The following is a 49,187-nucleotide window of genomic DNA, read 5'->3' on the forward strand; positions in this document are numbered from 1 at the left end:
CCCTTACAACTGCCCTACCCCTGCGCGCCCTACGCCGCAGCCGCGGGGCTTCGCCAGGCCCCGGGCCGTGTCGGACGGGACTAGCCGGTGGGGCAGGTGTTGCGGTACTCGACGATCTGCGTGTTCGGTGTCGGTGCCGGGCAGAGGAACTGCTCGTACCGCACGTCCTCGTCGACGAACCGCTTCAGCCAGGCGATGCTGTACTTCGCGATCGTCGTGTTGGCGGACAGCGCCACGTTGTGGCCCTCGCCCCGGAGCTCCAGGTACGCCTTCTCCGGCGCGGCGGTGAGGCTGCTGTAGAAGGGCTCCGCGTGCGAGGCGGGCGACGCGATGGCGTCGTTCTCGGCGCCCATGATCATGGTGGGCACCCGGTCGGTCTGCCAGGTCTTGTCGTTGCTCCACGGCATGAGCGGCACGGCGGCCTTGAGCGAGGGACGCAGCTCGGAGGCCCTGAGCGAGCCGCCCCCGCCCATCGAATGGCCCATCACCGCAAGGCGGTTGGGGTCGATACGAGTCCGCACGGAACTGCTCTGGACCAGGTAGTCGAGCGCGTTGAGCATCTGGGTGGCCCGGTCGTCGGGCTGGTCGGTGACGGAGTTGGTCTCCAGGGTCAGTACGACGAAGCCCTGGGAGGCGAGGCGCGGGCCGTACCAGCTGATGAGCCCCTCCGCGGTGAGGAAGCCCGGGCTGACGACGACCGCCCCGAAGGTGCCCTCGCTGGTGTCGGTGGGGTAGTAGGCGGTACCCCTGTTGAAGGTGGGCCCGTCGACCGTGGTCTGGGCCGTGGCGAAGGGACCGCGCTCGGCGGTGATGGACCGCTCGGTGGGCGCGGGGCCCCGTGGGAAGTCCGCGGGGCCGGCCTGGGCCTCCTGCGGCAGGAGGCTCACACTCACGGCCAGAGCGGCGGCGCTGGAGAAGAGACCGATTCGTTTCGCGATGCGGATGCGGGTATGTCTCATGCGGCCAGAGCATGCTGACCAGGCGTCAGCGGCGCTTCTGCCCCAACTGCTTAATTGCGAACCGAAGTTTGTCAGGACGGCAAGGAACGGCGCTGTGACCTGCTGCGCAGCGCGAGCTGCGCGTCGAACCGGAAGGCCGGGTCGGCCAGCCGCTCTCCGTACAGGACGGCGAGCTGCCGCAGCCGGTTGCGGGCGGTCTGGGGATGGATGCCGAGCGCGGTGGCGACCTCGGGGGCCGTACGGCCGCTGGAGGCGAGCAGCGCGTCGAGCGTGTCCGTCAGGCGTTCCGCCTTGCCCGGCGGCAGGGCACGCAACGGTTCAAGTACCTTGTCGGCCAGCAGGGTTCCGATCGGTGAGCCGTGCAGAAGGTGCAGCTCCGAGAGGTGCTCCTCGGCCCTGGGCCGGCCGAGCCGCCGCCCCAGCCGGGCACAGTGCAGCGAGACCCAGGCCTCGTCCAGCGGCATGCTCGGCCCCACCGCCGCACCGGCCCCTTCAAGGACCGTCAACCCCCTTTCGTCCAGGGGGCGTTCGGCCGGCAGCCGTTCGTCGGGCACCACCAGATGCAGTTCACCGCCCCGACTCACCCGCAGCACGTCCGCGTCGACCCCGGTCAGATCGGCGGTCGCGGGCAGCACCGCGCACCGGACTCTCTCCGGCAGTGGCCAGACGGCCCGGCGGGCGAGATCGGGGAGGGGCTCCGCGAGCGGATCCCGGTGGCGATCCAGCAGCCGCGCGGCGAGCAGGCGGCGCGTGCGCAGTACCTCGTCGGCCGCCCCGGCCCGCGCCTCCGCGAAGCCCGCCACCGACTCCTCGGCCAGCGCGTGGATGTGCGTCAGTACGGCCTCGCTCAGCGGAACGGCGATCTCACCCGACAGCGCGGCGTCCCGCGCCACGTCCGCATAGCGGCGGCAGGCCACCCGGGCGCCGATCCGGTACGCGGCCTGCAGTCCGTCCATCCCGCGTCCGCTCAGGTACTCCAGCCTGCCCAGCCGCCTGAAGCGCGCCACATAGTGCTGCTGCGGCGCGTCCGGCTCCTCGACCAGCTCCGCGAACTGGGTGGCCGCCAGCCGGACGGCCTCGGCGAGATCCCGGGCGACGGCGGAGCCGACCGGCTGCCGGTAGCCGCGCACCTCTCGGCGGATCGCCTGCACCATCTCCGTGGTGAGCTCCGGAAGCCGGGCCCGGAGCAGCGGGGCGAGCGCCGGAGGCAGATCGTGCCACGGACGCCTGCATAAGAGTGAGTCGGCAGCCGACATGCCCAACCCCCTTGCTAGCACCGCACGGTGAGTCGTCGTGACCTGGAGTGTAAGGCGGGTGACACTTTCGGGCCCGGTTCGCGCACGGAATCTGGTGTACGTCACAGGGGTCCCCCAGTCTTGCCCAGCCCCACGGGATTTCACGGGAGGCACCTTGACCCCCACGCACACGCCCATGCCATACACGTCCATGACGTACACCCCCACGTACGCGCAGGACGCCGCGTCACTCCCGGGTGACATGCGCCGGATGCTGCTGCGGCACATGCCGGACGCCGTCGACGAGATGGAGGAGGCGGTCCGCACCGGGCTGCCGCACTACACCCACGTCGTCAACGGCACGTACGGCTCCTCGGTGCGCCAGATCATCGACCGGACGGTCAGCTGCTTCGTCGCGATCCACGACGCCACCCGGCCGAGCCCGGCCGCCACCGCCGAGATCATCGCCCTGTACGAACGCATCGGCGCCCGGCACGGCCGCCTGGGCTGCTCCCTCGACGTCCTGCGGGACGCCCTCGACCTGGCGGGGCGGGTGGCGTGCCGCCGCCTCATCAAGGACGCGTACCGCCTGCACTGGCCGGCACCCCTGCTGGCGACGCTCACCGAGGGCACCTTCGCCCTGATCGGGACGGCCGTCTCGGCGGCCTCGCGCGGGTATGCCGAGGTGTGCCACCGCGCCCCGCTCGACATCCAGCGGGACCGACTGCGCGACGCCCTGGTCGCCGAACCCGGGCGCGGGCCCAGGCCGCTCGCCGAGCTGGCCGCGGCGGCCGACTGGCGGCTGCCCGGCACCCTCGCCGTCCTCGCCCTGCCGCCGGGCGACCATCCGCAGACCCACGTCCTGCCGCCCGAGGTGCTCGCCGACCGGAGCCCCGCCGCGCCCTACCTCATCCTGCCCAACCCCCGTACGCCCGGGCCGCGTTGGCTCCCGAAGGCCAAGGGCGCTGCCCTCGGGCCCGTGGTACCGGCCGACCGGGGCGCGGTGTCGCTGCGCTGGGCGCGGCGCGGCCTGGACCTGGTCGAGCGGGGGACCCTGCCCGCCGACGCGCCGCTGCACTGCGTCGACCACGTGGCTCTCCTCACGGCGTTCCAGTCGGGCGACCTCCTCGAAGCCGCCGCGGCCGGACTCCTTGGGCCGCTCCTCGATCTGCCGCCCCGCCGCCGCGAACCCCTCCTCAAGACCCTGCTGGTCTACCTGCGCTGCGGCGACAACGCGGTCCTCGCCGCCGACCGTCTCCACGTCCACGAACAGACGGTCCGCTACCGCCTGCGCCAGATCACCCAGCTCACGGACGGCACCTGCCCGGACCCCGAACGCCGGCTGGAGACCATGCTCGTCCTGACCTGGCTGCTGTCTCCGAGAACCCCGGACACGGACACACCCGGGTGGCGGGCAAGAGCGGGCACGGCGGACGGCACGACCGGCGCGCCCGTGCCGGGCCGTCCCAGGCGGGCGTAGGGCCGGATGCCGGTGCGGGTCACGGCAGTTCGGCGCGTCCCTTCGCGCCGCGCTCCCGCAGCCACCGGACCACCCCGTCCGCGTCGGCGGTCCGGGCGATGTCGAGCGGGGTCTTGTCGTCGTAGCCGACCCAGTCGAGATCGGCGCCCCGCGCCAGGAGGTAGTCGGCGGTGGCCAGCCGGCCGCCGTGGCAGGCGCCCCAGAAGGCGCGGGTGACGGCGTCGCGGTCCGGCGGCTCGGGGCTCTCGACGAAGGTCTTCACCCGGTCCAGCAGGCCGAGTGTCGCGGCGTCCTGGAGTGTCGTACGCGCACCGAGCTCGACGAGTCGGCGCGCCGCCCGCCACTGACCGAAAGCGCGGGCGTCGGCGAGTGGTGTGCCGCCGCCGATCACGGCACCGGGCGCCTCGATGTCGGCGCCCGCCGCGACGAGGGCGTCGAGGACGGGGACGTCGTTGCTGCTGGCCGCCCAGTGCAGCGGCGTCTCGGCATGGGAGCCCTCGAAGCGGGCGTCGGGGTCGGCGCCCGCGGCCACGAGCGTGGCGACGACCGCGGGACCGTTGGGGAAGTGGCCCGGCCAGTCCGCGGCGATGTGCAGCAGGCTGCGGGTCCCGGCGCCGCTGCCGCGCCGCACGATCCGTACGGTCGCCAGTCCGGGATGCTCGGCGAGGCACTGCCGGAGCGCCGCCAGGTCACCGCCGCGGATCGCCTCGGTCACCGTGACGGCCAGCGGATCCTGCGAGTCGAGCGTCTCCATCTCACGCCTCCTGCTCGGCATCGGAACGACGTGCCTGCGCCGAGCCTGCCAGAGACGGGGAGCCGGTGGGTGCGGTGCCGGGCACCTGGGGTGCCGGGCTCCGGGAAGAGCCCGGCACCCCGCCGTCAGGGCGCGTCGATCCCGTTGGTGCAGGCGGCCCCCGGCTCCGGGGTCTGCGCGCCCTGTACGTACTTCGTGAGGAACTGCTGAACCCGCGGGTCCGACGCCTTCTCCACGGTCAGCTGGGCGCCCCACGCCGACAGCATGATGGCCCCGGCCTGGCTCTCGACCGGGCTCATCAGGGTGTACGGGGTCTTGCCCACCTTGTCGGCGAGCGTCTTCACATCGGCGTCCGCCGCCTTGTCGTTGTACGTGACCCAGACCGCACCGTGCTCCAGGGAGTGCACCGCGTTCTCGTTCGGTATCGCCTTCGTGTAGACCTTGCCGTCACAGGTCATCCACGCCTGGTTGTGGTCGCCGCCGACCGGCGGGTTCATCGGGTACGACACGGCCTTCGTGACGTGGTTCTGGGTCAGCTTCTTCGCGTCCCACGTCTTCACGCCCTTGACGGGCTTCTTCGCCGCCGCCTGCTGCTGCACGTCCTTGTCGTTGGCGTTGTCCAGGGCGTACGCGCCGAAGCCGACCAGTCCGGCGACGATGACCGTGCTGATCGTGATCGTGAGGATGCGCATTCTGCGTTCGCGGGCCTTCTCGGTGCGCCGCATCTCCTCGATGCGCTCCTTGCGCGCCGCGGCGGCCGACTTCTTGCTGGTTCTGCTCATGGGGATACGTTCCTTGTCCCCGCCGCGCCGGATCGTCGGGCGGCGGTGGGTGTGGGATGGGACGGACGTCGTCGCGGGGACGTCGGTCTAGATCCGCTGCACCTGGAGGACATGGAGATCGGGAGCGCCGCGGGCGGGCGGCAGGACGGCGACCGGCGAAGGGGCGGCCGCGCGCGCCACGACCGGCATCCGGGGCAGCGTGGCGGGCAGCGGCTGCGCGCCCACGGGCAGCACCGCCCGCGCCTCGCGGTTCGGCAGGCCGCAGCACCTGTCGTGCTCGGCGGGTGAACCCAGCCGATGATGCGCGACGGTGGGGGTGACAGTGACGGTCACCAGGGGAGCGGCGACCCGCTCCGCCCGGTCGTTCGGTGGCACGTACCCGATGCACATCGCCAGCGTCGCGAGCAGCAGGGCCAGGGCAGGGCACAGTGCCGCGTCCCGTCGCCGTGCGACGCGGTGCGTGTGCTTCGACGGCCGCCTGCTCATCACGCAGATGTTATGCGGTGCTTGTGACAGCGCTGCGAGGACCCCGTGAATCGGCCGTCGGGGCCGCGGGTGGTCGAAGGCGCGCGTGGTGTCGGCGTGCGCCCGGAAGTGTCCGCCGGTGCCGCTTCAGGTCCTGACCTGGATCAGGGCATGCGTCCCGCTCGTACGCCAGGTCTCGCCGCTCGCGTCCAGGTCCGCCACGGTCCGCGGCGCCAGCCCTGTCACGACGTCCGACTTGAGCGTGCGCAGTGCCGCCACCGGGCCGGGGAAGTACGCGGTGGCCTCGGCGAACGGCGTGGTGGCGGGCCAGTGGCGATCGCCCACCAGGCGACGGTAGTTGAGGTCGCCCTTCATGACGGTGAGGGTGGCGGACGCGAAGTCCGCCCGGAGATCGGCGGGCATCCGCGCGTAGGGGTGCGGGGCGCAGGAGAACGGGTGGGTGCGCAGGATCAGCCGGCCGCCGCTGACGGCCTGCCGCAACCGGTCGCCGATCTCCGCCGCGTTCCCGGCCGCCGCGGTGATGCGGTCCAGGCAGGCGAGCACGTCGGCGGTGGTGGCGTCGGAGATGTAGTACGGATACGGCTTGAGGTGCAGGACGACGGAGGCCGCCCGGCGCGTGGTGAGCAGGCGGTCCGCGAGGACCAGGTCGGGCAGCAGCTCGGGTCCGGCGTTGTCGGCGACGAGGCAGACCTTGCCGGGCTCGGCGGTCTCCAGGGCCTCCCAGAGCGTCACCGAGTCGTCGACGACCAGTCCCGGCACGCGTTCGCCCAACCCCTCGGCGCCCGCGGAGAGTTGGAAGCCGAGATCGGCCCGGTTGCCCCAGAGCGAGGAGAGCAGGAGCGTACGGTCCTGCTCCCGCTCGGGGAGTCCGGGGAGGCGGTCGAGCGCGGACAGCTCGTCGTCGACCTTGGGGCTCGCGAGTTCGGCGCCCTTGAACGGCGCGAAGGGATCGATGCCCTGCCAGGGGCCCGGTGTGAAGTAGCGCAGGGCGGCGAGGAGTTTGCGGTAGAAGAAGCTCTCCGCCCACAGGAACGGCACATCGGTCCAGCGCTGCCCGTAGTGGCTCTCGTCCCGCCAGCGCTCGGCGCCCGGTTCGCCGTCGTCCAGCCGCTCGACGACCCCCTTGGTGGTCTCCTCCAGCAGGGTGTCCAGGGCTCGCTGCAGCTCGGGCGGATACGGAGTCGCCCGCCGTACGCGCTCGATGAGGGCGGGATGCCGCTCGTCCAGCACGCTCCGGGCGAAGGAGCCGGCGGTGCTGACGACGACGGGGGCGCTGTCTTCGGCTGCGGGGGCGGGGCTGGGATGCGTCATCCTCCCAGTAAACCGCCCGTGCTCCCCATGAGGTCCCACGCGCCTCATGGCGAGCCGTCGGTCAGCCCCAGCTCTGCGCGTACTGGTTGCGGTACCGCCTGCGTCCCCGCTCCGAGCGGATCCGCAGGGCCACCAGGGCGACCAGGCTGCCCGCGATGACGAACAGTCCGGGACCGAGATTCTTGTACTCCGAGATCCGGTCCAGCGCGGAGGTCGTGCTGTCGGTCTGCCCACCGGGAACCGAGTCCACCGGTCCCATCGCCCCCGGAAGGGCGGCGCCACCGGGAGCGGTCGACGACGTGCCAGGTGGCACCGCCGCGCCGTTGTCGCCGCCCGCGGCGCTCCCGTTGTCTCCGCCGTTCCCGGGCGAGGGTGTCGCCCGGCCGGCCGACGCGGGGTCGGCGGCCAGCTTGACGCCGAGTGAGTCCAGCGCCTGGGTGACCGGCTGGAAGAACGTCGTACCGCCGTTGTCGCAGTCCCCGCTGCCGCCCGACGTGACGCCCATGGCCAGGCCGTCGGCGAACATCGGGCCACCGCTGTCGCCCGGTTCGGCGCACACCGTGCTCTCGATGAGCCCGGTGACCGTGCCCTGCGGGTAGTTCACCGTCGCGTTCAGGCCGGTCACCTCGCCGGACTGGAGCCCGGTCGTACTGCCGCTGCGGAAGACCTTCTGGCCCACGGCGGGATCGGCCGCTCCGGTGATCCGTACGCCCTGGCCGTTGCCGACGGCCACCACGTCGGCGCCGTTCAGCACGGTGCCGGGGCTGTACTGCACGAGCGAGAAGTCGCCGCCGGGAAACGATCCGGAGACGGTGTTCCCGACCAACTCGTTGGCCTGCTGGTCCGCGAACCACGTCGTGCCGACGGGGCCGCAGTGTCCGGCCGTCAGAATGAAGTTGTTCTGCCCGTTGGTCACGTTGAAGCCCGCCGAGCAGCGGCCGCTGCCGCCGAAGAGCGGGGCCGCTCCGTTCAGCCGGGGGGTGAACGTGCCCTCCATCCGCTCCATGCGCACGGACTTGCCGATGCTTTCGGCCATCTTGGTCATCCGCGACCACTCGGCGGCGGAGACGGTGCTGTCGGCGCGTACCACCACCTGGTTGGACGCGTAGTCCATGGACCAGGAGGTACCGGCCACCCGGGGCGCGTCCTTCAGGGTCGCGGTGGCGGAACGAAGGTCGTTCATGGCGTAGGGCACCACCTTGGCGACGGCGCCCGCGTCGCGCACGTCCGCCGCCGCCTTCTCGTCGGTCACCGCGACCACCGGGCGCCCTTCGGCGTCGATCCAGCTGCCCGCCGTGCGCGAAGTGCCCAGCTCCGAGACGAGCTTGCGGCCCGTGTCGGCGGCCCGGGTCTCGGCGCCCGGAGCGTTCGGCCCGTCCGGCGTCTCGCTCGCCATGGCGCTCGAGACCATCAGCCCCCCGCACACCAGCCCGCCGATGGCGGCGAACCGTGCGATCCGCTGAATGTTCCGTCGTGCATGCCTCATCCACGGCTCCCGTGCGACTGTCCTGACACAGCGTCACTCCTGCGAGCGCTCCCGCAAGTTGAACGCCCTCCTTCAGTACGTGCCGTCACGCGGTCCGGTTCACCGGACCGGCCTGGTGTTCGGAGTCGGCGAAAACCCGCCGGTCACGCCCGCCGCGAGAACGAGGCCGCTGTTGCCGAAACAGCAACATCGCTCGCCCCGCCGTCGAAGGCCCGACACGATCGGAATCAGCGGAACCTTGCCGAGGAACCCTGCTGAGGAGGACGTATGACGCAGCCCGCCAGCCCGGTCACGCCGACGGGCGCCCGGCATCGACTCGTGGACGTCCCCGGCGGCCGTATCCACCTGGTGGAGCAGGGCACCGGCCCGCTGGTCCTGCTGGTCCACGGCTTTCCCGAGCTCTGGTCCTCGTGGCGCCACCAACTCCCCGCGCTGGCCGCCGCGGGCTACCGCGCGGTCGCCGTCGACGTACGCGGGTACGGGCGTTCCTCGGCGCCCCGCGCCGTGGAGGCGTACCGGATGGGGGCGCACATCGAGGACAACGTGGCGGTCGTGCGCGCCCTCGGCGAGGACACCGCCGTGATCGTCGGCCACGACTGGGGGTCGACCATCGCCGCCGGCTCCGCGCTGGTCAGGCCCGACGTCTTCACCGCCGTCGGACTGCTCGGCGTGCCGTACGCGCCGCGGGGCGGGATGCGGCCGACCGACGCCTTCGCGATGATCGGCGGGGACGAGGAGTTCTACGTCGGCTACTTCCAGGAGCCGGGCCGGGCGGAGGCGGAGATCGAGCCGGACGTGCGGGGGTGGCTGACGGGGTTCTACGCCACGCTGTCGGCCGACACGATGCCACCGTCGGGAGACGGCGGCGCGTTCTTCGTCCCGAAGGGCGGCAGGCTCGCCGACCGGTTCGCGGACGCCACGCCTTCCTGGCTCACCGAGGCCGAACTCGACTTCTGCGTCGGCGAGTTCGAGCGCACCGGACTCACCGGAGCACTCAACCGCTACCGCAACGTCGACCGCGACTGGGAGGACCTCGCCGACTGGGACGGCGCCCCGATCACCCAGCCGTCGCTCTTCGTCGCCGGTGCACTCGACGCCTCCGTCGGCTGGCTGGCGGACGCGATCAAGGCCTTCCCCAGCACGCTCCCCGGCCTGGTCTCCTCGCACCTGATCGAGGGCTGCGGCCACTGGGTGCAGCAGGAACGCCCCGACGAGGTCAACCGGATCCTCACCACCTGGCTGGCCTCCCTCGACGCGCCGCTCAACGAGCCGACGCCACAAGACCCGCCTCGTACGCGATGATCACGAGCCGCACCCGATCCCGGGCACCCAGCTTGGCGAGCAGCCGGGTCACATACGTCTTCGCGGTGGCGACGCTGATGGTGAGCCGCTCGGCGATCTCGGTGTTGGACAGCCCGTGTCCGACGAGGGCCAGCACTTCGCGTTCCCGGTCGGTGATCCCCCCGATCGTGCGCGCGTCGGGCGCGGCGGACACCGGGCGGTCGGCGAACTCCCTGATCAGACGGCGTGTCACACTCGGCGCGAGCAGACCGTCGCCGGTGGCCACGACCCGGATCGCGGCGAGGATGTCGTCCAGCGCCATGTCCTTGACGAGGAACCCCGCCGCGCCCGCGCGCAGCGCGCCGTACAGGTAGTCGTCATCGTCGAAGGTGGTCAGGACGATCACCTGGGCGCCACTGCTGCCCGCCGTGATCAGCCGGGTGGCCTCGATGCCGTCCATGCCCGGCATGCGGATGTCCATCACCACGACATCGGGACGCTCCGTCTCGGCCAGTTCGACCGCTTCGGCGCCCGTCCCCGCCTCCCCGACGACTTCGAGGTCGGGGATGTCGATGATCACCATGCGCAGAGCGGCGCGGACGAGCGGCTGGTCGTCGGCGAGTACGACGCGTACGACGGGGGCGCTCATCGCACACCCGCCGGTACGGGCAGTCGCGCCGCCACCCGGAAACCACCCTCGGGACGCGGCGCGGCCGAGAACTCCCCGTGCAGCAGACCGACCCGCTCGCGCATGCCGAGGAGACCGAAGCCGGTGTCCCCGGTGCGGCCGGGACCGGGTCCGCTGTCGAGGACCTCGATGGCCAGCTCCTCATCCTGGCAGTCGACGGTCACCTGGCAGGAGCGGGTCCCGGCATGGCGTACGACGTTGGTGACGGCCTCCTGCACGATGCGGTACGCGGACATGCCGATCTCCGGCGGCAGCGGGCGCCGTTCGCCCCGCCAGCGGACCTCGACACGGACGCCGGCGGCGGTCGTCCGCTCGGCCAACAGGTCGATGTCCGCCAGACCGAGCGCGGGATCGAGCGGCGGCGCCTCGGGAGCATGGCCCGGTTCGGCCCGGCGGAGCACGCCCAGCATCCGGCGCAGGCCGGACAGCGTCTCCCGGCTCGCGTTCTCCACCTCGCCGAGCGCCTCGCGCGCCAGCTCCGGCCGGGTGTCGATGACCCGCCGGGCGGCACCGGCCTGGAGTGCGACGATGCCGATGGTGTGGGCCACCATGTCGTGCAACTCCCGGGCGATGCGCAGCCGTTCGGCGGTGACGGCCTGCGCGGCGGCCTGGGCGCGCGACTTCGCGGCGTACTCCCGGGCCTGGTGGGCGGAATGGCCGACGAGCCAGGCGATGACGGCCGTCAGGGCCACGATCAGCCCGGTCGTGGTGCCGATGCCCCACCCGCTCAGCACCCGGACGGCCAGGAAGCCGACGAGCGTGAAGAGCGCCATGGAGACGGCGATGACCCCGGTCCGGCGGGGCCGGGACGCGGCGATGAAGTACAGCGTGAGATTGACCGCCAGGAACTGCGGCAGGGGAATCGCGCTCACGCTCAGCGCGCTCGTCCCGCTGATCGAACCGGCGAGCATCAGGGCCAGGGCCCACAACGGCCGACGGCGCAACAGGGCGCTGCCGGCCAGCGTCATGGCGGTGCCCAGCGCGAGGAGTGCCCAGCCCTCCCACTTGGCGGTGCTGAGCAGAGCGGTGCGATAGGCGTCGGCCTCCTCCTGGCCGGGCAACCGGAAACGCATGAGCATGGTGATCGCAAGACCCGCGCACCAGCCCAGCGCCGTCCAGACGCCCGGCGGTATGCGCTTGAGCAGGGGGACTCGCGGTGTGGCGGGCATGCGCCGATCGTATCGACATGATCCCCGCCGGTCATCGGACCGTGGGTGTACACCCCAGGTCGACACCGGCCCCGCGCGATTGTCGCCGTCGGCCCGATGCCGGACGGCCGTGTCCCACGGCACCGTGGGCCACATGATCGAAGTCAACGAACTGACGAAGCGATATGGCGGCACCACCGCCGTCGACGACCTGAGCTTCACCGTGCGCCCCGGACATGTCACCGGGTTCCTGGGCCCGAACGGCGCGGGCAAGAGCACCACGCTGCGGATGCTCCTCGGCCTGAACGACCCCACCGACGGAACCGTCACCATCGACGGCCACCGGTTCCGGGACCGCCCGCGCGGCCTGCGGCACGTCGGCGCACTCCTCGACGCCCACGACGTACACGGCGGCCGCAGCGCGGCGGGGCACCTCTCGGTGCTGGCCCGCTCCAACCGCATCCCGCGCCGCCGGGTTGACGAGGTGCTGGAGGAGGTCGGGCTCGCGGCCGCGCGGCGACGCCGCATCAGCGGGTTCTCGCTCGGTATGAAGCAGCGGCTCGGCATCGCCGCCGCGCTGCTCGGAGATCCGCCGGTGCTGCTCTTCGACGAGCCGCTCAACGGTCTGGACCCCGAGGGCGTGAAGTGGGTCCGCGGACTGTTCCGGCGGCTGGCGGCCGAGGGCCGCACGGTGTTCGTCTCCAGCCACCTGATGTCCGAGATGGAGAACACCGCCGACCAGCTCGTCGTCATCGGCCGCGGCCGGCTGATCGCCGCCGAGAGCCTGACGGAGTTCGCGGCCCGCGGCACCCGCCTGAGCAGCGTGACCGTACGTACGCCCGATGCCTCCAGGCTGGCGGCTGTGCTGACCGCGCAGGAAGCGGCGGTACGCCAGGACGGCGACGACGTGCTGGCGGTGACCGGCCTGAGCGCGGCCCGGATCGGTGAACTCGCCCTCCACCACCGGGTTCCGCTGCACGAGCTGACCACCAGCGCGGCCTCTCTGGAGGAGGCCTTCATGGAACTCACCGCCGACAGCGTCGAATACCTCGCAGGAGAGCCCCGATGACCACGCCGACGACCACCTCGACGACCCTCCCGACCACGGCTGTCCGCGCCCGAGTCACCGAGCCCCGCGCCCGGTTCCGCGACCTCGTCGCCGCCGAGTGGACCAAACTGTGGTCGCTGCGCTCGACCCCTTGGGCCTTCCTCGTCAGCGCGCTGGCTGTCATCGGGTTCAACGTGGGCACCGCCTATGACAAGTACCGCTACTGGTCGGAGGCGGACGCGCGTTCACGGGCCGACTTCGTCCGGGACGGGATCCCGCTGTCGATCGCCTTCACCGCGAACGCCGCCATGATCCTCATGCTCGCCCTCAGCGCCATCGGCGCCACCGCGATCGTCGGCGAGTACAGGACCGGACTGATCCGCACGACGTTTGCGGCCGTCCCGGCCCGCCGCTCGGTCATGGCGGCCAAGGTGTGCGTGGTGACCACCGTCACGACCGTGTTCGGCGCGCTCGTCTCGGCGGCCTCCTTCGGCCTGACCCAGGCCGTCCTGTCCGCACGGCACGCCGGCGTCTCCATCGACCACCCCGGCGCCCTGCGCGTCGTCGTGGCGTCCGCGCTCCTCGCACCGGTGGCCGCGCTCGTCGGCATGGCCCTGGGCGCCGTCATCCGGCACAGCGCCGCCACCATGGTCGCCAACGTGGTGATCCTCCTGCTGTTGCCCCTGGTCTTCAGCGCCGACCGCCACTGGTCGGCCGTCGTCGAGCACGCGCTGCCGGCCGGTGCGTGGAACCGTCTGGTCGCCGTCGACCACCTGCCGGTCGCCTACCCGTCGACGGTCACCGGAGCCTGGATCGTCTATGCGGCCTGGGCACTCGTGGCGGCCGCCGTCGCCGTGACCTCGGTGCAGCGGCGCGACCAGTGACCGCCCTCACCCACCCCTTACCTACGTGTCTCGTGCAGGGCGCCGCGAGCCACACCGACGAAGTGCGTGACCGACTCCCAGAACGGGCGGTAGCAGGCGTGGAAGCGCTCCTCCGCGTCCGCCTCACCGGCGATCATCGCGCAGAGCGCCCGGTAGTTGTCGCCGGTCGACAGGCGGAGCCGGTCCGCGGCCGTGGCGACCTCCGGCGGGCCCTCCAGGTCCGCCACCCAGACGCGCTGACGCAGCACGGCGTACTCGCCGCGGAGCCGAACCCGCAGGTCCTTCAGCGTGGCGAGGCGCTCGTCGGCGTCACCGATGTTGTGTGCGTCGGTGACCTTCCAGTAGAGGTCGCCCATGCGCTGGGCCTGCTCGATGACATCGACGTACGCCGCACGCCGGGCCGCCCGGAGCCGGTCCGCCTGCACGGTCGACGCGGCCGCTTCCGCCTGGATGCGGGCTGCCCGGGCGGTGCCGCGGCTGGTCACCCAGCTCGCGAGCACCGCGGTCGCCGCCGTCAGCGCGGCCACCCACAGAGTGCTGTCACCCATGCCGCTGATATCCCCAAGTGTCAGACGAGCCGGGCGAGTTCGTCGTCCGACAGACGGATGGCACCCGCGGCGACGTTCTCCACGAGGTGGTCCGGATCGCCGGTCCCGGGGATGGCCAGGACATGCGGGCCGCAGTGCAGCGTCCAGGCCAACCGGATCTGTGCCGGAGTCGCACCGTGGGCGCGTGCGACGGCGAGGACCTCGGCGTCGTCGGTGTCGCCCGCGCCCCTCGCACCGCCTTCGCCGGCGATCGCGAAGAACGGCACGAAGGCGATGCCCTGTTCACCGCAGATCCGCAGCACGTCATCGCCGCCGCCGTCATCGCCGCCGTCACCGTCGGCGGCCTTCATACCGAGGCCGTACCGGTTCTGGACGCAGACCACCGGCGCGATGGCCTGAGCTTCGGCGAGCTGCTCGGGCCCGACGTCGGACACGCCGAGGTGGCGGATGAGCCCGGCCTCGCGCAGTTCGGCCAGCGCGCCGAAGTGCTCGGCGATCGAATGGCGTCCGTGCGTCCTCAGGTTGACCACGTCGAGGTGGTCCCGGCCGAGCTGGCGCAGGTTCTCCTCCACCTGGCCGCGCAACTGATCCGGCCTCGCCCAGGGCAGCCACTCGCCCGACGGGCCGCGCCCCGGCCCGACCTTGGTGACGATGACCAGGTCGTCGGGATACGGGGCGAGCGCCGAGTTGACCAGCTCGTTGGCGGAACGCAGCGACGAGAAGTAGAAGGCCGCGGTGTCGATGTGGTTGACGCCCAGGTCCAGCGCGCGCCGCAGCACGCCGATCGACCGTGCGCGGTCGCTCGGCGTGCCGAGGTTGAACGGGCCGCTTCCGGTCAGCCGCATCGTGCCGAATCCGAGACGGTTGACCGTGAGGTCCCCGAGCCGCCAGGTCCCCGCTGCCGCCGCGTTGATCGCCTCTGACGTCATCGTCGGAGTCTGGCACGGGTTGCCCGGACAGCGGGTGCGTACGGCGAAAAGTGATCTCTCGGCCCTGGAACCCGCGGGCTTGGTCGAGTCCCGTGCGGTACCGCGCGCCCCGTAAGGGGCGCGGGGAACTGCGCGACCAGCCCCCACCGGCGCGCGTTCGTCACCGTTCTTCCAGCGGAGCGCTCAGGCGTGGCTCGCGGGCCCGCGCGTCTGCGTCAGATGCGCGAAGACGACGACATTGCTCTGGTAACCGGTTTTCTTGTCGAACGTCCCGGCGCACGTGATCAGCCGCAACTCCGGGCGCTCTCTGGGCCCGTAGACCTCCTGACTCGGGAAGCGCGCCTTCTCGTACGTGCGGACGGCGTCCACGGTGTAGACGGCGGTGCGTCCGTCGGCGCGCCGGGCCTCGACGCGGCGGCCGGGCCCGAGTTGGTCCAGTCCGGCGAAGACGGCGGGGCCGGTGGCGGTGTCCAGGTGGCCGACCACCACGGCGGTGCCCGCCTCGCCGGGCGAGGGCCCGCCCTCGTACCAGCCGACCAGTTTGGGGTTGTCGACCGGCGGCGTGGTGAGCTGCCGCTTCCGGTCCAGGCGCAGGCCGGTGACCGGGGCTTCCAGACCGAGGTACGGGATGCTCAGGACCGTTGCCCTGGACCGCGGGAGCGACGGGGGTGGCGGCGCGGGGCGAGGGACGGGAGGCCGGGGGCGGGTGGGACTCGGCCGGGGCGCCGGTGTCGAGGATGCCGAGGCGGGCGAGGAAGCCGGAGGCCCCGGGGACGCCTCGGCGTCCCCGGGCTCCGCCGCCGGGGCGGCCACCGGGCCTGTGGGCCGGTCGTCGTCCTCGGCCCACCAGAAGCCGCCCACCACCAGCGAGGAGGCGATCACGACCGTCCTCGTCAGGCGGTAGGCGCGCGTCCGGTACCAGGGCCTGGGCGTGCGCCTACGCGGCGCCATCGGGCCGGCGGCGCAGCATCCGGAAGTAGACGAAGCCCGAGACACCGACCAGGCCCACCGCCGCCGCGGCGCCGACCGCCGACACGCTCGGGGTCTGGGCGAGACCGCCGCCGCCCGCGGGCACGCCGCCGTTGGGGCCGCCCGGGGGCGTGATCGGGCAGTCGACCTTGAAGACCTTGTGCTTGCCCGCGCCCATGCCACCCTCGATCTTCCAGGTGAGCTTGTACTGGCCGTTGGGCAGGCTCAGCGTGGCGGGCTTGACGGGTGTGCGGCCCGTGCCGGTCGGGAGGGTGAGGGTCCCGTTGAGTGTGGCGGTTCCCGAGTTCGCGGGCTGCGGGTCGATGACCCAGGAGATCGCCTGATTCGGGTCGAAGTTGAAGGCGGCGAGGTAGAACTTGCACACCTTCGGGTTGTTGCTCTGGTCGGTGTCGGGCGTCGTCTCCGCGTGGATCTTGACGTCGCCGTTGTCGCCGGGGGCGGCGAAGGCGGCCGGTGCTCCGAGGAGAGCGGTTCCGGCGAGGGTGAGTGCCGTGAGGGCGGCGGCGCCCGTGCGGACTCGGGCGGAGCGGGGGAGGGGCGAGGCAGACATGCGGGTTCCTCCGAGTGGAATGATTGTCGCACAAATCGGACCTGCACCTGACTCTCTTTCACATCCCGGGCGCGAAGACGCGGCACAACACTGAGGAGCCGTCGGATATCGCCCGTACGGACCAAGGCCGTGGCGGTGATCGAGTGCCGCCTAGACTCCCCACGTGGACAAGACTGCGTTCGAGCGGCTCGGTGCCGCCAAGTACCTGCTGGTCACCAGCTATCGGAAGAACGGCACAGGAGTCGCGACCCCGGTGTGGGTGGTCCGCGACGGGGAGACGCTCGGTGTCTGGAGCGCCGAGGACTCCTGGAAGGTGAAGCGGATCCGCAACCGCGGCGACGTGCTGGTGGGGCCGTGCGACGCACGCGGCAACCCCACGGGTGAGCAGATTCCCGCCACCGCCGAGATCTGCGACCAGGACGCCACCGAGCGGTACCGGAAGCTCATCGCACGCAAATACGGGGTCATCGGCCGGCTCACCATGCTCGGCAGCCGACTGCGGCGCGGGAAGAGCGAGACGGTCGGTATCCGGGTGTCGCCGGCGTCGTAGGTCCGAGCGTCGGCACGACTGCAAGCCGCGGTGCAGTCGCAAGCCGCGGCGCGACGGAAGGCCGCGGCACGGCTGCAAGCCACAGCACAGTCGCGAGTCACGGGCCGACCGCAAACCGCACGGCCCGACCGCGAACGGCCAGGCCGATGCCCGCGACCCGAGCGTGTCGTCGCACGAGTGACGTCCGCGGGCTCTTGGCCTCCGTGTGCAGGCCGATGGCACCTCGGTCCGTCTCCCGGCCCCGGCCTCAGCCACTTCGAGACCTCACGCGCCTTCACCCCCGGTAGGACCCTGCCGCAGCCAGACGTAGTCGACGGGCTGGCCGACGTTCCACGCCTTCGCCAGGTCGGCCTCGACCGGAACGAAGCCGGCTCCGCGATAACACCGGAGGGCCCTTTCGTTGTCCGGGTGCACCCGCATGAACACATCGGAGTGCCCCGCCCGCCGGGCCTCGGCGACCAGCCCCTCGACGAGCACGCGCCCGAGCCCCCGCCCGCGGGCCTCGGGCGCCACGATGATCCGTGCCAGCTCGACCTCGTCCTCCTCGGCGTCGAACCACAACTCCCCGTATCCCACGAGCCGTTCGCCTTCGACGAGGATGCGGGCCGTCACGTCCTCGTCCCGCTGCCACGCCGCGACCGTGTGCTCGGCCACGGGGAACTCCCGAAGCCCACACCACATCGCGACCTCGGCGGCGGAGACGGGCCAGCCGGCCACGGTGCCCGAGTGGGCGGCGCTGAAGGGGAGAAGGTCCATTGGGTGGGTCCATCCGTCCTGGGTGGGTGCGATTTCCTGGGAGTCGGCCTCGTGGCGCGTCAGCCTCGCGGCTCGTTGTCGTTGACCAGCACGGCCGCTCCGTCGAAGCGGCCCGCCTTGAGATCCTGCAGGGCCCGCGGAGCCTGCGACAGCGAATATGTGTGAGTGGTGGCGCGAACGCCGTGCCGGGCCGCGAGGGTCAGGAACTCCGGCCGTCCTCTTGGGTGTTGGAGGTGACACCGCGTACCTCCTTCTCGTAGAAGAGTTCGCGCTCATAGGTGAGCGGCGGTACGTCGCTGAGGTGGATGCCCGCGATCGAGAGGATGCCGCCGCGGTCCAGGGCCCGCAGGGCGACGGGCACCACCGCCGGGCGGCCGGATCGCGGGTCAGTACGTGGACGGTCGCCCCCTGGGACAGGGCCACCTGGGCGCACAGGTGAGCGCTGCCACCGAAGCCGTACAGGCCGAGGCGCCCCGCCAGGGGGCCGGGATCCGTGCTGCCCCGTACTCACCTGTCGAACCAGGCGTCCGGCCGCCCGTCGTATTTCTGCGGGACAACGGAAAGGATCGTTGACGCGGCGTGGACGCGGTGCCAACGTGCTCGCACCAGTCCTCCCGGCCGGCCGGGACCCGGGTGGTGTCGACGGGACGCCACCCACTGAACGGCGCATTGAGGCGAACGGAGGACTTGTCGCCATGTCAACAGCCAGTGGAGACCCGACAACGGGGACGGCCGACTTCTCGGCGGCGCCCCTGGCCGATGCTTCCCCACCCGAGGAGTGGGAGAGCGGCCAGGACGCGAACACGGGTCAGCGCACCACCGAAACGAACGGGGACGAACAGCGGCCGACGGCAGGGGAGTTGACCGCGGAGGCGGCCGCGAGCCCGCAGCCGGGTGCCGCGCTCCCCGCCTACCGCCCCACCCGCGGCCGCTACCGCGGCAGCAGCGGCGGCTACGAACTGGACCTGCGCGTGGACGTCGACAGCGTGCCCGGCGGACCGAAGGTCCTGCGGAAGGTCAGCGGTGACTTCTTCAGCACCGGCGGCGCCACGAAGGCGTACTTCGGCTCGTTCATCGTGCACGCGCCCACCGTCTCCTGGACGGCGGCCAAGGTCGTCATCAAGGGAGTCGCCGCCTACACCTGGCAGACCACGCACACGATCGTGCGGGTCACCGTCCCGCGGAGCAGGGCGAACCAGCGGCCCGGCGCCGCGACCGTGGAGTTCCTCCGCCCGCCGGGCCACCTCGGTGCCACCTACGTCTGCCCGCACATCTCGCCCTACTTCCGCACCATCGAGTGGGAACAGGACTCCGTGACCGGGGCCGTGCCCTTCCTCTCGTACGACACCGGTTCGCTGCCGCAGCCGGCCAACAGCCCGGCCCGTGTCCTCACCGTGCCCCGGGCCTACGCCGAGGCCGGCATCGAACTGCTGGTGTCGGGCACCGCGAACGTGATCGCGAACAGCCAGAACGGCTGGACCAACACCGAACTGCACGCCGCGATGGAGACCAACTTCAGTCTGTGGCGCAACGCCCCGCAGTGGAAGCTGTGGCTCCTTGTGGCCAGCCGCTACGAAGGCACGGCGGGCGTACGCGGCATCATGTTCGACGCCGCCGACGCCTTCCAACGGCAGGGCTGCGCGGTCTTCTACGACCTGGTCCAGGGCGCCGACCCCGAGTCGCAGCGCGCCATGCTGCGCACGTACGTCCACGAACTGGGCCACTCCTTCAACCTGCTGCACTCCTGGCAGAAGAACCTGGCCCAGCCCCCGGCCCCGCTCGGCGGGAACAACGGCTTCGCCGACCTGTCCTGGATGAACTACGCCCAGAACTACCAGCCGTTGAACGGCAACGGCGGGGCGGCCGCCTACTGGGGTGCCTTCCCCTTCCAGTTCACCGACAACGAGCAGATCCATCTGCGGCACGGCTTCTACCGGAACGTCATCATGGGAGCCAACGCCTTCGGTACCGGCGCCGCCGACATCGAACCCGAACTCTTCGACGAACCGCTCACCGACGAGTCCGGGCTCCGCCTCGGTCTGCGCGCGGACAAGCAGGGCTTCACGTTCGGCGAACCCGTCGTCGTGGAACTGAAGTTGGAGACGACCGACCTGCGCGGCCGCTCCACGCACAGCCACCTCCACCCGGACGACGAACTGGTCAACATCGCCATCCGGCAGCCCTCCGGCCGCACCGTCCTCTACCGGCCGCTGCTGCGCCGCTGCGTCGACCAGGACCAGACGATCCGCCTGGACACCCACCGGCCCGCGATCTACAGCAGCGCCTACATCGGCTACGGCCGTGACGGGCACTACTTCGAGCAGCCGGGCACCTACCAGCTGCGCGCGGCCTATCTGGCCTCGGACGGTTCCCGGATCGTCTCGCCGGTGCTGCGGCTCAACGTCAGGCACCCCGTCAGCCAGACCGACACACAGCTCGCCGAGCTGATGATGGGCGAGGAGCAGGGCAAGATCCTCGCCCTGCGCGGTTCCGACTCGCCGTCGCTGCGGGCAGGCAACGACGCGCTCCAGGAGATCATCGACCGGCACGGCACGCATCCCTTCGCCGTGTACGCGCGGCTCGCCAAGGGACTCAACTTCGAGCACGAGTTCAAGTCCCTGAGCCCCGACAAGAGCGAGCTGACCGTGCGTCCCCCGGACCCCAAGTCCGGGATCGAGCAGCTCACCCAGGTCGTCAAGGTCTCCGAACAGGGCAAAGGCGTCGACAACCTGACGCTCAACCTGGCCACCCGCCGCCTGGCCCGCGCGTACGCCCGTCAAGGCGACCTCGAAGAGGCCAACTCCACGCTCGACCGGCTGGTACGGCACTTCGACACACCGGCGTTCAAGCCGTACGTCGTGGACGCCGTACGCGACCAGGTCGACACCACCAAGGCGCGGCTCACCGCCGAGTTCGGCAGCTGACCACGCCTGAAGGAGGGCACTCACGGGCGACCCCTCCGCCCGTGAGCGCCCTCGTCGTGTCCGGGCGGGCGGCGGACCGGTGTGCCAGCATCGTGACCAGGTGCCAGGTGCCAGGTGCCAGGTGCCGGGAAGCAGGAAGGCGCGGGAAGGAGCTGTCCCATGCTCGACCTCGTCCTGTACGGGCCGAGCGGCCCCCAGCCCCTCGGCCGCCCGGCTGCCGTCCGGGCGGAGATCCGCAACACGGGTGGCCGCGACCTCTGGATCGCGGGTGTGCTCGACGGCTCCGAGAGCGGACTGCGTTACCCGCACTACCGGCCCGCCGTCATCCGCGCCGACGACGACAGCGTCGTCGCGCGCCCCGGACCGGCCGAGGACCCCCTTGTCGGACCGCTCAGGCCCGGCGACCTGCGCCGACTCGCCCCGGGCGAGTCCTTCGACCCGACCACCGGACCGGGCTGCCTGCCGCTCATGACGTTCGCCCACTACGTCCCGGAGCGCCCCGGCCGCGTCCGCTACACCCTCACGCTCGCCACGGAAGCCGCCCGGCCCGAGGAGTGGCTGGGCGGCTTCGGACTGCCGACCAGCACCGAGCGGGACGAACTGCTCGCGCTGGTCGCCCGGGTGCCCCGTACGACGATCACGGCCGCTCCGCTGGAGGTGGACTTCCGCTGAGGTCCACTTCGTGAGGCCGTGCGAGAGGGACGGGGGCGCATGTGAAGCAGCGAGGCGTACGTGAGCCGGGCCGTCAGCCGCCGTACTCGCCGCGTCGGCGGAGCATGACGAGGAACATCAGCGGGAGCATCACTAGGTGCTCCAGGGTGATCATCGAGTCGGCGGAGACGACGCCGAGCCAGAGCAGCGGGAACAGCGCCAGCAGGGGCACGAACATCGCGCCGCACATCTCGACCGTGCTCACCCAGCCGTGACCGCGATACCGCATCCAGACGGCCATTCCGACGGACATGTCGAACGCCATTTTCAGGGCGGTCAGTTCGGGATCCCGGCTTTCGGAGAGCTCGACTCCGGCGAGGGCCAGGAGGGCCTGCGTCGCCGCGCCGAGGACCAGCATCCCGACGACCATCGCGGCCACCATCTCCAGGTAGTGGCGGACGAAAGGCGACCTGCCGTGCCACTTGCCGTGTCCCCCGCTGTGCTGCTTGCCGCGCCATCCGCTGTGCCACCCGCCGTGCCACTTGCCTTGCCATCCGGCGTGCCACTTGCCGTGCCACCAGCGCTGCGCCTGCCCGGCGGGATCCAGTGCCGCGCCGTGAATGGGTTGTGTATGCATGACGGTCTCTCTTCCAGTACCGGGGTGGGGTATTTCCGACGCCTTCAGCCTGCGCCGGGGCGAGACCCGCGAGTAGTGCCGAACCCGTATGCGGGCGCGTGGTGTTGTCACGTCCGCACATGACATCTGTCATGCCGGGACGGCCACAGCACTCAGCTCTGCCGGGCCGCTTCGTGGACAATGGCCGGATGGGGGACGGGTCGAACGATCGTGGGACGGGGCTGGCGAGCTTCCGGCGCTACACGTGGTGGGCCCTGCCGGGCACGACCGCCGGTCTCCTGGTGCTCTTCGTCGGCGACTGGATCCTCGACGGTGACGTCGCGGTGTGGGCCCGCGCCCCGGCCGCCGCCGCCCTCGTGGTCGAGGTGGTGGCGAGCGTGGTGCTGCTCAGCCGGCGGCTGGCACTGCTGCCGGGGGCCGGCACGAGCCCGGCGAGCCCGCCCGTGGGCTGGCTGATCACCGCGAGCGCGGCCGGAGCCGTGCTGGCAGGGCTCCCGCTGGCCCTGCGTGACTACGGGTTGTGGGCGGTCGCGCCCGCCATCGTGGTGGCGATCGTCGCGACGTACCTCCCGCCGCGCCGCAGGCGACCGCTGATCGCCGGTGCCGTGATCCTCGCGCCGCTGCCCGGTGGTCTCGTCAGCCTGGTAGCCGGGGACGGGGAACTGCCGTACGCCGCACTGTTCCCGGCCGGGCTCGTCGCCTTCACCGCCTGGGTGACGCTCGGTCCCCTGTGGGCCTGGGACACCGCGCGGCGGCTGAACGAGGCACGGCGACTCGAGGCGGAACTGGCGGTCAAGGACGAGCGGCTGCGGTTCGCCGCCGACCTGCACGACATCCAGGGCCACCACCTGCAAGTGATCGCGCTGAAAAGCGAGTTGGCGGGCCGGCTCGTCGAGGTGGACCCCGAGCGCGCCGCCGCGGAGATGAAAGAGGTGCGGCGACTGGCCGCCGACGCCCTGAGCGACACCCGTGCCGTGGTGCAGGGCTACCGGCGCACGACTCTGGACGACGAGATCGCCAACGCGACCCGGGTGCTGGCCGCCGCCGACATCGACGCCACGATGACCCTCGAACCCGCGACGGCCGACACCGCCCTGGTCGACTCCGCGCTGCCTGACTCCACCCGCCATCTGCTGGGCCTGGTGATGCGGGAGGCCACCACCAACGTGCTCCGGCACAGCCGGGCGCGGCACGCCGAGGTCGACTACCGCGTCACCGGTGGCCTGGCCCGCCTGCGGGTGAGCAACGACGGCGCCGACGAGCATCCGGCAGCCACCACCGGCACCGGACTGAGCACCCTCGGCGAACGGCTGCGGGCGGCCGGCGGCGAGCTGACCTGGGCCCGCGACGGCGAGCACTTCACGGTCGCGGCCGCACTGCCGACGAACTCGATGTCGACAATCTCGCCACCGACAATCTCGCCACCGACGAGCCCGCCACCGACGAGCCCGCCACCGATGAGCCCGTCACCCACGAGCCCGTCACCCACGAGCCCCGTGAACGGAGAGACCCGGTGATCCGGCTGCTGATCGCCGACGATGAGGACCTCCTCCGCAGCGCCCTGGCCGCCCTGCTCGGGCTGGAGCAGGACCTCACCGTGGTCGCCGAGGCGTCCACCTCCACCGAGGCGGTACGGCTGGCCCGCGAGCACCGCCCCGACATCGCCGTCCTCGACCTGGAGATGCCGCCCACCGACGGTCTGCGCGCCGCAGAGGAGATCCGGGCCGAGCAACTGCCCACCCAGATCGTCATCGTGACCCGGCACGCCCGTCCCGCCGTGCTGCGCCGCGCCCTGGCCGCCGGTGTCCGCGGCTTCGTCCCCAAGACCACCTCCGCGGCCAGACTGGCGGAGATCATCCGCGACATCGCCGCAGGCCGCCGCTATGTCGACCCCGACATCGCCGCCTCCGCACTGACCGAGGACGACTGCCCCCTCACCGACCGCGAACTGCAGGTCCTGCGCGCCGCCCGTACCGGGGCCTCGGTCGCCGAGATCGCCGCCGAGGTCCATCTGGCCCAGGGCACGGTCCGCAACTACCTCTCCGCCGCCATGTCCAAGCTGGGCGCCCCCACCCGCCACGCCGCCGCCCACCACGCCTGGCAGCAGGGCTGGATCTGAACCGTCCGGAGCGATTGCTAGCCTTGACTGTGATCGATTCCCCCAGGTCCGGCCAAGGTTCGCGATGAGCGCCGTCGACTCCTTCCCGTCCTCCCCTCCCGGCCCGCCCTTCCCACTCGGTGCCGCGACCACGCTCGCCGAACTGGCCCGGGACCCGCATGCGCGACTGGCGCTGCTGCGGGCGCACGAGCCCGTGTCCTGGCTGCCCGAGCTGGGTGGCTGGCTGGTGACCCGCCGCGACCTCGCGCTGAGCGTGATGCGCGACGCGGTGACCTTCACGGTCGACGACCCCCGGTTCTCCACCGCACAGGTCGTCGGGCCGAGCATGCTGTCCCTGGACGGCGACGAGCACACCCGTCACCGCGACCCCTTCACCGCGCCCTTCCGCCCCCGGCAGGTACGGGAGGGCTTCGCCTCGTTCATCGAGCGGGAGACCGACCGGCTCATCGGCGCACTGGAACCGGCGGGCGCCGGCGAACTGCGCCGTGCCTTCGCCGGCCCGCTCGCGGTCGCCGTCGTGACCGAGGCACTCGGACTGGCCGGCACCACCGCGGACACGGTGCTCTCCTGGTACGACGCCATCGTGCGGACGGTCTCGGACATCACCGCCGGACAGGAGGCGGGACCCGCCGGCGCGGCGGCGTACGCGCAGCTACGGGCCGCCGTGGAAGCCACCGTCGCCGACCCGGACGGCGCCTCTCTCCTGCTCTCCGCCGCCGGGCCCCTGACGGTGCCCGAGGTGGCGTCCAACGCCGCGGTGCTGATGTTCGGCGGCATCGAGACCACCGAGGCGATGATCACCAACGCGCTGCTGCACCTGCTGGAACGCCCCGACCAACTCGCCCTGGTCCGGGCCGACGCCGACCTGCTGGACGGAGCCGTCGAGGAGTCGCTGCGCCTGGAACCCGGTGCGGCGGTCGTGGACCGCTACGCCACCTGTGACACCGTCCTCGGCCCGGCCACGATCCGCCGGGGCGACCTGGTCACCGTCTCCCTGACCGGCGCCAACCGTGACCCGGCGGTCTTCCCCGACCCCGACCGGTTCGACGTCCGCCGCGAGAACGCCCGCCTCCAACTGGCCTTCGCCCACGGCCCGCACTACTGCCTCGCCGCGCACCTCGCCCGCCTGGAGACGCGTATCGCCCTCCAACGCCTGCTCGAACGCCTCCCCGCCCTGCGCCTCGACCCGGACCACCCCACCACGCCGCACGGTCTGGTCTTCCGCAAGCCGCCCACCCTGCATGCCCTGTGGGACAGCCCCGGCGTCCCAAGTGCTCAGCCCGGCTGACGGAGCGTCCGGGGCCGCGCCCCCAGCCGCCCCGACGCCTCCACCAGGGAGACCGTGAACGGATGCGAAGGCGCGGTCAGGACCTCCGCCGCCCGCCCCTGCTCGACCAGCTCGCCCGCGTCCAACACCGCGATACCGGAGGCCAGTCGAGCCGTGTCCAGGTCGTGCGTGATCAGTACGAGGGACAGGTCGTCGCGGTCGTGGAGGAGCCCGGCGAGCAGGTCGAGGATGCCGCGCCGGGTGACGGTGTCGAGCCCGGACGTGATCTCGTCGCACACCAGCACACGCGGCCGGGCGAGCAGAGCGCGGGCGAGCGCGGCCCGCTGGAGTTCCCCGCCCGAGAGGCGGCCGGCGGAGCGGTCGACCAACTCACCTGACAACCCAAGGCTGTTGAGCACCTCAGAAGCCTCGGCTCGTGCCTCGCGTGGGCTCGCCGCCCGCAGTCGCACGGCCGTCCGGGCCACCTGATCGAGAACCGGCCGATACTCGTCGAAGGACGCCCGCGCATCCTGGAACACATACTGCACGGCCGCGAGTTGATCCCGGCTGCGGTCACGCAGACTGCGCGGCAGCGGGGCCCCGTCGAGCAGTACGTCTCCGTCGTACCGGCGATGCAGCCCGGCCAGGCAGCGGGCGAGAGTCGTCTTCCCGCTGCCCGAGCGGCCGAGAACGGCGAGGCATTCACCGGTGCGCAGGGTGAGTCGCGGAGCGCGCAGCGCCGAGACGCCGTCACGGTGCCGGGCGTGGAGGCCGCGGACCTGAAGCACGGCATCCGTGCGACCGGTGCCCGGTGCGTTACCGGCGCCCGAAGCGCCCGAAGCGTCCGTCGGCAACGTAGGCCGCTCCGCGAGGAGTTCACGTGTCCACGGATGCGCCGGCGCGAGCCACACCCGCTCCGTGGGCCCGGACTCCACGACCCGGCCGTCCCGCATGACCAGCACCTCGTCGGCGAGCGCACGCACCGTCTCCAGGTCGTGGCTGAGCAGGACGATGCCGATGCCCCGCGCGGCGACCGCCGTCAGTTCGTCGACGACGCGTCGCTTCGTCAGCGCGTCCTGCCCCGTGGTGGGTTCGTCCGCGACCACTACCCGTGCGCCGAGCAGCAGCGCCTGTGCGAGCACGACCCGTTGCTGCTGGCCACCCGAGAGCTGATGCGGAAAACGCCTCAACAGCTCGGCCCCGTCCGGTATTTGGGCCATGGCCAAGGCGTGCAGAACACGTTCCCCTGCCGCGCCCCGGCGCTCCCGGCGAGGCAGCTCGCGTACCTGCCCCCGCGCGATGTCGTACAGCAGCGCACCGACCCGCCGCGCGGGATTGAGCACCGCCGCCGGATGCTGCGGGACATAGCCGACCAGGGCGTCGTCCACGCGTACGGCACCGGTCACGCGTGCTCCCGCCGGGAACTCGCCCAGCAGTGCACGCCCCGTCGTCGTCTTCCCGCTCCCGGAGGCCCCCACCAGCGCGGTCACCCTGCCGGGCAGAACCCGCAGGCTGACCCCTTCGACGATGCACCGGCCGCCGATCTCGACGGTCAGCTCCTTGATCTCCGCGACCGCGGTCAACGCGCTCACAGGCGCGGCTCCTTCACAACATCGCGATCAACGGATCGATCAACATCTTGATCAACACCCGAGCCGACACCTCGACCGGCGCCCAGGCCGCCAACGCCGCGGCCGACGCTCCGAACCACACCCTGCCCCGCGCCCCGATCAGTTCTGAGCGCGGCGTCGAAGAGCAGATTGCAACCCATGGTCAGCGCCACGATCAGCAGCGCCGGGACCACCACGGCCCAGGGCTGTACGAACAGCCCCGTGCGGTTGCGGTCCACCATCACCGCCCAGTCGGCCGCGTCCGGCGCCACCCCGATGCCCAGGAAGGCGGCCGTGGCCACCAGGTAGAGGACACCGGTCAGGCGTATCCCCGCGTCGGCGGCGAGCGGCCGCAGGATCGACCGGCCGACATGGCCGACGGCGATACGCCACCACGACTCGCCCTGCATGCGCAGCGCCTCCACAGCCGGGCGCGAGGCCGTCTCCGCCGCGGCGGCGCGGACGATGCGCGCCGCGTCCGGGATGTTGACGAGCGCCACCAGCAGCGCGAGACCCACCGCACCGGGCGAGAACACCGAGGCCACCAGCAGGATCATCAGCAGCGACGGCACGGCCAGCAGCACGTCCAGCGGCCGCATCAACAGCTCCTCCAGCCAGGTCCGATGGGTCAGCGCACTGATTAGCCCGAGCGGCAGCGCCACCAGGTACGCCAGAGCCGTCGCCGCGAGCGCGACGACCACCACGGGCCGCCCGCCGAGCAGCACCAGCCGCCACACGTCACGCCCGACGAAGTCCGTACCGAGCCAGTGCCCGTCACCGAGCGTGAAGGAGGCGGCCCGCGGCCCCGGTTCCCCCACGAACAGCGGCCCGCACAGGGCGAGAACCAGCGGTACGCACATGAGGGCGGCCCCGAGCGCGAAGCGCCCCGAAGGCAGTCCCGGCGGCCGTCCCTTTGACAGCCGTTTCACGCTGCCACCCCTGCTCGCGGCGCGAACCGGTGAGCGACGAGATCCGCCCCCAGGTTCAGCACCACCGTGATCACCCCGAAGACCACCGCCAGCCCCTGTACCACCGGCACATCACGCTCGGCGACGGCGTTCATCAGCACAGTCCCCAGACCGGGAATCACGAACAGCGCCTCCACGACGATGACCCCGCACAGCAACCAGTCGACTGTGCGGGCGAGTTGCTGTGCGGCGGGCGCCACCGCGTTGGGCAGGGCGTGGGAGTACCGGACCCGGGCGCCGGAGATCCCGTACCGGCGGGCCTGCGCGACGTACGGCGAGGCGAGGGCGTCGATCATCCCGGCGCGCACCAGCCGGGACAGCGAGCACACCGGCCGGGACAGCAGGACGAGCACCGGCAGTACGAGCGCGGTGGGATGCCCGAGCAGATCCGTGCCGTAGCCGACCGCCGTCGGCGGCAGCCAGTCGAGCCGCAGCGCGAACACCGTCACCAGCAGCACGCCGAGCGCGAACTCCGGCACCGCGTACACCCCGAGCGTCACCGAACTGACCAACCGGTCCACGAACCGCCCCTCGTACCGCGCGGCCAGCACCCCGAGCCCGACCCCGAGCGGCACCAGCAGCGCGACCGTCACGGCCGCGAGGAGCAGAGTGGGTCCGAAGGCATCGGAGATGTACGAGGTGACGGGCCGCCCGGACACCAGGGAGTTCCCGAAGTCCGCGTACGGCAGCCCCGCCGCCCAGTCGGCGAACCGTTCGTACGCGGGCCGGTCCAGGTCCATCGCCTCGCGGATGGCGGCGATCCGCGCGGGGTCGGGCTGGTCCCCGGCGAGGGCCACCGCCGCGTCGCCCGGCAGCGCCTCGGTGAGCGCGAAGACCAGCAGCACCACGGCCACGGTCTGCGCACCGCCGAGCAGCAGCCGCCGGGCGGCCCAGGAACCGAGTCCGCTCACGCCAGCCAGACCTTGTCGAACCGCGCCCAGTCGAGCGTGTTCGCGGGCGCCTCGTGCTCAACTCCCTTGACCGTGCGACCCGTTCCGATGATCCAGTCGGCGAAGCCCCACACCAGGAAGCCGCCCTCGGCATACAGCCGGCGCTGCATCCGCTCGAACAGGGCGGTGCGTTCCTTCTCGTCCTTGGTGGACTGCGCCTGCTGGTAGAGCGCGTCGAAGTCCTTGTGGTGCCACTTGGTGGCGTTGGTGGTGGAGTCGGTGAGCAGCCGCTGGGAGATGTGCGACTCGATGGGCATGGCGCCCGAGCGGTAGCAGCTCAGGGTCCCGGAGTCGAGGATGTCCGCCCAGTACGAGTCCTTGCTGCCCATCTTGACCTCGACCGTGACACCGGCCTTGGCGGCCTGGTCCCGGAAGATGCTGGCCGCCTCGGTGAACCCGGCCGCGACCGCCGAGGTGTCCAGCGTGACCTTCAGATCCTCGGCACCCGCCTTCTTCAGGAGGGAGCGGGCCCGGTCAAGGTCCTGCTCGCGCTGTGGCAGCCCGTCCGCGTAGTACTCGTACCCCTTGCCGAAGAGGTCGTTGCCGACCACGCCCGCCCCGGACAGGGCGCCGTCGATCAGCTCCTGGCGGTCGGCGATGAGGAAGAACGCCTCCCGCACCCGCTTGTCGTCGAAGGGCGCCCGGTCCGTCTTCATGGCGAAGGCCTGCATGGCGCTGCCCTGCAGCCGCACGATCTCGATCTGCCCCTTGCCCTCGTGGGCCCGTGCGGTCGTCGGGTTGAGCTCGTGCGCGTACTCGACCTGCCCTCCGAGCAGCGCGTTGATCCGCGCGGACTCCTCGTTGGCGACGACGAACTCCAGCTCGTCGAGGTGCGGGGCGCCGTCCCAGTAGGCGTCGTTGCGCCGGAAGACGGCTGAGCGGCCCGGTGCGAACGACACGAAACGGAACGGTCCGGAGCCGACCGGCTGCTTGTCGAAGCCGGAATCCGATGAACCGTCAGGAACGATGTAGGAGCCGAACGCGGCCAGCACGTTGGGGAATTCGGCGGTCGGCCGCTTGAGGACGAACTCGACGGTCCGTGCGTTCACGGCCCGGCTCGCGTCGAGGTCGATGGGTTCGAGGGAGGCCTTGGCGCGGAACGCCTTCTTGGGATCGGCGATGCGGCGGTAGCTGTAGAGGACGTCCTGAGCGGTGACCGGCTTGCCGTTGTGGAAGTCCGCGTCCCGCAGGGTGACGGTCCAGCGGTCGAGCCCCGCGTTGGGTTCCCAGCCGGAGGCCAGCCGCGGCTGTGCCGAGAGGTCGTCGCCGTAGTCGGCCAACTTGTCGAAGAGCGCCTTGGCGCGGGCGGCGTCGGCGAACAGGTTGCCCAGGTGCGGGTCGAGTGTCTCGCTCGCTCCGCCGCCCGCGAAGGCGGCCCGCAGCCGCCCGCCGCGCTGCGGCTTCCCGTCGTTCCCGTCGCCCGCGTCGGAGGTGTCCTCCGAGGTGCCGCAGCCGACGAGGGCGAGAGCGCCCGCGCCCGAGGCGGCGGCGAGAAATCCTCTTCGGCGGAGGCCGGAGTAGTCGCGCATGTCGATGTCCTTGCTGTGTGAGGAAGCTGCGTGAGGAATGAGTGCCGGGGCCCGCTGGGCGAGGTGTGAGTGCTGTGGCCCGGTCAGAAGCCGAGGCGGTCCACCGGTTGGGGCCGGTGGAGGCCGGCCCGCCCGCCGGTCAGGACGCCGTACCGGCACGGCCGTTCGGTGCGCGGCTCCGGACCGTCGTGCGGCGCGAGCACGGGCCCGGCGCCGGGCCGGCCGCTCGGGAACGGTGACCCGGCCTCGTAGGGCTCCGGGTTGTCGGCGCGCAGGTCGCCGCTCGCCCCGCTCGCGTTCACGCCGCCGCCCCGACGGGCACCGGGCGCTCGGGCAGCGCCCCGAGGCGGCGCAGCCAGGCGACACCGCCCGCCGACGCCAGCCCGAAGACCAGACAGCAGGCCCACGGCAGCCAGGCCGCGTCCCCCGGTCACCGGTGTCCATGGCCCATCCGACGACCGTGTTGCCGACGGCGGCGGCGACCCCGGACACCATGTAGAAGATCCCGAAGTACGTGCCGGTCAGCTCCGGCCGCCCGAAGCCGGGGATCAGCTCCATCACGAACGGCTGGGCCACCATGACGCCGAGGTAGAGAAGCAGCACGCCGACGAGCACGGGCACGGCGTGCCACACCTCCGGCGCGGCTCCGGCGACCAGCATCGGCGGCAGGAACGCGAGCCCCATCAGGGCGAGCCCCACGCCGATGGCCCACTGGCCGCGCTCCTTCAGGGCCCGGGTCAGCCGCAGCTGAAGGGTGAGATTGGCGAGGGTGCCCACGAGGAAGACGAGCCCGGCCGCGCCGTCCCAGCCGGTGGCCCGGCGGGCGCCGTCGGGCAGCAGCAGATACAGCTGGTTCTCCAGGGTGAACATGCCGACCATGGCCAGCGAGAAGGCCAGGAACGCGCGGTTGCCGACCACCTCACGCCAGTCGGCGAGGACACCGCCCGTGCTCGGCGGTACCGCCCGCGCGGGCAGCACCAGTGCCTGCGCCACGGTGAGCACGGCGAAGATCCCGGCGGCGGTGAGCGCGGCGGCCCGGAAGTCGACGAGCAGCAGCACGCTGCCGAGCAGCGGCCCGATCAGCGCACCGGCCGTCGCGAACATGTTGAACAGCGCGAACGCCTCGGCCTTGCGCTCACCTGCCTCCTGCGCGAGATAGGCCCGCACGGCCGGGTTGAACAGCGCCCCGGCGAGCCCGCTCAGCACGGACGCGGCCAACAGCACGGCGAGCCCGTCGCCGAGCGCGAACAGTGCGAAGCCGACGGTACGCACCGCACAGCCGGCGATGATGACCCCGCGTGCCCCGAGCCGGTCCGCGGCCGATCCGCCGATGAGGAAGAGCCCCTGCTGGCTGAGGTTGCGCGCCCCGAGCACGATCCCGACGACGGCCGCCGACATGCCGAGGTCCTGGTCCAGATGCGTGGCCAGATACGGGATGAGGAGGTAGAAGCCGGTGTTGACGCCGAGCTGGTTGACCAGGAGAAGCCGGATCGCGGGCGAGAAGCCGCGTATCTCGACCAACAGATGAGTCACAGCTCCCCTTCCGCGCAACCCGGTTGAGTGTCAGGGCACGCCAGAATCAACCCCATGGCGGGGCGCGGACGGTGTGACCGACGCAGACACTATCGATAATCATTTTCATTGTCACCTGCGTGCCTGGTCTCTGTTGAACTTCCAGGCGGGGGCGCGCGTATCACTTCTCAGTACCGCCCGGAGGGAGAGCAGCTTGCCGACACCGTCCGACCCCGAACCGCCCCCGAGCCGGTCGGCGCTCGAACCGACCCGAGTCCTGCGCCGACACCGGCCGGGAGCCCTGTCGGAACTGGTGCGGCAGGTGCAGGAGAGGGAACGCGATCCGAACGCGGGCTACGAAGTCGTCGCGCTACCGACCGCCGAAGGCGCCGGGCCGCCTCGCGCGGCGGAGGACGACACCGAGGAACTGCCGCCCGTCGTCGTGGACGAGGAATACGCGAAGGACCGTCGGGGCGGCGGACACGGCCGCTCGTCGGCCCGCCGATCGGCGCACGGGCGTACGTCCGTGTTCGGCCGGGCGGCGATCGCCGTCGCCGCGGTGGTCGCCGCCCTGGCGGGATTCAGCGCCGCGCTCCTGCTCACCTGGGACAGGAACACCGCTGAGGAATCGCAGGCGCCGCCGCCCCCGGCCGCCTCGGCCGCACCGCCGGCCCCGCCCGCACCTCGGCCGTCGACCGACCCGGACGGCGCCGGCACCCTCCGCGAGGGCGACAGCGGCTCGGAGGTGAGCGATCTGCAGGACCGGCTGCTGCGCATACCCGACGTGTACGAGGGCGGCACGACCAGCGGTGTGTACGACGCCACGCTGACCGCCGCGGTGGCGCGCTTCCAGCTCTGGTACGGCATCCGGGGCGACGAGACGGGCGTGTACGGCGACGACACCCGCACCGACCTCGAATCCCGCACCACGTCCTGACGTACCGGCGCGCCGGTGAATATGCCTGTCCTGCGCGACGAAGGGCTTCAAGAGGCGTGCGTGTGTCAGCATGGCGCCGTGGATGGGGGGATCCTCGAACGCGACCACGAGCTGGGCCGACTGGCTGCCGCCGCGCGGGACGCGGCCGATGGAGCCGGTGCGGTGGCGCTTGTCTTCGGCGAGGCGGGAATCGGCAAGTCGAGCCTGGTGAAGGCCATGCCGGGCGTGCTGCCCGCCGCGGCGCGCGTCCTCGTGGGGGAGTGCGACGACCTCGCGACGCGCCGGCCACTGGGACCGTTCCGCGACCTCGTCGGCAGCGTCGGCCGAGAACTGGCGCGAGTGCTCACGGAGGGCAGTGACCGGCCCCGCGTGTACGACGCCCTGCGGGCGGAACTGACCGCCGCCCCGCACCCGGCGGTCCTGGTCGTCGAGGACGTGCACTGGGCCGACGAGGCCTCGCTCGACGCGCTGCGCTTCCTGGTGCACCGGGTGGAACGCATGCCGGCCCTGCTCGTCCTGACGTACCGGGACGACGAACTGGACCGCCGGCACCCCCTGCACCACCTCCTCGGCCAGGTGTCCCGGGCCGAACGCGTGCACCGCCTCCCGCTGTCCCGGCTCTCCCGGGGCGCCGTCCGCAGACTGAGCTCGGTGAGCAGGCTGGACGCGGCCGAGGTGTACGAGGTGACGTCGGGCAATCCGTTCTTCGTCGCCGAGGTGCTCGCGGCCGGCGGCACCGGAGGCGTGCCCCCGACGGTGGTCGACGCCGTACTGGCCCGACTGCGCGGCCTGGACGACCGGACCCGGGACGCCCTGGAGCAGCTCGCCGTGGTGCCCTCCGCCGTCGAACGCCCCCTCGTCGACGCGCTGCTCACCGACGGAGTGGCCGAACTGGCGGCGGCCGAACAGCGCGGACTGCTGACCGTGACACCCGAACGGGCCGGTTTCCGCCACGAGTTGATCCGCCGGGCCGTCGCCGACTCGCTGCCCGCCGCCCGCCGCATCGAACTCAACCGCCACGTGCTCGCCGCACTCGTCGCGAGCCCCGGCTCCGATCCGGCCCGCGTCGTCCACCACGCGGCCCAGGCGGGCGACCAGGAGGCCATCGCACGGTACGGCCCCGACGCCGCCCGGGACGCCTCCAGCACCGGCGCACACCGCGAGGCCGCCGCCCACCTGGGGCTCGTGCTACGGCAGCGCGACCGCTTCGACGCGCCCGAACTGGCCGATCTGCTGGAGCGGTACGCCGTCGAGAGCTACACCATCGCGGACTCCGCCACCGCCGTCGAGGCAGAGCGGGACGCGGTCGCGCTGCGCCGGTTCCTCGGCGACACCCGGGCGCTCGGCGCGGACCTGCGCTGGCTCTCCCGCATCCACTGGTGGGCGGGCGACGCCGACGAGGCCCAGCGCGCCGCACGCGAGGCCATCGCCGTACTGGAGGAGGCGGGCGACGACCGGTTGCTCGCGCTCGCCCTCAGCAACACCTCGCAGCTCCACATGCTTGCCGACCGCACCGCCGAGGCCGTCGACTTCGGTGAACGCGCCATCGTCCTGGCCCGGCGGACGGGCGACACGGCGATCCTCGCGCACGCCCTCAACAACGTCGGCAGCGCCCGCTGGCGTGCCGGTGACCCGCTGGGCCGCGCCCAGTTGGAGGAGAGCCTGAAGGTCGCGCTGGCGGCCGGCGAGGTCGAGCACGCCTGCCGGTCGTACGCCAACCTCATCTGGACGCTCCTCGAACGCCTCGAATACTCCGAGGCCGACCGCTTCCTCGCCCCCGGCATGGAGCTCGCGGACCGGGCGGAACACCTGGGCTTCCTCAGCTATCTGCACGTGGCGATGGCGCTGCGCCGTTTCGCCGCCGGAGCCTGGGACGCCGCGGAGCGGCACGCCGAACTCGGCTCCCACGAGTTCGTACCGGCCCGCTGTCCCGCGCTCACGGTCATGGCCCGGGTACGCGTCCGCCGCGGCCGCAGCGGTGGCGACGAACTGCTCGACCGGGCCTGGGAGATCGCCGTACGCACCCGTGAACTGCAGCGCACCGGCCCGGTCGCGGCCGCCCGGGCCGAGGCCGCCTGGCTCAGGGGCGATCACCCCGCGGTCGTCGAGGCCGCCGGCGAGGTCTTCGAGCATGCGTGCAGACTGTCCGCCCTGCCGCACCGGGCCGAGCTCGGCCACTGGCTCAGGAAGGCCGGGCACCCGGTACCGGCGGACGGTTCGGACCATCCGTACGCCCTCCAGACGGCCGGCCGGTGGCGCGAGGCGGCACAGGCCTGGCTCGCGGTCGGCTGCCCGTACGAACATGCCGCCGCCCTCGCCGAGAGCCCGGACCCGGACGACAAGCTCGCCGCCCTCGCCGGTCTGGACGCGCTCGGCGCGGAACCGCTGGCGCGCCTGGTCCGCGGCGAGCTGCGGCGGCTCGGGGTACGCCACATCCCGCGCGGTCCCCTCGCCGCGACGCGGGACAACCCCGCCGGCCTCACCGAGCGCCAGCTGCAGGTCCTGCGGCTGCTGGCCCAGGGCCTGACCAACCCCGAGATCGCCGAGCGGCTGGTGGTGTCGGTCCGTACCGTCGACAACCACGTCGCCGCCGTACTGGACAAGCTCGGCGCCCGCACCCGGCGCCAGGCCACCGCCCGCGCCACGGAACTGGGCATGCTGCCCGGACGCGAGACGTAGCCCGGGACATGTCCCGAGACGTAGGTAGCGGCCGGCGCCGAGCTGAGTGGCCGGCACGGATACCGGGGTCCGGGGGAGCGGACTAGAACTTGCCCATCGGAGGGGTCCGGTGACCGGGCCCCGGATCGGGGGATGCTCATGTCCATCACACCGGCACAGGCGGCCCGGCAGGAACTCACCGGATTCAAGGGCCAGTTGATCGGACCGGACGACTCCGGCTACCAGGAGGCCCGCGCCGTCTACAACGCGATGATCGACCGGCGGCCCGCCCTGGTGGCGCGCTGCGCCAGTGCCGAGGACGTGACGCACGCCGTCGGCTTCGCCCGCGACCACGGCCTGCCGCTCGCGGTCCGCGGCGGCGGGCACCACGGAGCGGGCCTCGGGACCTGCGACGACGGCGTGGTCGTCGACCTGTCCCCGCTCAAGGACGTCGAGGTCGACCCGCGGGCCAGGACCGTCCGCGTCGGCGGAGGCTGCGTCTGGGGCGAGGTGGACCAGGCCACCAACGCGCACGGCCTGGCCACCCCGAGCGGCATCATCTCCACCACCGGCGTGGGCGGCCTCACCCTGGGCGGCGGCCTCGGCCACCTCACGCGCAAGTGCGGGCTGACCATCGACAATCTCCTGGCGGCGGACCTCGTCCTGGCCGACGGCGGGCACGTGCGGGCGAGCGCCGACGAGAACACCGACCTGTACTGGGCGATCCGTGGCGGCGGCGGCAACTTCGGAGTCGTCACCTCGTTCACGTTCCGGCTGCACGAGGTGAGCACAGTCGTCGCCGGGCCCACATTCTGGCCCGTCGAACTCGGTCCCGAAGTCCTCGCCGCCTACCGCGACTTCATCCCGCACGCACCGCGCGACCTCAACGCCTTCTTCCTGTACGGGTCCGTCCCGCCGGCCCCGCCGTTCCCCGAGGAACTCCACCTGCGCAAGGTCTGCGGTGTCGTGTGGTGCCGTATCGGGGACGACACGGACGCGGCGGCCAGGGACATGGCGCCGCTCCTCGACGCGCTGCCCGAGCCGCTGCTGCACGGCCCCGCGCCGATGCCGCACCCCGCGATCCAGACCGCGTTCGACGCGCTCTACCCGCCCGGCGACCAGTGGTACTGGCGTGCGGACTTCGTCGACGAGATCCCCGCCGACGCGGTCGGTCTGCACGCGAAGTTCGGCGCCGAGCTGCCGACCTGGAAGTCGACGATGCATCTGTACCCGATCGACGGCGCCGTCCACGACCACGCGCCGACCGACACCGCCTGGAGCTACCGCGAGGCACGCTGGGCATCCGTCTACGCGGGCGTGGACTCCGACGCGTCCAACGCCGACCTCGTCAAGCGGTGGACCGTCGACTACTTCGACGCCCTGCACCCGTACTCGGCGGGCGGCGCCTACGTGAACATGATGATGGACGAGGGCCAGGAGCGGGTCCGGGCGAGCTACCGCGACAACTACGCACGCCTCGCCCGGATCAAGGCCGACCGAGACCCGCGGAATCTGTTCCGGCTCAACCAGAACATCGAGCCGGCCGTGCGGCCCTGATCAGGTCGACAAGCGGGCTCCACCCGGTGTCACGGGTGTCACGGCTTGCGGGCGACGCCCCCGTACACGTCCGTCGGCACCGGGTCGGTGCCCGGCTCGGGGCGCCACAGCGGGCAGGAGACGATGCCGGGCTCCAGCAGTTCCAGGCCCTCGTAGTAGACGGCGACCTGCCGCGGGCTGCGCAGTACGTAGGGGACGGCGCCGGTGTCGTCGTACCCCTCCTGGGCCCGCTTGAGCTCGGCGTCGGTGTCGGTGCTGTCGTAGTGCACGAAGTAGCTGCCCGACGGCAGGGCGGCCTGGAGGTGGCGGACGATCGACTTGGCCTCTTCGTAGTCCTGGATGTGACCCAGGATGCCCATCAGCATCAGTGCGACGGGCTTGTCGAAGTCCAGGATCTTCTTCGCGGCTTCGATGATCTTCTCGGGCTCGTGCAGGTTCGCGTCGATGTAGTCGGTGACGCCCTCGGGGGTGCTGGTGAGCAGGGCCTGGGCGTGCCGCAGCACCAGGGGGTCGTTGTCGACGTAGACGATCCGGGACTCGGGGGCGATGCGCTGGGCGACCTGGTGCGTGTTGTCGTAGGTGGGCAGGCCGGTGCCGATGTCCAGGAACTGACGGATGCCCAGCTCACCGGCGACGAAGGTCACGGTGCGGATCAGATAGCCGCGGGAGGCGCGGGCCATCGTCTCGATGTTCGGCGCGATCTCACGGTAGGCGTCGCCGGCCACCCGGTCGACCTCGTAGTTGTCCTTGCCACCCATCCAGTAGTTCCAGATGCGGGCCGAGTGCGGCACCGTGGTGTCGATCTTGGACAAGGCTTCTTGGTCGGGGATGCTCTGGCCGTCTGCCATGGGACTGTCTCCTGCCCTGCGTCACGCGGTCATTTACTAACCTACCGTCAACTTCCGTTTGCATTGCCCCAGTTGAGGAGAAGGGGCGGCGGGCGCACGGATGGGGTGGCCGGGGCCGCCGATGTCGAGAGTGACGACGGGGACGTGCTGGGCGAGGGTGCGGAACGCCCGGTGATAGGCGTCGGCCACCTCAGAGTTCTCGGTGTTCTCGGTGTTCTCGATGTGCTTGGTGTTCCCGGTGTCCGGCGCACGCCGGGAGTCCGTCAGGTGGATCAGGGCGCCGTCCCGCTCGGCCACGGATTCGGCGAAGTCGAGCGCCTGGATCCAGGTCACCCGGGAGTGCCCTCGGCGCAGCGGCCCGTAGACGAGCTCATGGATGATCCCGCCGTCGACGGCCAAACGGCCTGGCGCGGCGAGGAGTTCACGGTACGGCCGGGTTGGGTCCAGATGGTGCAGCCGGCCCCGGGAGCCGCTGACCACGAATCCGTTGCGGGCCAGTTCGGCGAGCAGCTCGCCCCTGCCGATGCCGTCGCGGGCCTCGACGACCAGCGTCCGGCATTGCGTGACGGCCTCATGGAGCGTGCGCATACCACTCCCTCCAGGACGACCGGCTTCCTCAGTGTGACCGGACGACCCGCACGGCGGGAGTACACGTGCGGGTTGTCCGGTTGTCCGGTTGTGCGGTCGTGGTGGCGGACGGTTGTGCGGGCGTAGTGGTGTCGCCGCGTGCGTCAGGCGACTCAGGCGACGAGGAAGTCGGCCTGGCCGGACTTCGCGCCCTCCAGGAACGAGATCATCTCGTCCCGGGTGTAGATCAGCGCGGGCCCGTCCGGGTCCGTGGACTGGCGGACCGCGACGCTGCCGTCGGGCAGCCGCTTGGCCTCGACGCAGCTCCCGCCGTTGGTGCCGCTCCAGGGCTTCTGCCAGCCCTCGGTGCCCAGGTCGACGGCGGGCATGCCGCTGTATATGGGGTCCATGGAAGTCATGGCTCACAACTCCTTACGCAGTTCAGCCAGGGTGGCCCTGGTCCGAGCGACCGGTTCCGCCTGCACGGACATCCGGTCCAGTACTTCGAGGTACGTCACGACGTCGGCGGGCTGGTCGACGTAGACCGAGCCGACGAGGCTCTCGGTGTAGACGACGTCGGGCAGTTCGGAGAAGCCGAAGCGGAAGTAGTGGAAGGGGCCGAACGCGCCGGGGTGGGCTCCCACACCGAAGCGCAGGATCTGGATCCGGACCTTCGGCAGGTCCAGGGCCTCGTTCAGCCGGTCTATCTGGGTCCGCATCACCTCTGCCCCGCCCACCGGGCGGCGTAGCACCGTCTCGTCGAGGATGGCCCAGACGGCCGGTGCGTCCGGCTTGGCGAGCAGGTCCTGGCGCTTCGTGCGCAGGGCGACGCGGCGGGCGATGTCCTCCTCGGTCGCGTTGGGGAACCCGACGCGCATCAGCGCGGCGGCGTAGTCGTGGGTCTGCAACAGGCCCGGGACGTAGTGGGGTTCGTAGAGACGGATGACGCTGGCTTCGCTCTCCAGGCTCACGTAGGCGCTGAACCACTCCGGCAGTACGTCGCGGTACGAGTACCACCAGCCGGGCCGGTTGGCCTCCCTGGCCATGGTGAGGAAGTCGTCGACCTCCGCCGCCGGAACCCCGTAGGCGCGCAGCAACTCCTTGACGTACGGGATACGGAGTCCCACCTCGGCCTTTTCGATCCGGCGGATCGTCAGCGGGGTGACCTCGATGGCCCGCGCCGCGTCCTCGAACGAGACGCCGGCCTGTTCCCGCAGGTGCCTGAGCCGCTTGCCGAGGACCATCCGCAGGACGGTGGGTGCGCTGCCGCCTGAGCGGTTGTCGCTCACGTCCTACCTCCCGGAACGGCGGTCACAGCGTGCAGTGTGCCACGCCGTCGCTGACACGGACAGGTCGATGCGGATCGTTCTGAAATTATCAGAACGCTTGTTGCGTGTTGAGCCTGTCCGCCATCATAGTGATCGTGTGACCTGCCGCACAGTCGGCGACGACGGAGGCCGAGCAGGCTCCGCCGCCCCGGAACTGACGCCCCGGCAGGTGGGGCGAAGCCCATGCACCGTGATGCGAGACCTGGACGGCCACCGTGAGCGACGGACAATCGAGGAGCCCGGGCAAGGGCCCCGCCGGGGCCAACAAGGCGCTGGCGGTCGGCCTCAGAGACGCCGGCTGCTCGTACGCCTCGCTCGCCCTGCGGGTCAACGAACTGGGCCGCCGTCAGGGCGCGGACTCCAACTACGACAAGGCATCGGTCACCCGCTGGCTGAACGGTCAGCAACCGCGGGGGAACACACCGGAGTTGATCGCCTCCGTCCTGTCCGAGCGACTCGGCCACGCCGTTTCACCCATGGACCTCGGGTTCCTGCCCGACCAGCAACGCCCGGTCGTGAGCAGGGCACTCGCATACCGCGCAGACCTGGCGGACACCTTGCGCACGCTGGCCGAACTGGGCTCCACCGACATCTCCCGCCGCAGCCTCCTCGGAGCGGTCCCCTTTGCCGCCGACGCCCTGACGAACCCTCAGCGCGAATGGCTGCTGTGGCTGGTGGAGAACGCCGAACCCCGAGCCGCCGACCCTCTCGCCCCGCTGGGCGACGGCGGGCCCGTCGAGCAGGTCCACGCCATGATCGGCATGTTCGACCAGATGGACAACCACTACGGCGGCGGCGGGGTGCGCACCAGCATCGTGCACTACCTGTCCACCGAGGTCGTGCCCATGCTCCAGCGTCGCGGCACACCCCCGCACCAGCAGCGCGGGCTGTACGCTGCCGCGGCCCGGCTGGCCGCGATGGCCGGCTGGAGTTCGTACGACGCGGGGGAGTACGGACTGGCGCAGCGCTACATGACCCAGGCCCTGAGACTGTGCGCCGAGGGCCGCGACCGGGTGCTCGGCGGTCAGATCCTGGCCGGTCTCTCCCACCTGGCCACCGGCCTCGGCCGCCCGGACGAGGGAGTGGCGCTGGCCAGGGCCGGCCTCGCCACCGCGAAGGACTCCGGCAGCCCGCTCGGCCTGATGCGCCTGTACGCCATGTCGGCGCGCGGACACGCAGCACAGGGCCGCCGGCGCGAGACCTCCGAGGCACTGCGCCTGGCGGAACAGCAGTTGGACGCGAGCCCGGGAGCCGCGCAGGAGTCCGTCTGGGTCCGCTTCCTCGACCACCACTACCTGCAGGCCGAGTCCGCCCTGTGCTTCCGTGACCTGGGCCTCGCCGCGCAGGCGGAGCGCACGGCAGGCGAGTCCGTCCGTGCCAACGCCGACCGGCGCAGGCGCCAGGCCATCAGCCGTTCCGTCCTGGCCACCGCGCACCTTCAGCAGAACCGGCTGGACGAGGCCGTCGGCACGGCGACCGAGGCCCTCGAAACCCTCAGCTCGGTGCACAGCGAGCGCTCCATCCAGGCCCTGCGCGACTTCCGCAGGAGACTGGCGCCCCGCCGTCACGAGCCGCTGGTCCAGGAGTTCGAGCGCAGGTCCCGCTCGGTGCTGGGGGCGGTGGCATGACGAACTCGGCGAATTTGACGAACTTGATGAACTTGACGAAGGGGACAGGCGCGACCGGCCCGTCCGACGGTTCAGTAACCGTCGGGAGACGGGGCGTTCTGCGCGCGGTCGACGGGCAGGTTGGCCCCGGAGATTCCGCTCGACCAGTCGGACAGCAGGAACGCCACTACGCGCGCCACCTCCTGCGGTGCCACCGGCTCGCCGCCCGGCAGTTCCGCCGCCGCGAACGCGGCGAAGGCCTCGGGCTCCTCCCGGCGCATACGGTCCCAGCGCCGGCCCGGGATGAGCATCGACCCCGGCGAGACCGCATTGACCCGGATCCCGTCCGGGCCGAGTTCGCGGGCCAGCGAGGCGGCCAGGTGGATCTGAGCGGACTTCGCCGCCCCGTACTGCGCGTTCGGGCCCGGTTTCCAGCCGGAGATCGACGAGATGACCACGACCGAGCCGCCACCGGCCGTACGCAGCCACGGGACCGCGGCCCGCACCAGCCGCACCGTGTGCCCGACGTTCAGCTCCCAGGTCGCGGCCCAGTCCCCGGCATCCGCCTGTTCGAGGCCGCGCCCGCGAGATCCGCCCGCACAGGCCACCACCCCGTCCAGGCCGCCGAATCGTCCGGCCGAGGCCGCGACGAAACTCTCCAGCCGATCCGGCTCGGTGACGTCGAGGGCCTGCGTGAACAACCTGCCGGGCTCCGTGGCGTCCAGCGACACCCGCAGCGCGGACAGATCCCGTGCGGTACGCGCACAGGTCGCCACCTGGGCTCCCTCGGCCGCCAGCAGCCGCACGATCTGCTCGCCGAGTCCCCGCGTGCCGCCGGTGACCAGCACCCGCTTGCCCCGCACACCGGGCCGGACGAGGGCGCCGTGCCCGCCTTCCGGCGCTCGGCCTTCGCTCACGTCACTCACCTGATCGAACATACCTGCCACGCCACTACGCGCCTGCAACCGGACAACCCCCGCACCCTCTGGTGGACCCCCCGGTCCGGCCGGTTGGCTGCACGAGCAGCCACCGAGACCGTCCCGCACCCGTGCTGCGCAAGAAGGAGGCACGATGACGGCATTCCAGGCGCACCGCCGGCCGTCACGCTCGTCGAGGCATGGCGCGGACCGCGACGCGCCCACCGGTCTGGCCTGGGCCGGTGAGGCCGCGCAGACCGTCCCGATCACGCCCGCGGTCGTGCCCGCCGCTCCCGTTACGCCGGCTGCGGTCGCGGTGAGCCAGCCCCGTGTCCTGCGAACCGTGGTGCCCGCCGAGCCGTGGCGCGCCTCGGGCGTACGACGCATGATCGCCGAACGGCTCGCACCTCTGCGGCTGTCGTCCGAGCAGCTCGACAACGCGGTGCTGGCCACGGACGAGCTGTTCACCAATGCCGTCGAACACGGCAGCCCCGACCCCGGCGACACGGTCACCGTCACCGTCGAGTGCACCGCTCACGAAGTGTGCGTGACGGTCACCGACCGGTCGCCCCGGCTCCCGAGGTGCCGCACGGCCGGCGTGGCCGAGGAGTCCGGACGCGGACTCGCCATCGTGGCGGCGCTGACCGACGACTGGGGCACGGCGCCGCCCCACCCCGGCGAGGTGGGCAAGAGAGTGTGGTTCACGTTGGAGGTACGGGGGACGTCATGAGCGGTTTCGGTACAGCGAGTCATCTCGCGAACGATGCGGCGCCGGCCGGGCATACGGGGCTCGTGGGGGAGGCGGGACGGCAAGGACGTACGGGGCTCGCGCACGGCGGGGCGGGGGAGGACCGTCCGGCGCTCGCCCGCGACGAGTCGGAGGAGGTGCCCCGGGCCATGCTCCCGGCGCTCGCGGCCGCTCTCGCCCGCGAACTGATCCGCAGGGTGGACGAGGACCACCGACTGACGAAGGAAGCGCCCACGAGTCCGAGGCGGGACGCGCGACGGCGTATCGACGACTGTCGCAGAGACAACGGGGAAGCGCTCAGGACGATCGTCCGGCGCCATGGCTGGCCGACCGCCGATCTGGTCGGCGCGCCGGCCTCGACAGCGGCCCTGATGATCCTGCTGCACGCCCCGGACCTCGACTTCCAGCTCGCCTGCCGCGATCTGATCGCCCGGGCCGTGGCGGACGGACACTGCCCCGCGCCGCACCACGCGTACATCGCCGATCACTGTGCCGTCGAACTGGACGAGCCGCAGTTCTACGGGACCCGTGTCGACCCCGCTACGTTCCGCCCGTATCCGGTCCGCCGGCCGGGGACCCTCGACGAACGTCGCCGGGACGTCGGGCTGTGCCCGCTCGACGAGCAGATGCGGACGCTGCGCCTCGGAAGTCTCGGCAACTGAGGGAGCTACGGCGAGGGCCTGGCCTCCAGACGCAGCTGCCGTTCCTGCTCCTGGTCGCCGGCCGCCATCCCCTCGTCGTGGACGGTGAAGGCCCCGGCCAGCGTCCCGCCGGCCCGGCGGACCGCCTCGGGGCTGCCCTGCAGGGTCACGGTCACGGGCGCGGAGAGCCGCGGGGCGGGTTGGATGTCGGTGCTCTCGGTCGGCAGGTCGTTGTCGAAGGCGGCCGTGTAGACCGTGGCAGCCCCGTTGCCCGGCATGTCGTCCGCCGCTCCGAAGGCGGCTTCGAGGGTGTGGACGACCGCCCGCGCGTCGGCGGCCGTACCGCCGCTGAGGGTGACCGTCAGAGCGAGATGCGTGCCAGACGTCATGACCGGACACCTTCCCCTGTACGGATGTGCGCCATCCCGCCCGAGTAACCGATCACCCGCCTCACAAACGGGCGGCGGCTCCTAAATGGGTGGCATGCGCGGAACGACCGTCACTAGCGTCCTGTGCATGATCTATGAGCATCCGTTGGCCTACGTGCTCGGTCTCGAAGGCATGGCACTGCTGCGCGCGTTCACCGGGGAGCACGACAGGGAGTTCGTCCACGCGCGCCTTGCCGAGATCCGACGGCTGCTGGACGACCGGTCGCTGGCGGAAGCCGCCGTGGACGTGGCGCGCGTGGACACGGTCGAGGGCTACGGAATCTGGTCGACGACGTATGACGGTCCCAACCCGGCGTTCGACTTCGACGAGCCCCTGGTCGCGGAGATCGCCGAGGCCCTGCCGACCGGCGTCGTCCTGGACGCCGCGTGCGGCACCGGCCGGATCGCCGCGGCACTGGCCGAACAGGGTCATCGCGTCCTCGGCGTGGACAGTTCGCCCGAGATGCTCGCGCGGGCACGCCGACGGGTGCCGCAGGGCGACTTCCACCTCGGTGACCTGCGCCGACTACCGGTGGACGACAACACCGTCGATCTGGCCGTCTGCTCCCTGGCGCTGACGCATGTTCCTGACCTCAGGCCGGTGATGGCCGAGTTCGCCCGGGTGCTGCGCCCGGGCGGACACCTGGTGACCGCCGACGTCCATCCCGAGCGGGTGGCACGGGGTCTGGTTCCCACGGTCCGCCGACCGGACGGAACACCGGGACGTGTGGCCTCGTACCGCCACGGCCCCGGGGACTACCTGCGCGCCGCCCTGCCGACGGGCCTGCACGTACGACGCTGCGAGGAACCCGGGTCGCCTCCCGTGGAACGGCCTCGGGAGGAAACCCCGGCGGGTGCGGACGGGCCGGGACCGTGGGAGGTCTGGCCATGGTCCCTGGCCGGCCTTGTCCCCGAGGCGGCCGGAGCGGCCGGAGCCGGGGTTCCGGCGATGATCCTCTGGCATTTCCAGCTGACGGGGCGTCCTGCCGACTGAGCACGACGACGGCAGGCGTCCCGTCATGGTCACCGTTATGCGTGGGTCGACGTTCCGAGCTGTGCCGAGGCGGCCTGGAGCGGGGTGAGCGGGGTCACGGGAGCGCTGTCGGAGGCGGGGGCCAGCGCGGCGGCCGTACTGCACGTGAAGCCGAGACGGGTCAGCGCACGGACCACTTCACCGGTGCTGAAGTCGCGGCGGTCCTGCTGGGTGATGACTTCGCCGACCTGCTTGACGGGGTAGTGGCGGCGGCCGATGAGGACCGAGTCGCCCGTGACGGGCTCGGGCTTGATGCCCTTCATCGATGCTTGTACGTCGTCCTTGACCAGGTCGAACGGGAAACGGGCGATGATGCAGCGCATGGTGGCCTCACAGGGGGGTTGGGGGAGAGCCGGACGGGTGCGTGACCCAGGGCTAGGGCTGGGAGAGAACGAGGACGCCCAGGGCGTAGCCGTCCTCGTCGATCACGGGAGACACTCCGAGGTCCCGGCCCCGCATCGTGTCCTCGGCGTCCTGGTGTGACATCAGGAGGGGCGTGAACGGTCCACGATCATGGACGATGTCCCGCAGCCGGGTGTCGTCGGAGCCCCAGGAAGCGCTTGGGACGGCGGCCAGCTGGTTCCGGGTCACCAGGCCGGCGCAGCGGCCGTCGGCGTCACAGATCACCAGGTGGCCGAGGCGGGCGCCGGCCATGACGGACAGCGCCACGTCCACCGCCATGTCGTCACGGACCTGCGGCCCCGGGGTGCTCATGGCGTCACCCGCGGTCTCGGTGGGGCCGTCCGTCCGGCACAACTGTGTCCCAAGCGTCAACTGCGGTCTCCTTCTTGCGGGGGTCGCCCTACGAGCCGGGCGTGAGCGTCTCGGGCGGGGTGCCGGTTACGCGGTCCTGCCGAGGGACTCGCGCTGGCCCCCGCCGGACGCGGTCCGGGGCGAGCTGCCCGAGCGGCGGGCCTGGGCGGGGCGGCTACGGCGACCGCGGGACGAGGAGGCGCTGCGCTTGGGGCGTTCCGTGACCGGGTTGGTGATGGTGACGGGAACGCCGGAGGGCGCCTGGGCACCGGTGATGCGGCCCAGCTCGGCCTCGCCGGAGCGGACCTGGGCGGTCTGCGGGGTGATGCCGGCGTCGACCATCAGCCGGCTCATCTCGCGGCGCTGGTTGGGCAGGACCAGGGTGACGACGCTGCCGGACTCACCGGCGCGGGCGGTACGGCCGCCACGGTGCAGGTAGTCCTTGTGGTCGCTGGGCGGGTCGACGTTGACGACCAGGTCCAGGTTGTCGACATGGATGCCACGGGCGGCGACGTTGGTGGCCACCAGCACGGTGACATGGCCCGTCTTGAACTGGGCCAGGGTCCGGGTGCGCTGGGGCTGGGACTTGCCGCCGTGCAGGGCGGAGGCACGTACACCGACGGCCAGGAGGTCCTTGGTCAGCCGGTCGACGGCGTGCTTGGTGTCGAGGAACATGATCACCCGGCCCTCGCGGGCGGCGATCTCGGTGGTGGTGGCGTGCTTGTCGGCGCCCTGGACGTACAGCACGTGGTGCTCCATCGTGGTGACCGCGCCGGCCGACGGATCCACGGAATGGACCACCGGGTCGGTGAGATAGCGACGGACCAGCAGGTCGACGTTGGCGTCGAGAGTCGCGGAGAACAGCATCCGCTGGCCCTCGGGGCGTACCTGGTCGAGGAGCGCGGTGACCTGGGGCATGAAGCCCATGTCCGCCATCTGGTCGGCCTCGTCCAGCACGGTGATGCCGACCTGGTTCAGGCGGCAGTCGCCACGGTCGATGAGGTCCTTGAGCCGGCCGGGCGTCGCGACGACGACCTCGGCACCGCCGCGCAGGGCGCTCGCCTGGCGGCCGATCGACATACCGCCGACCACCGTCGTCAGGCGCAGCCTCAGCGACTGGGCGTACGGGGTGAGAGCGTCGGTGACCTGCTGCGCCAGTTCGCGGGTGGGCACGAGGACCAGGGCCAGCGGCTGACGGGGCTCCGCACGCTGCCCGGCGGTGCGGGCGAGCAGCGCCAGGCCGAACGCCAGGGTCTTGCCCGAGCCGGTGCGGCCACGGCCCAGGACGTCCCGGCCGGCCAGCGAGTTGGGCAGGGTCGCCGCCTGGATCGGGAACGGCTCGTTCATGCCGAGGCTGGTGAGCTGCTTCAGCAGCGGGGACGGCATGTCGAGGTCGGCGAAGGACTCGACGGGAGGCAGTGCGGGGGTGCGGGTGACCGGCAGCGCGAACTCCTGCTTGGTCGCGGCGGGCCGACGCCCGTAGCCGCCGGAGCGGCTGGGGGCGCCCGAACGCCCGGAAGCACCGGAGCGGCCGGCTGCCGGTGAACGGCGGCTGCCGCCCTGGCCGGAGCCCGCGGGGCTGCCGCCGCGGCTGCGGGAATAGCGGTCGTTCGAGCGAGTGGTGCGGTTCATGCAGAACCTTCCTCGATGCGGCGCGTATCGAGAATTCCGGCAGCAAGGCCGCACGGAGCTTCACAAGAACGAGCCGGGAAAAAGACGAAACGAAGCACATGAGCGTGACCGCCACATGTGTCGAAAGAGCGGATATTCCCGCGAAGAGATCGAGGGGGAATATCGATGGGGGCGGTGGAAAACCTTGCCCGTTCCCGTTCCGACGCGCTGTGGCAGTCGTACGGGCTGTCCTGCAGGCTCATCAGGCCCGGTACGGGCGTCGATGAGGAGTTACGGCACGAGACTGGGGCCCGCACCCAAGGTGCGGGCCCCAGCTCATGGAACGCGTCAGCGTCAGGCGGGAACGATGTTCTCGGCCTGCGGGCCCTTCTGGCCCTGCGTGACGTCGAAGTTCACCTTCTGGCCCTCCTGCAGCTCACGGAAGCCGGAGGACGCGATGTTGGAGTAGTGGGCGAACACGTCCGCGCCGCCACCCTCCTGCTCGATGAAGCCGAAGCCCTTTTCCGCGTTGAACCACTTCACGGTGCCAGTAGCCATGTCATATCTCCTTAAACGGGGCAGTGCCCTGGGCCCGCAACGTGCGAACCCGGCGTCGCCGCGATGATTGCCCCGTCCGGAAAGACACCGGAAATAAAAGAGTGCTCTCACCGGCACGATGGGTCGATGAGGGCACTTGAAGTCTTGGGAACCACAACTGCAACTGAGATCAACAGTAGCACGACGCGGGTCTTGGGTGCTCAGGATTCAGGTGGGCACCTCGGAGCCCCGGAATGCTCTGCCACTCCAGGAGTTATTTTCTGCAGTGGCCGCATTAGATATTTTTCTCGCGGATATACGGGCCGGCGCTCAGTGGTCGCTGTAGCTGACGTCGCCCACGGTCCAGGCGCTGACGTCGTCGAGCGCGATGCGGTACATCCCGCCCGTCTCCGGAATCCCCAAGGTGCCCTGGAGGATCCGTGCGACGTGGAAGTGGAGATGGGTGGGAAGCTCGCCGGCCTGCTTGGGGCGGTCCGTGCCCGCGGCCGTGAACACCGCGGCGAACGCGCCCAGACGGTCGGAGTCCTTGAGGACTTCCGCCACGCGCTGCCGCCACATGGCCTCGGGGGCCAGCCGGCCGGTGATGACGGCCCCCTGGACCACCACGGTGAGCGACATCTGATTGCTTCGCTCCGACTCCACCAGATCGGCGATGCCGGCGAGCAGTTCATCAGGCTTCGACATGACCAGTGATTCTACTAGTGGCATCGGGTGTGAGTGGACGGAGATTTCCCTGCTGCTCCGAGGTAGGAGTGGGCGCCCTGCCCGTGCAGAAAATCTGTCGTGGCGAGAGTAGACATGCGTGCCCGTCAGCGTTAAGGTCGTGTCCAGTAGCCAAGAGGTCAACTCAGGCACGGCACGGCAGTGGAGGTACGCCGGCCACTACCCGGACACCGCCCAGCCCGGCAGGCCCGGCAACTTCGCGCTCGCCGGGCACCGGAACACCCACGGTGAGCCCTTCCGG

Annotated in this window: 49 protein-coding genes and 2 pseudogenes; 18 read left to right on the forward strand and 33 right to left on the reverse strand. The window is 71.7% G+C overall.

Features of this window, described 5'->3' with window-relative positions; all coding sequences use genetic code 11:
* Nucleotides 1-80: 80 nt before the first annotated feature.
* Together AB0I18_RS34455 and AB0I18_RS34460 are read right to left on the reverse strand one after the other, a co-directional pair.
* Nucleotides 81-959, reverse strand: coding sequence for an alpha/beta hydrolase (locus AB0I18_RS34455; RefSeq protein ID WP_363109606.1), 879 nt, complete (start codon nucleotides 957-959; stop codon nucleotides 81-83).
* A gap of 71 nt (nucleotides 960-1,030) precedes the next feature.
* The gene (locus AB0I18_RS34460; protein ID WP_363109607.1) at nucleotides 1,031-2,215 is read right to left on the reverse strand and encodes a helix-turn-helix domain-containing protein; all 1,185 of its coding nucleotides are present in this window, start codon (nucleotides 2,213-2,215) and stop codon (nucleotides 1,031-1,033) included.
* A gap of 175 nt (nucleotides 2,216-2,390) precedes the next feature.
* Between AB0I18_RS34460 and AB0I18_RS34465 the strand changes: the two genes are divergently transcribed.
* Nucleotides 2,391-3,674 carry a helix-turn-helix domain-containing protein gene (locus AB0I18_RS34465; protein WP_363109608.1) on the forward strand — a complete coding sequence of 428 codons (1,284 nt, stop codon included), beginning with the start codon at nucleotides 2,391-2,393 and terminating at the stop codon, nucleotides 3,672-3,674.
* Between the two features lie 19 nt (nucleotides 3,675-3,693).
* Here the strand turns inward: AB0I18_RS34465 and AB0I18_RS34470 are convergent, their stop codons facing one another.
* The 5 genes from AB0I18_RS34470 to AB0I18_RS34490 form a co-directional block, all read right to left on the reverse strand.
* Nucleotides 3,694-4,428, reverse strand: coding sequence for an ankyrin repeat domain-containing protein (locus AB0I18_RS34470; RefSeq protein ID WP_363109609.1), 735 nt, complete (start codon nucleotides 4,426-4,428; stop codon nucleotides 3,694-3,696).
* Nucleotides 4,429-4,553: 125 nt separating this feature from the next.
* Complete coding sequence (locus AB0I18_RS34475; RefSeq protein WP_363109610.1) at nucleotides 4,554-5,210, reverse strand: DUF3105 domain-containing protein; 657 nt, start codon at nucleotides 5,208-5,210, stop codon at nucleotides 4,554-4,556.
* Nucleotides 5,211-5,297: 87 nt separating this feature from the next.
* Entirely contained in the window at nucleotides 5,298-5,696 is a 399-nt protein-coding gene (locus AB0I18_RS34480) for a hypothetical protein (RefSeq protein WP_363109611.1), read from the reverse strand.
* 126 nt (nucleotides 5,697-5,822) lie between these two features.
* Nucleotides 5,823-7,007 carry a damage-control phosphatase ARMT1 family protein gene (locus AB0I18_RS34485; RefSeq protein WP_363109612.1) on the reverse strand — a complete coding sequence of 395 codons (1,185 nt, stop codon included), beginning with the start codon at nucleotides 7,005-7,007 and terminating at the stop codon, nucleotides 5,823-5,825.
* A gap of 61 nt (nucleotides 7,008-7,068) precedes the next feature.
* Entirely contained in the window at nucleotides 7,069-8,493 is a 1,425-nt protein-coding gene (locus AB0I18_RS34490) for a S1 family peptidase (protein WP_363109613.1), read from the reverse strand.
* A 267-nt stretch (nucleotides 8,494-8,760) separates the two neighbouring features.
* On the opposite strand from AB0I18_RS34490, the gene AB0I18_RS34495 reads away from it, so the two are divergent.
* Nucleotides 8,761-9,795 (forward strand): alpha/beta hydrolase, encoded by a 1,035-nt coding sequence (locus AB0I18_RS34495; protein ID WP_363109614.1) that lies wholly within the window; start codon nucleotides 8,761-8,763, stop codon nucleotides 9,793-9,795.
* Here the strand turns inward: AB0I18_RS34495 and AB0I18_RS34500 are convergent.
* Both AB0I18_RS34500 and AB0I18_RS34505 read right to left on the reverse strand, forming a co-directional pair.
* Nucleotides 9,755-10,423, reverse strand: coding sequence for a response regulator transcription factor (locus AB0I18_RS34500; protein ID WP_363109615.1), 669 nt, complete (start codon nucleotides 10,421-10,423; stop codon nucleotides 9,755-9,757). The genes AB0I18_RS34495 and AB0I18_RS34500 overlap by 41 nt on opposite strands.
* Nucleotides 10,420-11,631 carry a sensor histidine kinase gene (locus AB0I18_RS34505; protein WP_363109616.1) on the reverse strand — a complete coding sequence of 404 codons (1,212 nt, stop codon included), beginning with the start codon at nucleotides 11,629-11,631 and terminating at the stop codon, nucleotides 10,420-10,422. Before AB0I18_RS34505 ends, AB0I18_RS34500 begins: the two co-directional genes overlap by 4 nt.
* 133 nt (nucleotides 11,632-11,764) lie before the next feature.
* Between AB0I18_RS34505 and AB0I18_RS34510 the strand changes: the two genes are divergently transcribed.
* Both AB0I18_RS34510 and AB0I18_RS34515 read left to right on the forward strand, forming a co-directional pair.
* Nucleotides 11,765-12,679 carry an ABC transporter ATP-binding protein gene (locus AB0I18_RS34510; RefSeq protein ID WP_363109617.1) on the forward strand — a complete coding sequence of 305 codons (915 nt, stop codon included), beginning with the start codon at nucleotides 11,765-11,767 and terminating at the stop codon, nucleotides 12,677-12,679.
* Nucleotides 12,676-13,542 (forward strand): ABC transporter permease, encoded by an 867-nt coding sequence (locus AB0I18_RS34515; protein ID WP_363109618.1) that lies wholly within the window; start codon nucleotides 12,676-12,678, stop codon nucleotides 13,540-13,542. The genes AB0I18_RS34510 and AB0I18_RS34515 overlap by 4 nt, the downstream gene beginning before the upstream one ends.
* Nucleotides 13,543-13,559: 17 nt before the next feature.
* Here the strand turns inward: AB0I18_RS34515 and AB0I18_RS34520 are convergent, their stop codons facing one another.
* From AB0I18_RS34520 to AB0I18_RS34535, 4 genes are all read right to left on the reverse strand, one after another.
* Entirely contained in the window at nucleotides 13,560-14,090 is a 531-nt protein-coding gene (locus tag AB0I18_RS34520) for a hypothetical protein (RefSeq protein WP_363109619.1), read from the reverse strand.
* A 20-nt stretch (nucleotides 14,091-14,110) separates the two neighbouring features.
* Nucleotides 14,111-15,019, reverse strand: coding sequence for an aldo/keto reductase (locus AB0I18_RS34525; RefSeq protein ID WP_363109620.1), 909 nt, complete (start codon nucleotides 15,017-15,019; stop codon nucleotides 14,111-14,113).
* A gap of 183 nt (nucleotides 15,020-15,202) precedes the next feature.
* The gene (locus AB0I18_RS34530; protein ID WP_363109621.1) at nucleotides 15,203-15,970 is read right to left on the reverse strand and encodes a class F sortase; all 768 of its coding nucleotides are present in this window, start codon (nucleotides 15,968-15,970) and stop codon (nucleotides 15,203-15,205) included.
* Nucleotides 15,957-16,559, reverse strand: a complete 603-nt coding sequence (locus AB0I18_RS34535) for a hypothetical protein (protein WP_363109622.1) — start codon at nucleotides 16,557-16,559, stop codon at nucleotides 15,957-15,959. The genes AB0I18_RS34530 and AB0I18_RS34535 overlap by 14 nt, the downstream gene beginning before the upstream one ends.
* 163 nt (nucleotides 16,560-16,722) lie before the next feature.
* Between AB0I18_RS34535 and AB0I18_RS34540 the strand changes: the two genes are divergently transcribed.
* Nucleotides 16,723-17,109: a PPOX class F420-dependent oxidoreductase gene (locus AB0I18_RS34540; RefSeq protein ID WP_363109623.1), complete on the forward strand. Its 387-nt coding sequence runs from the start codon at nucleotides 16,723-16,725 to the stop codon at nucleotides 17,107-17,109.
* Nucleotides 17,110-17,373: 264 nt separating this feature from the next.
* Here AB0I18_RS34540 and AB0I18_RS34545 read toward each other — a convergent pair whose 3' ends face one another.
* Nucleotides 17,374-17,865, reverse strand: coding sequence for a GNAT family N-acetyltransferase (locus AB0I18_RS34545; RefSeq protein ID WP_363109624.1), 492 nt, complete (start codon nucleotides 17,863-17,865; stop codon nucleotides 17,374-17,376).
* A 199-nt stretch (nucleotides 17,866-18,064) separates the two neighbouring features.
* Nucleotides 18,065-18,226, reverse strand: coding sequence for a hypothetical protein (locus AB0I18_RS34550; protein ID WP_363109625.1), 162 nt, complete (start codon nucleotides 18,224-18,226; stop codon nucleotides 18,065-18,067).
* A gap of 334 nt (nucleotides 18,227-18,560) precedes the next feature.
* Between AB0I18_RS34550 and AB0I18_RS34555 the strand changes: the two genes are divergently transcribed.
* Nucleotides 18,561-20,789, forward strand: coding sequence for a hypothetical protein (locus AB0I18_RS34555; RefSeq protein WP_363109626.1), 2,229 nt, complete (start codon nucleotides 18,561-18,563; stop codon nucleotides 20,787-20,789).
* Nucleotides 20,790-20,948: 159 nt separating this feature from the next.
* Complete coding sequence (locus AB0I18_RS34560) at nucleotides 20,949-21,461, forward strand: hypothetical protein (protein WP_363109627.1); 513 nt, start codon at nucleotides 20,949-20,951, stop codon at nucleotides 21,459-21,461.
* Nucleotides 21,462-21,534: 73 nt separating this feature from the next.
* Here the strand turns inward: AB0I18_RS34560 and AB0I18_RS34565 are convergent, their stop codons facing one another.
* On the reverse strand, nucleotides 21,535-22,077 hold the full coding sequence (locus tag AB0I18_RS34565) for a hypothetical protein (RefSeq protein WP_363109628.1): 543 nt from the start codon (nucleotides 22,075-22,077) through the stop codon (nucleotides 21,535-21,537).
* Between the two features lie 188 nt (nucleotides 22,078-22,265).
* Here AB0I18_RS34565 and AB0I18_RS34570 point away from each other — a divergent pair, with 188 nt between their 5' ends.
* The 3 genes from AB0I18_RS34570 (at nucleotide 22,266) to AB0I18_RS34580 (ending at nucleotide 25,484) form a co-directional block, all read left to right on the forward strand.
* The gene (locus AB0I18_RS34570) at nucleotides 22,266-23,594 is read left to right on the forward strand and encodes a histidine kinase (RefSeq protein ID WP_363109629.1); all 1,329 of its coding nucleotides are present in this window, start codon (nucleotides 22,266-22,268) and stop codon (nucleotides 23,592-23,594) included.
* Nucleotides 23,591-24,196 carry a response regulator transcription factor gene (locus AB0I18_RS34575; protein ID WP_363109630.1) on the forward strand — a complete coding sequence of 202 codons (606 nt, stop codon included), beginning with the start codon at nucleotides 23,591-23,593 and terminating at the stop codon, nucleotides 24,194-24,196. The genes AB0I18_RS34570 and AB0I18_RS34575 overlap by 4 nt, the downstream gene beginning before the upstream one ends.
* 64 nt (nucleotides 24,197-24,260) lie before the next feature.
* Complete coding sequence (locus AB0I18_RS34580; RefSeq protein WP_363109631.1) at nucleotides 24,261-25,484, forward strand: cytochrome P450; 1,224 nt, start codon at nucleotides 24,261-24,263, stop codon at nucleotides 25,482-25,484.
* Here the strand turns inward: AB0I18_RS34580 and AB0I18_RS34585 are convergent.
* From AB0I18_RS34585 to AB0I18_RS34610, 6 genes and pseudogenes are all read right to left on the reverse strand, one after another.
* Complete coding sequence (locus tag AB0I18_RS34585) at nucleotides 25,472-27,046, reverse strand: ATP-binding cassette domain-containing protein (RefSeq protein WP_363109652.1); 1,575 nt, start codon at nucleotides 27,044-27,046, stop codon at nucleotides 25,472-25,474. The two genes, AB0I18_RS34580 and AB0I18_RS34585, sit on opposite strands and share 13 nt — an antisense overlap.
* A gap of 5 nt (nucleotides 27,047-27,051) precedes the next feature.
* Nucleotides 27,052-27,933, reverse strand: a complete 882-nt coding sequence (locus tag AB0I18_RS34590; protein ID WP_363109653.1) for an ABC transporter permease subunit — start codon at nucleotides 27,931-27,933, stop codon at nucleotides 27,052-27,054.
* Nucleotides 27,934-27,998: 65 nt separating this feature from the next.
* Nucleotides 27,999-28,952 (reverse strand): ABC transporter permease, encoded by a 954-nt coding sequence (locus tag AB0I18_RS34595; RefSeq protein ID WP_363109632.1) that lies wholly within the window; start codon nucleotides 28,950-28,952, stop codon nucleotides 27,999-28,001.
* Entirely contained in the window at nucleotides 28,949-30,520 is a 1,572-nt protein-coding gene (locus AB0I18_RS34600; RefSeq protein ID WP_363109633.1) for an ABC transporter substrate-binding protein, read from the reverse strand. Before AB0I18_RS34600 ends, AB0I18_RS34595 begins: the two co-directional genes overlap by 4 nt.
* Nucleotides 30,521-30,603: 83 nt before the next feature.
* The gene (locus AB0I18_RS34605; protein WP_363109634.1) at nucleotides 30,604-30,822 is read right to left on the reverse strand and encodes a hypothetical protein; all 219 of its coding nucleotides are present in this window, start codon (nucleotides 30,820-30,822) and stop codon (nucleotides 30,604-30,606) included.
* Nucleotides 30,819-32,032 (reverse strand): annotated as a pseudogene (locus AB0I18_RS34610) (MFS transporter). Before AB0I18_RS34610 ends, AB0I18_RS34605 begins: the two are co-directional and overlap by 4 nt.
* 214 nt (nucleotides 32,033-32,246) lie before the next feature.
* Between AB0I18_RS34610 and AB0I18_RS34615 the strand changes: the two are divergent.
* The 3 genes from AB0I18_RS34615 (at nucleotide 32,247) to AB0I18_RS34625 (ending at nucleotide 37,184) form a co-directional block, all read left to right on the forward strand.
* Entirely contained in the window at nucleotides 32,247-32,969 is a 723-nt protein-coding gene (locus AB0I18_RS34615) for a peptidoglycan-binding domain-containing protein (protein ID WP_363109635.1), read from the forward strand.
* A gap of 78 nt (nucleotides 32,970-33,047) precedes the next feature.
* The gene (locus AB0I18_RS34620; protein WP_363109636.1) at nucleotides 33,048-35,648 is read left to right on the forward strand and encodes an AAA family ATPase; all 2,601 of its coding nucleotides are present in this window, start codon (nucleotides 33,048-33,050) and stop codon (nucleotides 35,646-35,648) included.
* A 138-nt stretch (nucleotides 35,649-35,786) separates the two neighbouring features.
* Complete coding sequence (locus AB0I18_RS34625) at nucleotides 35,787-37,184, forward strand: FAD-binding oxidoreductase (RefSeq protein ID WP_363109637.1); 1,398 nt, start codon at nucleotides 35,787-35,789, stop codon at nucleotides 37,182-37,184.
* A gap of 38 nt (nucleotides 37,185-37,222) precedes the next feature.
* Here the strand turns inward: AB0I18_RS34625 and AB0I18_RS34630 are convergent, their stop codons facing one another.
* The 4 genes from AB0I18_RS34630 to AB0I18_RS34645 form a co-directional block, all read right to left on the reverse strand.
* Nucleotides 37,223-38,032, reverse strand: a complete 810-nt coding sequence (locus AB0I18_RS34630; RefSeq protein WP_363109638.1) for an SAM-dependent methyltransferase — start codon at nucleotides 38,030-38,032, stop codon at nucleotides 37,223-37,225.
* 36 nt (nucleotides 38,033-38,068) lie between these two features.
* On the reverse strand, nucleotides 38,069-38,620 hold the full coding sequence (locus AB0I18_RS34635) for a hypothetical protein (RefSeq protein WP_363109639.1): 552 nt from the start codon (nucleotides 38,618-38,620) through the stop codon (nucleotides 38,069-38,071).
* Nucleotides 38,621-38,772: 152 nt separating this feature from the next.
* The gene (locus AB0I18_RS34640) at nucleotides 38,773-39,018 is read right to left on the reverse strand and encodes a DUF397 domain-containing protein (RefSeq protein ID WP_363109640.1); all 246 of its coding nucleotides are present in this window, start codon (nucleotides 39,016-39,018) and stop codon (nucleotides 38,773-38,775) included.
* Between the two features lie 3 nt (nucleotides 39,019-39,021).
* Complete coding sequence (locus tag AB0I18_RS34645; protein WP_363109641.1) at nucleotides 39,022-39,888, reverse strand: helix-turn-helix transcriptional regulator; 867 nt, start codon at nucleotides 39,886-39,888, stop codon at nucleotides 39,022-39,024.
* A 254-nt stretch (nucleotides 39,889-40,142) separates the two neighbouring features.
* Between AB0I18_RS34645 and AB0I18_RS34650 the strand changes: the two genes are divergently transcribed.
* Nucleotides 40,143-41,555, forward strand: a complete 1,413-nt coding sequence (locus tag AB0I18_RS34650) for a hypothetical protein (RefSeq protein WP_363109642.1) — start codon at nucleotides 40,143-40,145, stop codon at nucleotides 41,553-41,555.
* A 71-nt stretch (nucleotides 41,556-41,626) separates the two neighbouring features.
* Here the strand turns inward: AB0I18_RS34650 and AB0I18_RS34655 are convergent, their stop codons facing one another.
* Complete coding sequence (locus AB0I18_RS34655) at nucleotides 41,627-42,451, reverse strand: SDR family oxidoreductase (protein ID WP_363109643.1); 825 nt, start codon at nucleotides 42,449-42,451, stop codon at nucleotides 41,627-41,629.
* A gap of 154 nt (nucleotides 42,452-42,605) precedes the next feature.
* On the opposite strand from AB0I18_RS34655, the gene AB0I18_RS34660 reads away from it, so the two are divergent.
* Together AB0I18_RS34660 and AB0I18_RS34665 are read left to right on the forward strand one after the other, a co-directional pair.
* Nucleotides 42,606-43,181: an ATP-binding protein gene (locus tag AB0I18_RS34660; RefSeq protein WP_363109644.1), complete on the forward strand. Its 576-nt coding sequence runs from the start codon at nucleotides 42,606-42,608 to the stop codon at nucleotides 43,179-43,181.
* On the forward strand, nucleotides 43,178-43,861 hold the full coding sequence (locus AB0I18_RS34665; RefSeq protein ID WP_363109645.1) for a DUF6624 domain-containing protein: 684 nt from the start codon (nucleotides 43,178-43,180) through the stop codon (nucleotides 43,859-43,861). Before AB0I18_RS34660 ends, AB0I18_RS34665 begins: the two co-directional genes overlap by 4 nt.
* Nucleotides 43,862-43,866: 5 nt before the next feature.
* Here the strand turns inward: AB0I18_RS34665 and AB0I18_RS34670 are convergent, their stop codons facing one another.
* Nucleotides 43,867-44,229: a hypothetical protein gene (locus tag AB0I18_RS34670; protein ID WP_363109646.1), complete on the reverse strand. Its 363-nt coding sequence runs from the start codon at nucleotides 44,227-44,229 to the stop codon at nucleotides 43,867-43,869.
* A 127-nt stretch (nucleotides 44,230-44,356) separates the two neighbouring features.
* Here AB0I18_RS34670 and AB0I18_RS34675 point away from each other — a divergent pair, with 127 nt between their 5' ends.
* Nucleotides 44,357-45,262 carry a class I SAM-dependent methyltransferase gene (locus AB0I18_RS34675; protein WP_363109647.1) on the forward strand — a complete coding sequence of 302 codons (906 nt, stop codon included), beginning with the start codon at nucleotides 44,357-44,359 and terminating at the stop codon, nucleotides 45,260-45,262.
* 35 nt (nucleotides 45,263-45,297) lie between these two features.
* Here AB0I18_RS34675 and AB0I18_RS34680 read toward each other — a convergent pair whose 3' ends face one another.
* From AB0I18_RS34680 to AB0I18_RS34700, 5 genes are all read right to left on the reverse strand, one after another.
* Nucleotides 45,298-45,624: an SCO5918 family protein gene (locus AB0I18_RS34680; protein ID WP_363109648.1), complete on the reverse strand. Its 327-nt coding sequence runs from the start codon at nucleotides 45,622-45,624 to the stop codon at nucleotides 45,298-45,300.
* A 52-nt stretch (nucleotides 45,625-45,676) separates the two neighbouring features.
* The gene (locus AB0I18_RS34685) at nucleotides 45,677-46,015 is read right to left on the reverse strand and encodes a CBS domain-containing protein (RefSeq protein ID WP_363109654.1); all 339 of its coding nucleotides are present in this window, start codon (nucleotides 46,013-46,015) and stop codon (nucleotides 45,677-45,679) included.
* 126 nt (nucleotides 46,016-46,141) lie between these two features.
* A complete protein-coding gene (locus AB0I18_RS34690; protein ID WP_363109649.1) occupies nucleotides 46,142-47,686 on the reverse strand; it encodes a DEAD/DEAH box helicase in 1,545 nt (514 codons plus the stop codon).
* 333 nt (nucleotides 47,687-48,019) lie between these two features.
* The gene (locus AB0I18_RS34695) at nucleotides 48,020-48,223 is read right to left on the reverse strand and encodes a cold-shock protein (protein ID WP_363109650.1); all 204 of its coding nucleotides are present in this window, start codon (nucleotides 48,221-48,223) and stop codon (nucleotides 48,020-48,022) included.
* A 309-nt stretch (nucleotides 48,224-48,532) separates the two neighbouring features.
* Nucleotides 48,533-48,907: a hypothetical protein gene (locus AB0I18_RS34700; protein WP_363109651.1), complete on the reverse strand. Its 375-nt coding sequence runs from the start codon at nucleotides 48,905-48,907 to the stop codon at nucleotides 48,533-48,535.
* A gap of 118 nt (nucleotides 48,908-49,025) precedes the next feature.
* Between AB0I18_RS34700 and AB0I18_RS34705 the strand changes: the two are divergent.
* Nucleotides 49,026-49,187 (forward strand): annotated as a pseudogene (locus AB0I18_RS34705) (sortase); the annotation flags it as partial.

Source organism: Streptomyces sp. NPDC050704, from assembly GCF_040654355.1.
Taxonomy (GTDB): domain Bacteria; phylum Actinomycetota; class Actinomycetes; order Streptomycetales; family Streptomycetaceae; genus Streptomyces.

What these genes read in the sequence shown, in the direction of transcription:
- AB0I18_RS34670 (WP_363109646.1), bottom strand. Translation starts at nt 44,229, where the DNA reads ATGACGTCTGGCACGCATCTCGCTCTGACGGTCACCCTCAGCGGCGGT.
- AB0I18_RS34520 (WP_363109619.1), bottom strand. Translation starts at nt 14,090, where the DNA reads ATGGGTGACAGCACTCTGTGGGTGGCCGCGCTGACGGCGGCGACCGCG.
- AB0I18_RS34635 (WP_363109639.1), bottom strand. Translation starts at nt 38,620, where the DNA reads ATGCGCACGCTCCATGAGGCCGTCACGCAATGCCGGACGCTGGTCGTC.
- AB0I18_RS34600 (WP_363109633.1), bottom strand. Translation starts at nt 30,520, where the DNA reads ATGCGCGACTACTCCGGCCTCCGCCGAAGAGGATTTCTCGCCGCCGCC.
- AB0I18_RS34695 (WP_363109650.1), bottom strand. Translation starts at nt 48,223, where the DNA reads ATGGCTACTGGCACCGTGAAGTGGTTCAACGCGGAAAAGGGCTTCGGC.
- AB0I18_RS34630 (WP_363109638.1), bottom strand. Translation starts at nt 38,032, where the DNA reads ATGGCAGACGGCCAGAGCATCCCCGACCAAGAAGCCTTGTCCAAGATC.
- AB0I18_RS34475 (WP_363109610.1), bottom strand. Translation starts at nt 5,210, where the DNA reads ATGAGCAGAACCAGCAAGAAGTCGGCCGCCGCGGCGCGCAAGGAGCGC.
- AB0I18_RS34535 (WP_363109622.1), bottom strand. Translation starts at nt 16,559, where the DNA reads ATGTCTGCCTCGCCCCTCCCCCGCTCCGCCCGAGTCCGCACGGGCGCC.
- AB0I18_RS34455 (WP_363109606.1), bottom strand. Translation starts at nt 959, where the DNA reads ATGAGACATACCCGCATCCGCATCGCGAAACGAATCGGTCTCTTCTCC.
- AB0I18_RS34590 (WP_363109653.1), bottom strand. Translation starts at nt 27,933, where the DNA reads ATGTGCGTACCGCTGGTTCTCGCCCTGTGCGGGCCGCTGTTCGTGGGG.
- AB0I18_RS34485 (WP_363109612.1), bottom strand. Translation starts at nt 7,007, where the DNA reads ATGACGCATCCCAGCCCCGCCCCCGCAGCCGAAGACAGCGCCCCCGTC.
- AB0I18_RS34570 (WP_363109629.1), top strand. Translation starts at nt 22,266, where the DNA reads ATGGGGGACGGGTCGAACGATCGTGGGACGGGGCTGGCGAGCTTCCGG.
- AB0I18_RS34530 (WP_363109621.1), bottom strand. Translation starts at nt 15,970, where the DNA reads ATGGCGCCGCGTAGGCGCACGCCCAGGCCCTGGTACCGGACGCGCGCC.
- AB0I18_RS34675 (WP_363109647.1), top strand. Translation starts at nt 44,357, where the DNA reads ATGATCTATGAGCATCCGTTGGCCTACGTGCTCGGTCTCGAAGGCATG.
- AB0I18_RS34510 (WP_363109617.1), top strand. Translation starts at nt 11,765, where the DNA reads ATGATCGAAGTCAACGAACTGACGAAGCGATATGGCGGCACCACCGCC.
- AB0I18_RS34700 (WP_363109651.1), bottom strand. Translation starts at nt 48,907, where the DNA reads ATGTCGAAGCCTGATGAACTGCTCGCCGGCATCGCCGATCTGGTGGAG.
- AB0I18_RS34515 (WP_363109618.1), top strand. Translation starts at nt 12,676, where the DNA reads ATGACCACGCCGACGACCACCTCGACGACCCTCCCGACCACGGCTGTC.
- AB0I18_RS34465 (WP_363109608.1), top strand. Translation starts at nt 2,391, where the DNA reads ATGCCATACACGTCCATGACGTACACCCCCACGTACGCGCAGGACGCC.
- AB0I18_RS34545 (WP_363109624.1), bottom strand. Translation starts at nt 17,865, where the DNA reads ATGGACCTTCTCCCCTTCAGCGCCGCCCACTCGGGCACCGTGGCCGGC.
- AB0I18_RS34500 (WP_363109615.1), bottom strand. Translation starts at nt 10,423, where the DNA reads ATGAGCGCCCCCGTCGTACGCGTCGTACTCGCCGACGACCAGCCGCTC.
- AB0I18_RS34490 (WP_363109613.1), bottom strand. Translation starts at nt 8,493, where the DNA reads ATGAGGCATGCACGACGGAACATTCAGCGGATCGCACGGTTCGCCGCC.
- AB0I18_RS34555 (WP_363109626.1), top strand. Translation starts at nt 18,561, where the DNA reads ATGTCAACAGCCAGTGGAGACCCGACAACGGGGACGGCCGACTTCTCG.
- AB0I18_RS34480 (WP_363109611.1), bottom strand. Translation starts at nt 5,696, where the DNA reads ATGAGCAGGCGGCCGTCGAAGCACACGCACCGCGTCGCACGGCGACGG.
- AB0I18_RS34680 (WP_363109648.1), bottom strand. Translation starts at nt 45,624, where the DNA reads ATGCGCTGCATCATCGCCCGTTTCCCGTTCGACCTGGTCAAGGACGAC.
- AB0I18_RS34640 (WP_363109640.1), bottom strand. Translation starts at nt 39,018, where the DNA reads ATGACTTCCATGGACCCCATATACAGCGGCATGCCCGCCGTCGACCTG.
- AB0I18_RS34660 (WP_363109644.1), top strand. Translation starts at nt 42,606, where the DNA reads ATGACGGCATTCCAGGCGCACCGCCGGCCGTCACGCTCGTCGAGGCAT.
- AB0I18_RS34565 (WP_363109628.1), bottom strand. Translation starts at nt 22,077, where the DNA reads ATGCATACACAACCCATTCACGGCGCGGCACTGGATCCCGCCGGGCAG.
- AB0I18_RS34525 (WP_363109620.1), bottom strand. Translation starts at nt 15,019, where the DNA reads ATGACGTCAGAGGCGATCAACGCGGCGGCAGCGGGGACCTGGCGGCTC.
- AB0I18_RS34495 (WP_363109614.1), top strand. Translation starts at nt 8,761, where the DNA reads ATGACGCAGCCCGCCAGCCCGGTCACGCCGACGGGCGCCCGGCATCGA.
- AB0I18_RS34505 (WP_363109616.1), bottom strand. Translation starts at nt 11,631, where the DNA reads ATGCCCGCCACACCGCGAGTCCCCCTGCTCAAGCGCATACCGCCGGGC.
- AB0I18_RS34625 (WP_363109637.1), top strand. Translation starts at nt 35,787, where the DNA reads ATGTCCATCACACCGGCACAGGCGGCCCGGCAGGAACTCACCGGATTC.
- AB0I18_RS34560 (WP_363109627.1), top strand. Translation starts at nt 20,949, where the DNA reads ATGCTCGACCTCGTCCTGTACGGGCCGAGCGGCCCCCAGCCCCTCGGC.
- AB0I18_RS34580 (WP_363109631.1), top strand. Translation starts at nt 24,261, where the DNA reads ATGAGCGCCGTCGACTCCTTCCCGTCCTCCCCTCCCGGCCCGCCCTTC.
- AB0I18_RS34460 (WP_363109607.1), bottom strand. Translation starts at nt 2,215, where the DNA reads ATGTCGGCTGCCGACTCACTCTTATGCAGGCGTCCGTGGCACGATCTG.
- AB0I18_RS34665 (WP_363109645.1), top strand. Translation starts at nt 43,178, where the DNA reads ATGAGCGGTTTCGGTACAGCGAGTCATCTCGCGAACGATGCGGCGCCG.
- AB0I18_RS34690 (WP_363109649.1), bottom strand. Translation starts at nt 47,686, where the DNA reads ATGAACCGCACCACTCGCTCGAACGACCGCTATTCCCGCAGCCGCGGC.
- AB0I18_RS34470 (WP_363109609.1), bottom strand. Translation starts at nt 4,428, where the DNA reads ATGGAGACGCTCGACTCGCAGGATCCGCTGGCCGTCACGGTGACCGAG.
- AB0I18_RS34685 (WP_363109654.1), bottom strand. Translation starts at nt 46,015, where the DNA reads ATGAGCACCCCGGGGCCGCAGGTCCGTGACGACATGGCGGTGGACGTG.